This window comes from Ideonella sp. A 288, from assembly GCF_002198735.1.
GTDB lineage: Bacteria > Pseudomonadota > Gammaproteobacteria > Burkholderiales > Burkholderiaceae_C > Pseudaquabacterium.
On sequence record NZ_MWLO01000157.1, the window covers coordinates 1 to 52230 of the forward strand.

48 protein-coding genes and 1 tRNA gene are annotated in these 52230 nt (G+C 67.7%); 13 read left to right on the forward strand and 36 right to left on the reverse strand.

All coding sequences use genetic code 11. From position 1 onward, the window contains the following. Window positions 1–50 precede the first annotated feature (50 nt). Window positions 51–1283, reverse strand: a complete 1233-nt coding sequence (locus EOINJALH_RS28560; RefSeq protein ID WP_088286658.1) for a YihY family inner membrane protein — start codon at window positions 1281–1283, stop codon at window positions 51–53. Between the two features lie 9 nt (window positions 1284–1292). Between EOINJALH_RS28560 and EOINJALH_RS28565 the strand changes: the two genes are divergently transcribed. Further along, entirely contained in the window at window positions 1293–1676 is a 384-nt protein-coding gene (locus tag EOINJALH_RS28565) for a DUF2069 domain-containing protein (RefSeq protein ID WP_088286660.1), read from the forward strand. Then, window positions 1673–3094, forward strand: coding sequence for an FAD-binding oxidoreductase (locus EOINJALH_RS28570; RefSeq protein ID WP_088286662.1), 1422 nt, complete (start codon window positions 1673–1675; stop codon window positions 3092–3094). The genes EOINJALH_RS28565 and EOINJALH_RS28570 overlap by 4 nt, the downstream gene beginning before the upstream one ends. On the opposite strand, the gene EOINJALH_RS28575 is transcribed toward EOINJALH_RS28570, so the two are convergent. The 24 genes from EOINJALH_RS28575 to EOINJALH_RS28690 form a co-directional block, all read right to left on the reverse strand. Further along, window positions 3075–3515: a DUF1178 family protein gene (locus EOINJALH_RS28575; protein WP_088286664.1), complete on the reverse strand. Its 441-nt coding sequence runs from the start codon at window positions 3513–3515 to the stop codon at window positions 3075–3077. The two genes, EOINJALH_RS28570 and EOINJALH_RS28575, sit on opposite strands and share 20 nt — an antisense overlap. A 103-nt stretch (window positions 3516–3618) precedes the next feature. After that, window positions 3619–4194, reverse strand: coding sequence for an NUDIX domain-containing protein (locus EOINJALH_RS28580; protein ID WP_088286666.1), 576 nt, complete (start codon window positions 4192–4194; stop codon window positions 3619–3621). Continuing rightward, the gene (locus EOINJALH_RS28585) at window positions 4187–4501 is read right to left on the reverse strand and encodes a DUF2818 family protein (RefSeq protein ID WP_088286668.1); all 315 of its coding nucleotides are present in this window, start codon (window positions 4499–4501) and stop codon (window positions 4187–4189) included. The genes EOINJALH_RS28580 and EOINJALH_RS28585 overlap by 8 nt, the downstream gene beginning before the upstream one ends. A gap of 7 nt (window positions 4502–4508) precedes the next feature. Further along, window positions 4509–5990, reverse strand: coding sequence for an NADH-quinone oxidoreductase subunit NuoN (nuoN, locus tag EOINJALH_RS28590; protein ID WP_088286670.1), 1482 nt, complete (start codon window positions 5988–5990; stop codon window positions 4509–4511). Between the two features lie 19 nt (window positions 5991–6009). Next, window positions 6010–7485: an NADH-quinone oxidoreductase subunit M gene (locus EOINJALH_RS28595; protein ID WP_088286672.1), complete on the reverse strand. Its 1476-nt coding sequence runs from the start codon at window positions 7483–7485 to the stop codon at window positions 6010–6012. A gap of 24 nt (window positions 7486–7509) precedes the next feature. After that, window positions 7510–9534, reverse strand: coding sequence for an NADH-quinone oxidoreductase subunit L (gene nuoL, locus EOINJALH_RS28600; protein ID WP_088286675.1), 2025 nt, complete (start codon window positions 9532–9534; stop codon window positions 7510–7512). A 16-nt stretch (window positions 9535–9550) separates the two neighbouring features. Beyond that, entirely contained in the window at window positions 9551–9868 is a 318-nt protein-coding gene (gene nuoK, locus EOINJALH_RS28605; RefSeq protein ID WP_088286677.1) for an NADH-quinone oxidoreductase subunit NuoK, read from the reverse strand. Beyond that, window positions 9865–10527 carry an NADH-quinone oxidoreductase subunit J gene (locus EOINJALH_RS28610; protein ID WP_088286679.1) on the reverse strand — a complete coding sequence of 221 codons (663 nt, stop codon included), beginning with the start codon at window positions 10525–10527 and terminating at the stop codon, window positions 9865–9867. The genes nuoK and EOINJALH_RS28610 overlap by 4 nt, the downstream gene beginning before the upstream one ends. Window positions 10528–10607: 80 nt before the next feature. Beyond that, window positions 10608–11105 (reverse strand): NADH-quinone oxidoreductase subunit NuoI, encoded by a 498-nt coding sequence (gene nuoI / locus EOINJALH_RS28615; RefSeq protein ID WP_088286681.1) that lies wholly within the window; start codon window positions 11103–11105, stop codon window positions 10608–10610. 1 nt (window position 11106) lies between these two features. Beyond that, window positions 11107–12174, reverse strand: a complete 1068-nt coding sequence (gene nuoH, locus EOINJALH_RS28620) for an NADH-quinone oxidoreductase subunit NuoH (RefSeq protein ID WP_088286683.1) — start codon at window positions 12172–12174, stop codon at window positions 11107–11109. 2 nt (window positions 12175–12176) lie between these two features. Continuing rightward, on the reverse strand, window positions 12177–14498 hold the full coding sequence (nuoG, locus tag EOINJALH_RS28625) for an NADH-quinone oxidoreductase subunit NuoG (RefSeq protein ID WP_088286747.1): 2322 nt from the start codon (window positions 14496–14498) through the stop codon (window positions 12177–12179). A 123-nt stretch (window positions 14499–14621) separates the two neighbouring features. Then, window positions 14622–15959 carry an NADH-quinone oxidoreductase subunit NuoF gene (gene nuoF / locus EOINJALH_RS28630; protein WP_404872804.1) on the reverse strand — a complete coding sequence of 446 codons (1338 nt, stop codon included), beginning with the start codon at window positions 15957–15959 and terminating at the stop codon, window positions 14622–14624. Between the two features lie 17 nt (window positions 15960–15976). Then, window positions 15977–16462: an NADH-quinone oxidoreductase subunit NuoE gene (nuoE, locus tag EOINJALH_RS28635; protein WP_088286751.1), complete on the reverse strand. Its 486-nt coding sequence runs from the start codon at window positions 16460–16462 to the stop codon at window positions 15977–15979. Then, window positions 16462–17715 (reverse strand): NADH-quinone oxidoreductase subunit D, encoded by a 1254-nt coding sequence (locus tag EOINJALH_RS28640; RefSeq protein WP_088286685.1) that lies wholly within the window; start codon window positions 17713–17715, stop codon window positions 16462–16464. Before EOINJALH_RS28640 ends, nuoE begins: the two co-directional genes overlap by 1 nt. A 14-nt stretch (window positions 17716–17729) precedes the next feature. Continuing rightward, window positions 17730–18329, reverse strand: coding sequence for an NADH-quinone oxidoreductase subunit C (locus EOINJALH_RS28645; protein WP_088286687.1), 600 nt, complete (start codon window positions 18327–18329; stop codon window positions 17730–17732). Window position 18330: 1 nt separating this feature from the next. Beyond that, window positions 18331–18810 (reverse strand): NADH-quinone oxidoreductase subunit B family protein, encoded by a 480-nt coding sequence (locus EOINJALH_RS28650; RefSeq protein ID WP_009551904.1) that lies wholly within the window; start codon window positions 18808–18810, stop codon window positions 18331–18333. A 37-nt stretch (window positions 18811–18847) separates the two neighbouring features. Further along, entirely contained in the window at window positions 18848–19207 is a 360-nt protein-coding gene (locus EOINJALH_RS28655; protein WP_088286689.1) for an NADH-quinone oxidoreductase subunit A, read from the reverse strand. 156 nt (window positions 19208–19363) lie between these two features. Next, a tRNA-Leu gene (locus EOINJALH_RS28660) sits at window positions 19364–19448 on the reverse strand. Between the two features lie 157 nt (window positions 19449–19605). Beyond that, window positions 19606–20028 (reverse strand): preprotein translocase subunit SecG, encoded by a 423-nt coding sequence (secG, locus tag EOINJALH_RS28665; protein WP_088286691.1) that lies wholly within the window; start codon window positions 20026–20028, stop codon window positions 19606–19608. Window positions 20029–20054: 26 nt separating this feature from the next. Continuing rightward, complete coding sequence (tpiA, locus tag EOINJALH_RS28670; protein WP_088286693.1) at window positions 20055–20795, reverse strand: triose-phosphate isomerase; 741 nt, start codon at window positions 20793–20795, stop codon at window positions 20055–20057. A gap of 11 nt (window positions 20796–20806) precedes the next feature. Continuing rightward, window positions 20807–21799, reverse strand: a complete 993-nt coding sequence (locus EOINJALH_RS28675; RefSeq protein ID WP_088286696.1) for an NAD(P)H-quinone oxidoreductase — start codon at window positions 21797–21799, stop codon at window positions 20807–20809. Window positions 21800–21820: 21 nt separating this feature from the next. Further along, window positions 21821–24127 (reverse strand): polyribonucleotide nucleotidyltransferase, encoded by a 2307-nt coding sequence (gene pnp / locus EOINJALH_RS28680; protein ID WP_088286699.1) that lies wholly within the window; start codon window positions 24125–24127, stop codon window positions 21821–21823. A 212-nt stretch (window positions 24128–24339) separates the two neighbouring features. Further along, a complete protein-coding gene (gene rpsO, locus EOINJALH_RS28685; RefSeq protein ID WP_088286701.1) occupies window positions 24340–24609 on the reverse strand; it encodes a 30S ribosomal protein S15 in 270 nt (89 codons plus the stop codon). A gap of 151 nt (window positions 24610–24760) precedes the next feature. Then, window positions 24761–25912, reverse strand: coding sequence for a pyridoxal phosphate-dependent aminotransferase (locus EOINJALH_RS28690; protein WP_088286703.1), 1152 nt, complete (start codon window positions 25910–25912; stop codon window positions 24761–24763). Window positions 25913–26067: 155 nt separating this feature from the next. Here EOINJALH_RS28690 and EOINJALH_RS28695 point away from each other — a divergent pair, with 155 nt between their 5' ends. Continuing rightward, on the forward strand, window positions 26068–26514 hold the full coding sequence (locus EOINJALH_RS28695; RefSeq protein WP_088286705.1) for an Hsp20/alpha crystallin family protein: 447 nt from the start codon (window positions 26068–26070) through the stop codon (window positions 26512–26514). Here EOINJALH_RS28695 and tsaD read toward each other — a convergent pair whose 3' ends face one another. Then, a complete protein-coding gene (gene tsaD / locus EOINJALH_RS28700; RefSeq protein WP_088286707.1) occupies window positions 26515–27552 on the reverse strand; it encodes a tRNA (adenosine(37)-N6)-threonylcarbamoyltransferase complex transferase subunit TsaD in 1038 nt (345 codons plus the stop codon). 94 nt (window positions 27553–27646) lie between these two features. Here tsaD and EOINJALH_RS28705 point away from each other — a divergent pair, with 94 nt between their 5' ends. Then, on the forward strand, window positions 27647–28315 hold the full coding sequence (locus EOINJALH_RS28705) for a histidine phosphatase family protein (protein ID WP_088286709.1): 669 nt from the start codon (window positions 27647–27649) through the stop codon (window positions 28313–28315). 12 nt (window positions 28316–28327) lie between these two features. On the opposite strand, the gene fdx is transcribed toward EOINJALH_RS28705, so the two are convergent. From fdx to EOINJALH_RS28750, 9 genes are all read right to left on the reverse strand, one after another. Continuing rightward, window positions 28328–28666 (reverse strand): ISC system 2Fe-2S type ferredoxin, encoded by a 339-nt coding sequence (fdx, locus tag EOINJALH_RS28710; RefSeq protein ID WP_088286711.1) that lies wholly within the window; start codon window positions 28664–28666, stop codon window positions 28328–28330. A 5-nt stretch (window positions 28667–28671) separates the two neighbouring features. Then, a complete protein-coding gene (gene hscA, locus EOINJALH_RS28715; protein ID WP_088286713.1) occupies window positions 28672–30528 on the reverse strand; it encodes a Fe-S protein assembly chaperone HscA in 1857 nt (618 codons plus the stop codon). A 59-nt stretch (window positions 30529–30587) separates the two neighbouring features. Continuing rightward, a complete protein-coding gene (hscB, locus tag EOINJALH_RS28720) occupies window positions 30588–31106 on the reverse strand; it encodes a Fe-S protein assembly co-chaperone HscB (protein WP_088286715.1) in 519 nt (172 codons plus the stop codon). A 4-nt stretch (window positions 31107–31110) separates the two neighbouring features. After that, window positions 31111–31593 carry a GNAT family N-acetyltransferase gene (locus EOINJALH_RS28725; RefSeq protein ID WP_088286717.1) on the reverse strand — a complete coding sequence of 161 codons (483 nt, stop codon included), beginning with the start codon at window positions 31591–31593 and terminating at the stop codon, window positions 31111–31113. Window positions 31594–31669: 76 nt separating this feature from the next. Beyond that, window positions 31670–31993: an iron-sulfur cluster assembly protein IscA gene (gene iscA, locus EOINJALH_RS28730; protein ID WP_088286719.1), complete on the reverse strand. Its 324-nt coding sequence runs from the start codon at window positions 31991–31993 to the stop codon at window positions 31670–31672. Window positions 31994–31997: 4 nt separating this feature from the next. After that, entirely contained in the window at window positions 31998–32414 is a 417-nt protein-coding gene (gene iscU / locus EOINJALH_RS28735) for a Fe-S cluster assembly scaffold IscU (RefSeq protein ID WP_088286721.1), read from the reverse strand. Between the two features lie 27 nt (window positions 32415–32441). Further along, the gene (locus tag EOINJALH_RS28740) at window positions 32442–33656 is read right to left on the reverse strand and encodes an IscS subfamily cysteine desulfurase (protein WP_088286723.1); all 1215 of its coding nucleotides are present in this window, start codon (window positions 33654–33656) and stop codon (window positions 32442–32444) included. 22 nt (window positions 33657–33678) lie between these two features. Continuing rightward, window positions 33679–34212, reverse strand: a complete 534-nt coding sequence (gene iscR / locus EOINJALH_RS28745; protein WP_088286725.1) for a Fe-S cluster assembly transcriptional regulator IscR — start codon at window positions 34210–34212, stop codon at window positions 33679–33681. Between the two features lie 183 nt (window positions 34213–34395). Beyond that, window positions 34396–34920 (reverse strand): low molecular weight protein-tyrosine-phosphatase, encoded by a 525-nt coding sequence (locus EOINJALH_RS28750; RefSeq protein ID WP_088286727.1) that lies wholly within the window; start codon window positions 34918–34920, stop codon window positions 34396–34398. A 168-nt stretch (window positions 34921–35088) separates the two neighbouring features. Between EOINJALH_RS28750 and EOINJALH_RS28755 the strand changes: the two genes are divergently transcribed. Together EOINJALH_RS28755 and EOINJALH_RS28760 are read left to right on the forward strand one after the other, a co-directional pair. After that, on the forward strand, window positions 35089–36651 hold the full coding sequence (locus tag EOINJALH_RS28755; RefSeq protein ID WP_088286729.1) for a methyl-accepting chemotaxis protein: 1563 nt from the start codon (window positions 35089–35091) through the stop codon (window positions 36649–36651). Window positions 36652–36781: 130 nt separating this feature from the next. Then, window positions 36782–37630 (forward strand): 3-hydroxybutyryl-CoA dehydrogenase, encoded by an 849-nt coding sequence (locus EOINJALH_RS28760; protein ID WP_088286731.1) that lies wholly within the window; start codon window positions 36782–36784, stop codon window positions 37628–37630. An 82-nt stretch (window positions 37631–37712) separates the two neighbouring features. On the opposite strand, the gene EOINJALH_RS28765 is transcribed toward EOINJALH_RS28760, so the two are convergent. Then, entirely contained in the window at window positions 37713–43805 is a 6093-nt protein-coding gene (locus EOINJALH_RS28765) for a PAS domain S-box protein (RefSeq protein ID WP_158219936.1), read from the reverse strand. Between the two features lie 280 nt (window positions 43806–44085). Here EOINJALH_RS28765 and EOINJALH_RS28770 point away from each other — a divergent pair, with 280 nt between their 5' ends. The 7 genes from EOINJALH_RS28770 to prmB are packed head-to-tail and all read left to right on the forward strand — an operon-like array spanning window position 44086 to window position 52152. Then, window positions 44086–44937 (forward strand): ABC transporter substrate-binding protein, encoded by an 852-nt coding sequence (locus tag EOINJALH_RS28770; protein WP_088286735.1) that lies wholly within the window; start codon window positions 44086–44088, stop codon window positions 44935–44937. A gap of 10 nt (window positions 44938–44947) precedes the next feature. Continuing rightward, entirely contained in the window at window positions 44948–46789 is a 1842-nt protein-coding gene (locus tag EOINJALH_RS28775; RefSeq protein WP_088286737.1) for a gamma-glutamyltransferase family protein, read from the forward strand. A gap of 54 nt (window positions 46790–46843) precedes the next feature. Next, the gene (gene dapC, locus EOINJALH_RS28780) at window positions 46844–48061 is read left to right on the forward strand and encodes a succinyldiaminopimelate transaminase (RefSeq protein WP_088286739.1); all 1218 of its coding nucleotides are present in this window, start codon (window positions 46844–46846) and stop codon (window positions 48059–48061) included. A 4-nt stretch (window positions 48062–48065) separates the two neighbouring features. Continuing rightward, a complete protein-coding gene (gene dapD, locus EOINJALH_RS28785) occupies window positions 48066–48890 on the forward strand; it encodes a 2,3,4,5-tetrahydropyridine-2,6-dicarboxylate N-succinyltransferase (protein WP_088286740.1) in 825 nt (274 codons plus the stop codon). Window positions 48891–48930: 40 nt separating this feature from the next. After that, window positions 48931–50121: a PilT/PilU family type 4a pilus ATPase gene (locus EOINJALH_RS28790; RefSeq protein ID WP_088286742.1), complete on the forward strand. Its 1191-nt coding sequence runs from the start codon at window positions 48931–48933 to the stop codon at window positions 50119–50121. A 10-nt stretch (window positions 50122–50131) separates the two neighbouring features. Continuing rightward, window positions 50132–51280, forward strand: coding sequence for a succinyl-diaminopimelate desuccinylase (dapE, locus tag EOINJALH_RS28795; RefSeq protein WP_088286743.1), 1149 nt, complete (start codon window positions 50132–50134; stop codon window positions 51278–51280). After that, window positions 51277–52152, forward strand: a complete 876-nt coding sequence (gene prmB, locus EOINJALH_RS28800) for a 50S ribosomal protein L3 N(5)-glutamine methyltransferase (RefSeq protein WP_088286745.1) — start codon at window positions 51277–51279, stop codon at window positions 52150–52152. The genes dapE and prmB overlap by 4 nt, the downstream gene beginning before the upstream one ends. Window positions 52153–52230 lie beyond the last annotated feature (78 nt).

Below are 52230 nucleotides of genomic sequence, written 5' to 3' on the forward strand. Positions count from 1 at the left end.
CGCCACCCCGCGAACCAGGCCCGGCGGGCGGCGGTCAGCGCGGGTTGGCGTCAGCCGATCAGGTCGGCCACGGTCAGGCGGGCCAGGCCGGCGCGATCACGGAAGGCGTGCGTGGCCGCGCGGTCCTCGAGCAACAGACGGTCGACCAGCGGGGCCGCTGGCGTGGTGGTCGGCTCGATCAGCAGGATGTGGCGCGGGTCGCCGTCGTCGTCGAGCCGGCTGCACCAGTCGAGGCCGTGCAGGTCTTCCAGCACCGGCTGCACCTGCAGCGGGTCGATGCGCAAGGCGCCGGCAATGGCTTCCAGGCCCAGCCCGTGCGGCGGGCGCCCACGCGTGGCGGCCAGCGTCCGCAGAACAGCCACGGCCAGCGCGAATCGCTGGCCTGGGCGGTCGGGCATGCGCACCACGCGCAAGGCCAGGCTGGGCGCATAGGCGGCGATCACGGCGCCCAGCAGCACGATGACCCAGCCGAGGTAGATCCAGAGCAGGAAGATCGGCAGCGTGGCAAAGGCGCCGTAGACCACCGAGTAGGTCTGCACGCTGGCCACGTACCAGCCCAGCACGCGCTTGGCGATCTCGAAGCCCAGCGACACGAACACGCCGCCGGCCCAGGCATGCTTCCACCTGACATGGGTGTTGGGCACGTAGCGGAACAGCGCGGCCATGCCGCCGGCCAGCATCACGAACTCGAGCACGCCGAGCAGCAGCGTCAGGCCGCCCGGCAGCGCGTTGACGAAACCCTTGGACGCCGACAGCGCATACGAGGTGATCGTCAGGCTGATGCCGAGCAACAGCGGCCCCAGGGTCATCGCCGCCCAGTAGACAAGCACGCGGTGCGCCAGCGGGCGCGGCTTGGGCACGCGCCAGATGGCATTGAGGGTGCGGTCGATCGTGAACACCAGCGCCAACGCGGTGAACACCAGCACCACCACGCCGACGCCACCCACCCGGCTGGCCTTGCCGGCAAAGGTCGTCAGGGCCTGCAGCACCGGCCGCGCGATGTTGTCGGGCACCAGGCTCTGCACCAGGTACTGCTGCAGCGAGGCCTGGAACTTGGCGAACATCGGAAATGCGGTGAACAGCGCCAGCATCACCGTCATCAGCGGCACCAGGCTGATCAGCGTGGTGAAGGTCAGGCTGCTGGCGGTGAGGCCCAGGTGGTCTTCGCGGAAGCGCAAGCGCAGCGTGCGCAAGGTGTCGAACCAGGGCCAGGTGCGCAGCACGTGCGCGAGGCTGGCCACGTGCCGCTGCACGCCGGCGCGAACGAGTTGCGTCGAGGACATCCGACTATCATGCCAGCCGTGAACGAGACCACCCCGCCCGACCGGGCCCTGCAGGCCACCCGTGCGGTGGCGGTGGGCTCGCTGCTGGGCCTGATCGTGCTGGGCCTGGCGTGGGAACTGTGGCTGGCACCCACGGGCCGCGGCACGCTGGCCTGGAAGGTGCTGCCGCTGGTGCTGCCCCTGTCGGGCCTGCTCAAGCACCGCATGTACACCTACCGCTGGGTGAGCCTGTTCGTGTGGCTGTACTTCATCGAGGGCGTGGTGCGCGCCACCACCGAGCCTGGCATCGTGGTGCTGCTGGGCTCGATCGAGGTGCTGCTATGCGTGGTGCTGTTTGCCGCCTGCGCCTTCCACGTGCGCTGGCGCCTGTCCAGGCCCCGGGAGGCCACATGACCACGACGCTGCTGCAGGCCTTGCGCCAGGTGGTGGGCGAGGCGCAGGTGCTGCACCAGGGCGACCTGTCGGCCTGGGAGCGCGACTGGCGCAAGCGCTGGCACGGCAAGGCCCTGGCCGTGGTGCGCCCCGGCAACACGGGCGAGGTGGCCCAGGTGGTGAAGCTGTGCGCCGCGCACGGCACCACCATCGTGCCGCAGGGCGGCAACACCGGCCTGGTGGGCGGCGGCGTGCCCGACATGAGCGGCACCCAGGTGCTGCTGAGCCTGGCGCGGATGCGAACCGTGCGCGCCATCGACCGCGCCAACCTGGCCATGACGGTGGAGGCCGGCTGCGTGCTGCAGGCCGTGCAGGAGGCGGCCGCCGAGGCCGGCCTGCTGTTCCCGCTGAGCCTGGCCGCCGAGGGCAGCTGCACCATCGGTGGCAACCTGGCCACCAATGCGGGCGGCACGCAGGTGCTGCGCTACGGCAATGCGCGCGAGCTGTGCCTGGGGCTGGAGGTCGTCACGCCGCAGGGCGAGGTCTGGGACGGCCTGTCGGGCCTGCGCAAGGACAACACCGGCTACGACCTGCGCGACCTGTTCGTCGGCAGCGAGGGCACGTTGGGCATCATCACCGCCGCCACGCTGAAGCTGTACCCGCGGCCGGCCGCCGAACTCACCGCAATGGCCGCCTGCGGCACGCTGGCGCAATGCCTGTCGCTGCTGGGGCTGGCGCAGGCCCGCCTGGGCGCCGGGCTCACCGGCTTCGAGGCCATGAACACCTTTTCGCTGGGGCTGGTGCGGCAGCACTTCCCGCAATTGCCGCATCCCCTGCCCCCGGCGCCCTGGACGGTGCTGCTGGCCTTCGACGACACCGGCACTGAAGAAGCGGCCCGCACGCGCTTCGAATCGCTGCTGGAGGCCGCGCTGGAAGGCGGGTTGATCGACGATGCGGCCGTGGCCGGCAGCCTGGCGCAATCGGCCGCGATGTGGCACCTGCGCGAATCGATCCCGCTGGCGCAGAGCGAGGAAGGCCTCAACGTCAAGCACGACATCTCGCTGCCGGTGTCGGCCATCCCCAACTTCGTCGACCGCACCGACGCCGCGCTGCAGCGGGCCTTCCCGGGCGCGAGGCTGGTCAACTTCGGCCACCTCGGCGACGGCAACCTGCACTACAACGTGCAATGCCCGGCCGGCGGCGACGGGGCGCAGTTCCTGGCCCTGAACGAGCACGCCATCAACACCATCGTCTACGACGCGGTGCAGGCCTGTGGCGGTTCGTTCTCGGCCGAGCACGGCGTGGGATCGCTCAAGCTCGACGAGATGATGCAGCGAAAGTCACCGGTGGCGCTGGGCATGATGCGCGCCATCAAGCGCGCGCTCGACCCGCAGGGCACCCTGAACCCGGGCCGCGTGGTCAGTGTGCCGGGCCCTTGAGCGCTGCGGGCATCGGCAGCGGCACCGCCTCGATGCCCTCCTCGGCCAGCGCGCTGCGCTCCTCGGGCGTGGCCTGGCCACGGATGCCGCGGGCCTCGACCTCGCCGTAGTGGATGCGCCGCGCCTCTTCGGCGAAGCGGCGGCCCACGTCCTCGGTGTTGGCGATCACGTGCTGGACGGCCTGCAGCCACATCGTCTGCAAATCGGGTTCAGCAGGCTTGGCCGCCGGCGTGGGCGTCTGCTCGGGGCGCACGGCGCCCAGGTTGAGCCGTGGGGCACTGGGCATGCGGGTGATGACCTTGTCCGCACAGAGGGGGCAATCGATGAGGCCGCGCCCGTTCTGCGCCAGGAAATCATCTTCCGAGGCGAACCAGCCTTCGAACAGATGGCCGTGGGCACAGCGCAGGTCGAGTACCTTCATGCGGAGCCCATTATGGGGTGCCCGGGCCAGCAGCGCCTCGATGGGCCATCCCGGGGACGTATGGTGACCGCACCGGTTGCCGCGGCCCCGCGGGGCGTCGGGGTCAGACCGGCGAGGTCCAGGCCAGCGGCCACTGCCCGGCCTGCCAGCGCTGCAGCCATAGCAGGCCGACCAGGGTCTTGGCGTCGGTGACCTCGCCGCGGCCGGCGGCATCGTCCAGCGCGGCGGCGTCCATCGTCAGCACGTCGAGGAACTCGCCGGCATCCAGCGAACGCTCGCCGGCCGTCAAGCCGCGCGCGAACCAGATCTCGATCACCTCGCTGGCATAGGCCGGCGCGTTGTGCAGGACACCGGCGCGCGCCCATTCGGCGGCGCGGTAGCCGGTTTCCTCGGCCAGCTCGCGCTGGGCGCAGGTCTGCACGGTCTCGCCTGGGTCCAGCTTGCCGGCCGGGAACTCGAGCAGCACCGTGCCGACGGGATAGCGGAACTGTCGCTCCATCACCAGGCGGCCGTCGTCGAGGATCGGCACCACCATCACGGCGCCGGGGTGCACGATGTATTCGCGCGTGGCTCGGCCGTCGTCGGGCAGCGCCACCGTGTCGCGCCGCACATCCAGCAACCTCCCCAGGAAGACCTGCTCGCCACTGACGTGTCGCTCGACGAGCGCGTCGTCAGCCATGGCGCGGCACAGGCTGACGGCGCAGGTGGCGCCAGACGAAGCCGGGGAATGCGAACGTGATGAAAAGGCACCCGGCGGCCGCGTAGAACGGCCAAGCCTGCGGATGCCGCTGCCCGCCGCGCGCCTCGACCAGCATGCCCAGGCCGATGGTCAAGGCGGCGAGCAGGAGCAACTCGATCAGGCGCCAGCCGATGCCCTTGTCGGGCCGCCGCGGGCCGACCAGCAGCAGCCGCTCGGTGAAAAACGGCAGGTTGGCGGCGACGACGCCGACGGCCAGCAGCAGCCAGACGGACGCGGCACCACTCATGCCGTGGTCAGGTGGCCAGCGCCTTGACGATGGCGTCGCGGCAAAGTGCCATCAGGCCGCCCGGCAACAGGCCGAAGCCCAGCACGGCGGCGCCGTTGAGCGCCAGCAGCGCGCTCACACCGCCGGCCTGCACGGGGCGAGACGCATCGGTGGGCTCGTCGAAGTACATGACCTTGACGACGCGCAGGTAGTAGAAGGCGCCCACCAGCGAGAGCATCACCGCCACCACGGCCAGGACGATGTAGCCCGTCACGTTGGTGGTGACCAGGGCCTGCAGGATGGCGAGCTTGGCATAGAAGCCGACCATCGGCGGCACGCCCGCCAGCGAGAACATGAACACCGACATCACGCCCGCCAGCCACGGCGCGCGGCGCGCCAGACCCGCGAGGTCCTTGATCTCTTCGCTTTCGAAACCGGAGCGCGACAGGAACATGACCAATCCGAACGTGCCCAGCGTGGTGAGCACGTAGGACACCACGTAGAACATCGCCGAGCTGTAGGCGTTACCGGCCGACAGCGTGTTGCCGCCAACGACGCCGGCCGTCAGGCCCAGCAGCATGAAGCCCATCTGCGAGATGGTCGAGTACGCCAGCATGCGCTTGAGATTGGTTTGCGCGATGGCGGCCAGGTTGCCGATGACCAGTGAACTCACGGCCAGCACCATCAGCATCTGCTGCCAATCGACCGCCAGCCCAAGCATGCCCTCCACCAGCAGTCGGATGGTGATCGCGAAGGCCGCGAGCTTGGGGGCGCCGCCGATCAGCAGCGTGACGGCCGTCGGCGCGCCCTGGTACACGTCGGGCACCCACATGTGAAAGGGCACCACACCGAGCTTGAAGGCCAGACCGGCCACGACGAACACGATACCGAAGGTCAGCACGGTGGCATTGATGCGACCGGTGCCGATGGCGTTGAACACTTCGTTGAGGTCGAGCGAACGCGTGGCGCCGTACATCATCGACAGGCCGTAGAGCAGGAAGCCGCTGGCCAGTGCGCCGAGCACGAAGTACTTCATTGCCGCCTCGGTGGACACGCCATGGTCGCGGCGCATGGCCACCAGCGCATACAGCGACAGGCTCATCAGTTCGAGGCCGAGGTAGATGACCAGGAAGTTGTTCGCCGAGATCATCACCGAGATGCCCAGCAGCACGAACATCGACAGCGAGTAGAACTCACCCTTCTGCAGTTCGCGCGAACCGATGTAGGGCTGGGCATAGGCCAGCGAGATCATGGTGGCCACGGTGGCGAAGAACGCCAGCAGGTGGCCCATGGGATCGGTGACCACCATGCGCTGCATGCCGTACATCGTGAAGCCACCATCGAGGTAGACGAGGTGCAGCGCAGCCACGGCCGCGAAGCTGATCTGCGTCAGCCAGAAGGTGGGACGGCGCTGCTCGTCGGTGACGAACAAGTCGATCAGAGCGACGGCACAGGCCGCCACCAGCAACAGCGCCTCGGGGTAGACGACCAGCCAGTTCATTGCATCCATCTTGTGGTTCTCCGTGGCGTCACTTCAGCTTGGAGGCCGCGGTGTGCTTGAGCAGGGCTTCGACCGAGGTGTGCATCACGTCGGTGAACGGCTTCGGGTACACGCCCATCCACAGGGTGGCGATGGCCAGCACCGACATGATGGCGAACTCGCGGCCATTGATGTCGGTGAGCTTGCGCACGTGATCGTTGGCGATCTCGCCGAAATAGACGCGCTTGTACATCCACAGCGAATAGGCTGCGCCGAAGATCAGCGCCGTGGCGGCGATGGCCGCGATCCAGAAGTTGGTCTTGACGGCGCCCAGGATCACCATCCATTCGCCCACGAAGCCGCCGGTGCCCGGCAGGCCGCAGTTGGCCATGGTGAAGAACAGCGCGAAGGCCGCGAACTTGGGCATCGTGTTGACGACGCCGCCGTACGACGAGATCTCGCGAGAATGCACGCGGTCGTAGAGCACGCCGATGGCCAGGAACATCGCACCCGACACGAAGCCGTGCGAGATCATCTGCACCAGCCCGCCCGACACGCCGAGCTCGCTGAAGATGAAGAAGCCGAGCGTGACGAAACCCATGTGGGCAATCGACGAATAGGCCACCAGCTTCTTCATGTCCTGCTGCACCAGCGCCACAAGACCGATGTAGACCACGGCGATCAGGCTGAGCGCGATGATGAACCAGGCGTACTCGCGCGAGGCGTCCGGGGCGATCGGCATCGAAAAGCGCAGGAAGCCGTAGGCGCCAAGCTTCAGCATGATGGCCGCCAGCACCACCGAGCCGCCGGTGGGCGCCTCGACGTGGGCATCGGGCAACCACGTGTGCACCGGCCACATCGGCACCTTCACCGAGAAGGCAGCGAAGAAGGCGAAGAACAGCAGCGTCTGCGCGTTCATCGGCAACGGCAACCTGTGCCAGGTGGCGATGTCGAAGCTGCCGCCCGACTTGAAGTACAGGTACACCAGCGCCACCAGCATCAGCAGCGAACCGGCCAGCGTGTAGAGGAAGAACTTGAACGCCGCGTAGACGCGCCGCGGCCCCCCCCACACGCCGATGATGATGTACATCGGGATCAGCGTGGCTTCGAAGAACACATAGAACAGCAGGCCGTCGGCCGCCGAGAACACCCCGACCATCAGGCCCGACAGGATCAGGAACGCACCCATGTACTGGTGCACCCGCTCGGTGATCACTTCCCAGCCTGCCGCCACGACGATGATGGTGATGAAGGCCGTGAGCAGCACGAACCACACCGAGATGCCGTCGACACCCAGGTGGTAGCGCACCGCGAAGCGCTCGATCCAGGGCATGTTCTCCTCGAACTGCCAGGCGGCGGTGGCCACATCGAACCCGGTGACCAGCGGGATGGTGACCGCAAAGCTCAGGATCGCACCGACCAGCGCAACGACCCGAGCCATCTGCGGGTTGTCGTCGCGGCCCAGCGCGAGCAGCAGGATGCCGAATGCAATCGGCAGCCAAATGGAAACACTCAGAAGACCCATTGTTGTTCTCCGCGCCCTGTTCTGTCAGCGGCCCATCAGGCCGGCGAGATCGGGCCACAGCTGCCAGGTGAGCAGGCCGAACAGGCCCAGCAGCATGACGAGCGCATACCAGTAGATGTAGCCGGACTGGAGCAGTCGCGTGAGACCGGCGATGCCGCCCACTGCCCGCGCCGATCCGTTGATGAGGACGCCGTCGATCAGACCCTGGTCGCCGCCCTTCCACAGGCCGGTGCCGAGTCCACGAGCCGCCGCGGCCAGCACGTTCTCGTTGAACCAGTCGAGGTAGTACTTGTTCTCGAGCACCTTGATCACCGGGGACAGGGCCTTGGCAATGGCCGCCGGAATCGACGGTGCCACCATGTAGAACACATAGGCGACGACGACACCGGCCAGTGCGAGCACGAACGGCAAGGTCGTCAGGGCGTGCGTGGCCATGGCCATCGCGCCGTGGAATCCTTCGGACATCACCTTCATCGCCGGATGCGCCGCCGCGTTCACGACGATCGAATCCTTGAAGAAATCACCGTGCAGCATCGGACCGATGGTGAAGTAGCCGATGACGACCGACGGGATCGCCAGCAGGACCAGCGGCACGGTCACCACCCAGGGGCTCTCGTGCGGGGTGTGATCGTGGCCGTGGTGGTCGTCGTGGCCATGGTCGTCTTCCGGCGGGAAGGGCTTGTGGTGGAAATGCTCCTTGCCGTGGAACACCAGGAAATACATCCGGAACGAATAGAACGCCGTGACGAACACGCCGGCCACCACCGCGAAGTAGGCCCAGTGGGCTGCCGGCAATTGGCTGGCGTGCACGGCCTCGATGATGGAATCCTTGGAATAGAAGCCCGAGAAAAACGGCGTGCCGATCAGTGCCAGCGAACCCAGCAGAGAGGTGAGCCAGGTGATGGGCATGTACTTGCGCAGCCCACCCATGTTGCGGATGTCCTGGTCATGGTGCATGCCCATGATGACCGAGCCGGCACCGAGGAACAGCAGTGCCTTGAAGAACGCATGGGTCATCAGGTGGAACACGGCCACCGAATAGGCCGAGACGCCGAGCGCCACCGTCATGTAGCCCAGTTGGGACAACGTGGAATAGGCGACCACCCGCTTGATGTCGTTCTGGATGATGCCCAGGAAGCCCATGAACAACGCCGTGATTGCGCCGATGACGAGCACGAAGTTGAGTGCCGTGTCCGACAACTCGAACAGCGGCGACATGCGCGCGACCATGAAGATGCCGGCGGTGACCATCGTCGCGGCATGGATCAGCGCGGAGATGGGGGTCGGACCTTCCATTGAATCGGGCAGCCACACGTGCAGGGGGAACTGCGCGCTCTTGCCCATGGCACCGATGAACAGGCAGATGCAGGTCACCGTGATCAACATCCAATCGGTGCCCGGGAAGACAAGCTTGGCCAGCTCGGGGCCCTTGGCGAAGGCTTCGTTGTAGCTCAGCGTGCCGGCGTAGGTGACGATCAGGCCGATGCCGAGGATGAAGCCGAAGTCGCCGACCCGGTTGACCAGGAAGGCCTTCATGTTGGCGAAGATCGCCGTCGGCTTCTTGTACCAGAAGCCGATCAGCAAGTACGACACCAGGCCCACCGCTTCCCAGCCGAAGAACAGTTGCAGGAAGTTGTTGCTCATCACCAGCATGAGCATCGAGAAGGTGAACAGCGAGATGTACGAGAAGAAGCGCTGGTAGCCCGGGTCCTCGGCCATGTAGCCGATGGTGTAGACGTGCACCATCAGCGACACGAAGGTCACCACGCACATCATCATCGCGGTGAGCCCGTCGACCAGGAAGCCGACCTCCATCTTCAAGTCGCCGAGCACCATCCATTCGTAGATGGTGGCATTGAAGCGGGCGCCGCCCAGCACGTCGTTGAGCACCATCGCGGACAACACGAAGGAGATCAGCACGCCGAGGCAGGTGACGATGTGCGCGCCGCTGCGGCCGATGGCCTTGCCGAAGAATCCGGCCACCACCGCGCCAACCAGCGGCGCCAGCGGCACCGCGAGCAGAAGGTTCTGGGAGAGTTGTGCAGACATGTTCGACGCCGCTCCGTCAGCCTTTGAGTGCGTCGAGTTCTTCGACGTTGATGGTTGCGCGGTTGCGGAACAACACCACCAGGATGGCCAGCCCGATCGCCGATTCGGCGGCCGCCACCGTGAGGATGAAGAACACGAACACCTGCCCCGCCATGTCGCCCAGGAAATGCGAGAAGGCAACGAAGTTGAGGTTCACCGCGAGCAGCATCAGTTCGATCGCCATCAGCAGCACGATCAGATTGCGGCGGTTGAGGTAGATGCCGATCACCGAGAGGGCGAACAGCACGCCACCGAGCGACAGATAGTGGCCGAGCGTGATGGGGCCAATGCTCATTTCTTGTCTCCCGAAGTGCCCGGCACGACCGGAGCGGCTTGGGTCGGCACAGACGCCGGCACCTCGATCACCGGCTCCATCTTCACGATGCGCAGGCGGTCGGCCTTCTTGGCCAGCACCTGCTGCGATGGATCCTGCGTGCGGCTGTCCTTGCGCTTGCGCAGCGTCAGCGCAATGGCGGCGATGATGGCCACCAGCAGCAGCACGGCTGCGATCTGCAGCGGATAGAGGTACTTGGTATAGACCTCGATGCCCAGCAGCTTGGTGTTGCCCATCTTGACCAGGGCGGGGTCGGGCACCGGCGCCTCGACGAGGCGGAAGCCGCCCATCAGCACCAGCGCCATCTCGAGCGCGATCAATGCCCCGATGAAGCCTGCCAGCGGCAAATGCTGCCAGAAGCCCTCACGGAATTCGTCGCCTTTCAGATCGAGCATCATCACGACGAACAGGAAGAGCACCATCACGGCACCCACGTAGACGAGCACCAGTGCGATGGCCAGGAACTCTGCCTTGAGCATCATCCAGATGACTGCGGCATTGGCGAAGGCCAGCACCAAGTAGAGGGCTGCGTGCACGGTGCTCTTCGCCGTGATGACACGGAACGAAGCGACCAGCAGCACTGCCGCGAAGAAGTAGAAAAGTACGCCGGTGATGTTCATGGGTATTGCCGCGGGGCGAGCCGCGCTCCTCCTGGCCGATGTCCCGACACTGTGTGGCCGGGTACAGGCGTGTCGGGGCGTCAGCGGTACTTCGCGTCGGCCTCCTTGTTGGCGGCGATCTCGGTTTCGTAGCGGTCGCCGACGGCCAGCAACATGTCCTTGGTGAAGTACAGGTCGCCGCGTTTCTCGCCGTGGTACTCGAAGATGTGCGTCTCGACGATCGAATCGACCGGGCAGCTCTCCTCGCAGAAGCCGCAGAAGATGCACTTGGTGAGGTCGATGTCGTAGCGCGTGGTGCGGCGCGAGCCGTCGTCGCGCACATCGCTCTCGATGGTGATCGCCATGGCCGGGCACACCGCCTCGCAGAGCTTGCAGGCGATGCAGCGCTCCTCGCCGTTCTCGTAGCGGCGCAACGCGTGCAGGCCGCGGAAGCGCGGGCTGAGCGGTGTTCTCTCTTCGGGGAACTGGACCGTGATCTTCTTCTGAAAGAAGTGACGGCCCGTGAGCTTCATGCCCTTGAGCAACTCCAGCAGCATGAAGCTGGAGACGAAGTCCTTGAGTGATGCGGTGGCTGCCATGTCACTTCCAGATGTTCAGGGAGGTCTGCATCCAAAGGCCGACCACGACCAGCCAGATCAGCGTGATCGGGATGAAGATCTTCCAGCCCAGGCGCATGATCTGGTCGTAGCGGTAGCGGGGGAACGTGGCGCGCACCCACAGGAACATGGTGACGACCACGAAGGTCTTGATGGCCAGCCAGATCCATCCCGGCACCCAATTGAAGACGGCGCTGTCGATCGGGGGCAACCAGCCGCCCAGGAACATGATCACGCACAGCGTGGAGACCAGAATCATGTTCGCGTACTCGGCGAGGAAGAACATCGCGAACGACATGCCCGAGTACTCGATCATGTGTCCGGCAACGATCTCGGACTCGCCCTCGACCACGTCGAACGGATGGCGGTTGGTCTCAGCCAGGCTCGAGATGAAGTAGACGATGAAGATCGGGAACAGCGGCAGCCAGTTCCAGGAGAGGAAGTTCAGGCCCATGTCGGCCATCGTGCCGCGGCCCTGGGCGTTGACGATCTCGCCCATGTTCATCGAGCCCGACACCATCAGCACCACGACCAGGGCGAAGCCCATGGCGATCTCGTAGCTGACCATCTGGGCCGAGGCCCGCAGCGCACCCAGGAACGCGTACTTGGAGTTCGAGGCCCAGCCGGCAATGATCACGCCGTAGACCTCGAGCGAGGTGATCGCCATCAGGAACAGCAGGCCGGCGTTCACGTCGGCGACCACCAGATCAGGGCCGATCGGCACGACGGCCCAGGCGGCGAGCGCCGGCATGATGGTCATGATCGGGCCGAGGAAGAACAGGCCCTTGCTGGCCGCAGTCGGTCGGATGATCTCCTTGAAGATCAGCTTGACCGCATCGGCGATGGGCGTCAGCAGGCCGTACGGACCGACGCGGTTCGGGCCGGGACGCACCTGCGTGAAGCCGATGCCCTTGCGTTCCCAGAGGGTGAGGTAGGCAACGCACAACATCAGGGGCGCCACCAACGCGATGATCTTGATGAGACTCCAGACCACCGCCCAGAGGGTGCCGCCGAGCAGTTCGCCGCCGAATTGGTTGAATTGGTCGATCATGGTCAGGCTTTCTCGACCGCAATGGGGCCAAACATCGCCCCGAGGCCGACAGTTTCCGCGCAACCGGCAGCAACCCGCACCGCCTGCGCGGCCAACGTGGCGTCCTCGCGTGCAGGCAGCACTGCCGACGCGGCATCCTGTGTGAGCCTCACCGAGTCGCCCACCTTCAGTCCGAGTTGCTGCCACAGCGCAGTGGACAAGCCGACCTGCGGCGCTCGGGCATCCGAGGTCAATTGCAGCGAGGTGGCGCGACGGACCACCGAATCGGTGGCATAGATCGGCACGTCAGACACGCGCTCCAGGCCGCGCACTGCCTCACCCAGAGCGATCGGCACGCTGCTGCGGTTGTTCAGGCGCTCCGGCAACTGGGACAGATCGCCCAGGGCCTCTGCGCGAACCTCGTCGACGCTCTCCTGCTCGAATCCTGGCAGGCCCAGCAGGTTGCCCAGCACACGCAGCACCTTCCAGGCCGGCCGGGCATCGCCCAGCGGCCGCACCACACCGACGTAACTCTGCACGCGGCCTTCGGCGTTGACCAGCGTGCCAGCGCTTTCGGTGAACGGGGCGATGGGCAGCAGCACGTCGGCGTTGTCGACGGCGGCATCCTTGAAAGAGGTCAGCGCCACGATGAGGCCTGATCCAGCCAGCGCCGTCTTGGCCGCGGCGGCGTCGGCGGCGTCGCGCACCGGCTCGACATCGAGCAGCAGCAAGGCCTTCATCGGTTGGCCGAGCATCTGACCTGCATTCATCCCGCCGGCGCCAGGCAGCGCATGGACGAGTTGTGCGCCCACGCTGTTGGCGGCTTCGGTGAGGTATCCGACGCTCGCGCCGGTGTGGTCACCGATCCATTGCGCCAGCGCCAGCAGGCCGCTGGCCTGCGGATGCTGGGCCGCTGCATTGCCCAGCAGGATGGCCTTGCGCTCGCCCGACAGCAAGGCGTCGGCGACTGCCTTGGCGGCCTCGTTGACCAGCGCATTGGCCGGTGCAGCGACGCCCTTGGCACTGGCCACGTACCCAGCCACGTCGGCAAGAGCTTGTGCCCAGCCACTCGGCACAGACGTGATCCGGCCGGCCAGCGTCATCGCCCAGTCATCGTGCACCGCGTTCAAGCTGAACACTTGCGCACCCTTGCGGACCGCCTGGCGGATGCGCAGCGCAAAGAGCGGATGGTCCTTGCGCAGGAACGAACCGACCACCAAGGCCGAGTTCAGCGACGTGAGCGACGCAATGGACCGGCCCAGCCAACGGGCCTGCCCCGCCGGTGCGGCGTTGGCGAAGTCGGCGTGCCGTGCACGGACATCGACGCTCTCGCTGCCGAGTCCGCGGACCAGCTTGGCCAGCAGGTGCAGTTCTTCGACGCTGCGATGGCCGGCTGCCACGGCGCCGATGCCGGCCACGCCATGCTCACCCTTGATGCGCTTCAGGCCGTCGGCCACGTAACCGAGAGCGGTGTTCCAGTCCACGGTCTGCCACTGGCCGCCCTGTTTGATCATCGGCTGCGTCAGACGGGCATCGCTGTTGAGCGCCTCGTAGCTGAAACGGTCGCGGTCAGAGATCCAGCACTCGTTGACGTCGTCGTTCTCGAGCGGAACCACTCGAAGGACCTTGTTGCCCTTGACCTGAACGATCAGGTTGGCGCCCGTGGAGTCGTGCGGGCTGACGCTCTTGCGGCGAGACAGTTCCCAGGTGCGGGCCGAATAGCGGAACGGCTTGCTGGTGAGCGCTCCGACCGGGCACACATCGATCATGTTGCCGGACAGTTCGGAATCGATGCTGCGTCCGATGAAGGTGGTGATCTCGCTGTGCTCACCCCGGTGTTGCATGCCGAGTTCCATGATCCCGGCAATCTCTTGACCGAAACGCACGCAGCGGGTGCAGTGGATGCACCGGCTCATCTCTTGCATCGAGATCAGCGGGCCGACGTTCTTGTGGAAGACCACGCGCTTCTCTTCCGCATAGCGCGAGGTCGAGCCACCGTAGCCGACGGCCAGGTCCTGCAACTGGCATTCGCCGCCCTGGTCGCAGATGGGGCAGTCCAGCGGATGGTTGATGAGGAGGAACTCCATCACCGACTTCTGCGCCTTGACCGCCTTGTCGCTCTTCGTCCGCACGATCATGCCCTGCGTCACCGGTGTGGCGCAGGCCGGCATCGGCTTCGGGGACTTTTCGATGTCGACCAGGCACATGCGGCAGTTGGCCGCGATGCTGAGCTTGCGGTGATAGCAGAAGTGCGGGATGGTGACGCCAGCAGCATCGGCTGCATGCATGACCATGCTGCCCTCAGCCACCGAGACCTTCTTGCCGTCGAGTTCGATTTCGATCATGTTGCTCACCAGCACGCCCGGCAAAGTGCCGGGCCGCCAAGACGCAGGCGAAGGCAGCGCTTCGCTTGCCGTGAATGGCCAGCCGCCCGAAGGGGCAGCGAGGTATGCCGAGCTTGGGGGCGCTTAGACATACGCGGGAACCATGCAGGTTTTGTGGTCGACGTGGTAAACGAACTCGTCGCGGAAGTGCTTGAGCATGCCCCGCACCGGCATGGCCGCGGCGTCGCCCAGTGCGCAGATGGTTCGGCCCATGATGTTCTCGGCCACGTTGTCGAGCAGGGCCAAATCGTCGGGGCGGCCTTCGCCGTGCTCGAGGCGGTTGACCAGCCGCCAGAGCCACCCTGTGCCTTCTCGGCACGGCGTGCACTGGCCGCAGGATTCGTGGCTGTAGAAGTACGACAGGCGCAACAGGCTCTTGACCATGCAGCGCGTCTCGTCCATCACGATGACCGCGCCAGAGCCCAGCATCGATCCGGCCTTGCTGATGGAGTCATAGTCCATCGTGCAGTCCATCATGATCGACGCCGGCAACACAGGCGAAGACGATCCACCTGGGATCACCGCCTTGAGCTTGCGGCCGCCATTGACGCCACCGGCAAGCTCGAGCAATTTGGCGAACGAGGTGCCCATCGGGATCTCGTAGTTGCCCGGACGTGCCACATCACCGACCATCGAGAAGATCTTGGTGCCGCCGTTGTTGGGCTTGCCGCATTCGAGGTAGGCCTGACCGCCATTGCGGATGATCCAGGGCACCGCCGCGAAGGTTTCGGTGTTGTTGATCGTTGTGGGCTTGCCGTACAGGCCGAAGCTGGCAGGGAACGGCGGCTTGAAGCGCGGCTGTCCCTTCTTGCCTTCGAGGGATTCGAGCAACGCCGTTTCTTCGCCGCAGATGTACGCGCCGAATCCGTGAAAGGCATGCAGCTGGAAACTGTGGTTGCTGCCCAGGATCTGATTGCCCAGGTAGCCCGCGGCACGCGCCTCCTCGAGGGCTTCCTCGAAGCGTTCGTAGACCTCGAAGATCTCGCCGTGGATGTAGTTGTAGCCCACGGAGATGCCCATCGCGTAGGCCGCGATGATCATGCCTTCGATGACGATGTGCGGGTTGTAGGCAAGGATGTCGCGATCCTTGCAGGTGCCAGGTTCGCCTTCGTCCGAGTTGCACACCAGGTACTTCTGCACCGGCAGCGCACGCGGCATGAAGCTCCACTTCAGGCCGGTCGGGAAGCCGGCACCGCCACGGCCGCGGAGCCCGGAGCCCTTGACCTCGGCCACGACTTGGTCTGGCGTCATGCCCCCCTCGGCTGCGAGGATCTTTCGCAGCGCCTGATAGCCACCACGCGCCTCGTAGTCTTTCAAGCGCCAGTTGCTGCCATTGAGGCCAGCGTAGATCTGGGCGCCGATGTGTCGGTCGTGGAAGCAGGTCTCCACGCCCCTGGACTGGAACTTCGAAAGGTCGGGCATGTGCATGATCGTGGCGCTCACTTGGCCTGTGCCTTCAGCACGTCGACCAGTTCGTCGAGGCGCTCGTTGCTCATGTAGCTGACCATCTGCCGGTCGTTGACCAGCATCACCGGCGCATCGGCGCAGGCGCCGAGGCATTCGCACTTGGCCACGGTGAACATGCCGTCGGGCGTGGTGCCGCCGTCCTCGATGCCCAGCTTGTGGCAAAGGTGCTCGAGCGCCTGTTGCCCGTTGCGCAGCTGGCACGGCAGGTTCGTGCAGACGTTGAGCTTGAACTTGCCCACCGGCTGCTGGTTGTACATGTTGTAGAACGTGGTCACCTCGCGAACCGCGATCGGCGCCATGCCGAGGTAGCTGGCAATCGCCTCCTCGGATTCGGCCGAGACATGACCCTGCTCCTGCTGCACGATGGACAGGCAGGCCATCACCGCAGACTGCGCCTGGTCAGCCGGGTACTTGGCCACTTCGCGTGCGAATCGGGCCTTGGTTTCTTCAGAGAGCATCATCTGTCGATCTCGCCAAACACGATGTCCATGGTGCCGATGATTGCCACCGCGTCGGCGATCATGTGGCCACGCGACATCTCGTCAAGCGCAGCAAGGTGGGCAAAGCCAGGGGCGCGGATCTTCATGCGATAGGGCTTGTTGGCGCCGTCGCTGACCATGTAGATCCCGAACTCGCCCTTCGGGTGTTCGACCGCGGCATAAGCTTCGCCTTCGGGTACGTGGAAGCCTTCGGTGAAGAGCTTGAAATGGTGGATCAACTCCTCCATGTTGCTCTTCATGTCGACCCGCGGCGGAGGTGCCACCTTGTGGTTGTCGACGATCACCGGACCAGGGTTGTTGCGCAACCAGGCAGAGCATTGCTGGATGATGCGATTGGACTGGCGCATTTCCTCGACACGCACCAGGTAGCGGTCGTAGGTGTCGCCGTTGACGCCCAGCGCCATGTCGAAATCGATCTTGTCGTAGACGTCGTAGGGCTGGTGCTTGCGCAGGTCCCAGGTGACGCCCGAGCCGCGCAGCATGGGCCCGGTGAACCCGAGGTTCAACGCGCGCTCCGGCGAGACCACGCCAATGCCCACGGTGCGCTGCTTCCAGATGCGGTTGTCGGTGAGCAGCGTTTCGTACTCATCGACGAGACCGGGAAAGCGCCGGGTGAAATCGTCGACATAGTCCAGCAGCGTGCCCTGCCGATTCTCGTTCAATGCCTTGATGGCCCGCTCGTTCTTGATCTTGCTGACGCTGTACTGCGGCATCGTGTCCGGCAGGTCGCGGTACACGCCGCCCGGCCGGAAATAGGCCGCGTGCATGCGCGCCCCCGACACCGCTTCGTACATGTCCAACAGATCCTCCCGCTCGCGGAAGGTGTAGACGAACATGTTCATCGCACCGCAGTCCAAACCGTGCGCACCCAGCCACATCAGGTGGTTCAGCAGTCGCGTGATCTCGCTGAACATCACGCGGATGTACTGCGCGCGCTCGGGCACCTCGATGCCCAGCAGGCGCTCGATGGCCAGGCAGAACGCATGCTCGTTGCACATCATGGACACGTAATCGAGACGGTCCATGTAAGGCAGCGACTGGATGTAGGTCTTGCTCTCGGCCAGCTTCTCGGTGGCCCGGTGCAGCAGTCCGATGTGGGGGTCGGCACGCTGGATGACTTCGCCATCGAGCTCGAGCACCAGACGCAGCACGCCGTGCGCCGCCGGGTGCTGGGGCCCGAAGTTGAGTGTGTAGTTCTTGATTTCAGCCATGAATCACTTTCGGCTCAATGCAGTCCGCCGTAGTTGTCTTCGCGGATGATGCGCGGGGTGATTTCTCGCGGCTCGATGGTCACCGGCTGATAGATCACGCGCTTCAACTCGGGGTCGTAGCGCATCTCGACGTGCCCCGTCACCGGGAAGTCCTTGCGCATCGGATGGCCGATGAAGCCGTAGTCGGTGAGGATGCGACGGAGGTCGATATGACCTTCGAAGATCACGCCGATCATGTCGAACGCCTCTCGCTCGAACCAGTTGGCCGACGACCACAGGTCGGTGAGCGAGGCCACCACGGGCATGTCGTCATCTGGCGCGAAGACCTTCAGGCGAACACGCCAGTTGAGGCTGACCGACAGCAGGTGCGTGACGACGCAGTAACGCGGGCCGTCCCAGGAGCGATCCTTCCAACTGCTGTAGTCGATGCCGCAAACGTCGATCAGTTGCTCGAACTTGAGGCTCGTGTCGTTGCGAAGCACCGAGGCAGCGGCCAGGTAGTGGGCGGCATCGACGGTGATCGTGATCTCGCCTCGCTCTCGCTTGAGGTGCTTGATCTTGTCGCCGAGCGCGGCCTCGAGGGCGGCTTGCAGTTTGTCGAGTCGAACGGTCATGTCAGGCTCGGGCGATCGTGTTTTCGCGGCGGATCTTGGCCTGCAGCTGCAGGATGCCATACAGCAATGCTTCGGCCGTCGGCGGGCAACCCGGGACGTACACGTCGACCGGTACGATTCGATCGCAACCGCGGACCACCGAATAGCTGTAGTGGTAGTAGCCTCCACCGTTGGCGCACGAGCCCATGCTCAACACCCAGCGAGGCTCGGCCATCTGATCGTAGACCTTGCGCAGCGCAGGGCCCATCTTGTTGCACAGCGTGCCCGCAACCACCATCAGATCGCTCTGCCGAGGACTGGGGCGGAAGAGCATCCCGAACCGGTCGATGTCGTAGCGCGCCGCACCGGCGTGCATCATCTCGACTGCACAGCAGGCCAGACCGAACGTCATCGGCCACAGCGAACCGGTCTTCGACCAGTTGATCAGCTTGTCCACCGACGTGGTGACGAAGCCTTCCTTCAGTACGCCTTCGATGCCCATGGGCTTGATCCTCGTGTGCTGTGGTGCGTTGCGACCGTCATTCCCAGTCCAGCGCGCCCTTCTTCCATTCGTAGATGAACCCCACCACGAGGATGGTGAGGAAGATCATCATCGCCCAGAAGCCTGACGCCCCGATGTCACGCAGCGCAACCGCCCAAGGGAACAGAAACGCAATTTCCAGATCGAACAGGATGAAGAGGATGGCGACGAGGTAATAGCGCACGTCGAATTTCATGCGCGCGTCGTCGAAAGCTTCGAAGCCGCATTCGTAGGGGCTGTTCTTGGCGGCGTCGGGCCGCTGCGGACCGAGCAGGTAGCCGAGCACTTGGGGGGCAACGCCGACGCCGACGCCGACCATGATGAACAGGATGACAGGCAGGTACTGTTGCAGGTCCATGATCGAGTGTCAGCTTCGCGTCAAGAAACATCCGGCCAGAAAAATGGCGCGCCGTCCGCCATCTGATGATGGCCGCAGAGCGCGCCCGATCTTGCTCCCTGCTGCCAGGGCGCACAGCCCAGGCGCCCGGAGGCGGCCTGCACTGCATCGAAACGTTGGTGCCGTCGGCGAGACTCGAACTCGCACAGCTTTCGCCACTACCCCCTCAAGATAGCGTGTCTACCAATTTCACCACGACGGCCACTTTACCGGGCCGAAAAAGCCCCGGCGGCGCTCAGCTTGCGAGAGGATTGGCTCGCTGAACAGCCTCGAATTCTAAACTCAAAAATTGGTCGATCCGCGGGTTTCTGCGGGTCTGCGATGCAGACCTTGCGCTCCCACAAGCCCCGATCCGATGGTCACTTGGTCGGAATGGTGCCAGGGGCCGCAGACGCCGCGGCCGAGGCTGCCGGTGCCGTTGTCGGACCAGGAAGCGGCACGGTCACTGTGCCAGGAATCGCGTTGGTGGCAGGGGCTGCCGCACTGGCCGCTGGCGCCGCACGATCGAGCACGCTGCCGCCGCTGCTGGGTGCGGTCATCGTGGCGCTGTTCGTGAGAAAGGCCAGCGCCAGCGTGCAGACAAAGAACACGCTCGCGCACACTGCCGTCGAGCGCGACAGGAAGTTCGCGCTGCCAGTGGCGCCGAACAGGCTGCCCGAGGCGCCACTGCCAAAGGACGCGCCCATGTCCGCGCCCTTTCCGTGTTGGACCAGCACCAGGCCGATCATCACGATGGCCGACAGCAACTGCACCACCAGCACCAGATTCATCCAGATTTGCATTTGACTTCTTCTCCGTTGTCTTGGGCTCAACCCGCCGCACGGCAGATGGCCACGAAATCGCTCGCCTTGAGGCTGGCACCGCCGATGAGGCCGCCATCGATGTCGGCCTGGCCGAACAGCGTGGACGCGTTGTCGGGCTTGACGCTGCCGCCGTACAGGATCTTCATCGCATCGGCCTGCGGCGTGGCGGCGCGCAGCTGGGCACGCAGCAGCGCGTGCACCGCCTGGGCCTGCTCGGGCGTGGCCGTGCGGCCGGTGCCGATGGCCCACACCGGTTCGTAGGCCACGACCATCTCGCCGGCGCAATGCCCCAGCGTGTGGATCACGGCCGACAACTGGCGCTTGACCACCGACTCGGTCTCGCCGGCCTCACGCTGGGCGAGCGTCTCGCCGACACAGACGATCGGCGTCACGCCGCGCGACAGCGCGGCCTTGGCCTTGTCGGCCACCAACTGATCGCCCTCGGCGTGGAACTGCCGGCGCTCGGAATGGCCGACGATCACGTAGCGGCAACCGAACTCGACGAGCATGCCCACCGAGACCTCGCCGGTGTAGGCGCCCTGCTCGTGCTTGGAGCAATCCTGCGCACCCCAGCGGATCTGGCTGCGCGCCAGCGTGACGGCCGTTTCGGACAGGTAGGGAAACGGCACGCACACCGCCACGTCGCACCCATAGGGGCCCGAGCCGATGATGCCCGAGAGCAGTTCGGCATTGGTGGTGTGGCTGCCGTGCATCTTCCAGTTGCCGGCCACGAGCTTGCGTCGCATGGTTGAGTCCTTCAAAGGGTCCAGTCCAGCACGATCTTGCCGACGTGCTGGCTCGATTCCATCAAGGCGTGGGCCTGGGCGGCCTGCGCTGCCGGGAACACCGTGTGGATCACCGGCCGCACCTGGCCGGAGGCCAGCACGGGCCACACCCGTTGCCGCAGGGCCGCCGCGATCGCGCCCTTGAACGCGACGGGCCTTGGCCTGAGTGTGGAACCGGTGATCGTCAGACGGCGCCTCAGCACCTCGCCCGCGTTGATCTCGCTCTTCACGCCGCCCTGCACCGCGATGATGACCAGGCGGCCGTCATCGGCCAGGCACTGCAGTTCTCGGCCGACATAGTCGCCGGCCACCATGTCGAGCACGACGTCGGCGCCACGGCCGCCGGTGGCGGCCTTGACCTCGGCGACGAAGTCCTGCCGGCGGTAGTTGATGCCGACGTCGGCGCCCAGCGCCACGCAGGCCGCCACCTTGTCGTCGCTGCCGGCCGTGACCAGCACCTTGGCGCCGAAGGCCTTGCCGAGCTGGATCGCGGTGACGCCGATGCCACTGGAGCCGCCCTGCACCAGCAGCGTCTCGCCCGGCTGGAGCCGCCCGCGGTCGAACACGTTGGACCACACGGTGAAGAAGGTTTCGGGCAGGCTGGCCGCCTCGACGTCGGACAGTCCGTCCGGCACCGGCAGGCATTGCGCGATCGGCGCCACGCACAACTCGGCATAGCCGCCGCCCGCCACCAGCGCGCACACACGCTGGCCAAGGGACAGGCCAGCGGCCGCCAACTCTGCCGCGTCGCCGGCGGCGATGGTGCCGGCGATCTCGAGCCCTGGCAGGTCCGACGCGCCGGGCGGCGGGGCGTAGGCACCCTTTCGCTGCAGCACGTCGGGCCGGTTGATGCCGGAGGCAGTCACCCGCACCAGCACTTCACCGGCGGCCGGCTGCGGGTCGGGACGCGTGGTCTCGACCAGCACCTCCGGCCCACCGAATTGGGTGATGGCAATGGCGCGCATGGGTGGCTGCCTTGGCCGCGCTCAGGACTGCGGGTTCTGCGGGTCGTTGCCTTGCGGCTCGACCGGCGCGGAGGACTCGCCGGCACCGCCTTCGGCCGGCTCACGCGGGCGGTCGGGCCGATCGCCACGGTCGCTGCGCTCGCGGCGCGGCGGACGGTCGCCACGCGGGCCACGGTCGGGGCGATCGCCGTACTCGCGGCGCGGACGCTCGCTGCGCTCTTCTTCCATGCCCTCGGGCCGCTCGAGCAGCGCCTTCATCGACAGCTTGATGCGCCCCTTCTCGTCGGTCTCGAGCACCTTGACCTTGACGATCTGGCCTTCAGACAGGAAGTCGGTGACGTTCTCGACGCGCTGGTGGGCGATCTGGCTGATGTGCAGCAGGCCGTCCTTGCCTGGCAGGATGTTGACCAGCGCACCGAAGTCGAGGATCTTGGTGATCGGGCCTTCGTAGACCTTGCCGATCTCGGCCTCGGCCGTGATCTCGGTGATGCGCTTCTTGGCGAACTCGGCCTTGTCGGCATCGGTGCTGGCAATGGTGATCGTGCCGTCTTCGCCGATGTCAATGGTGCAGCCGGTTTCCTCGGTCAGCGCACGAATGGTGGCGCCGCCCTTGCCGATCACGTCGCGGATCTTCTCCGGATTAATCTTCATCGTGTACAGGCGCGGCGCGAACACCGACACCTCGGCCTTGGCCGTGCCGACCGCGTCCTGCATGCAGCCCAGGATGTGCATGCGGGCTTCCTTGGCCTGAGCCAGCGCCACCTGCATGATCTCCTTGGTGATGCCCTGGATCTTGATGTCCATCTGCAGCGCGGTGATGCCGCCGGTGGTGCCGGCGACCTTGAAGTCCATGTCGCCGAGGTGATCTTCGTCGCCCAGGATGTCGGTCAGCACCGCGAAGCGGTTGCCTTCCTTGATCAAGCCCATGGCGATGCCGGCCACGTGGGCCTTCATCGGCACGCCGGCGTCCATCAGCGACAGGCAGCCGCCGCAGACCGAGGCCATGGACGAGGAACCGTTCGATTCGGTGATCTCGCTGACGACGCGGATCGAGTACGGGAAGTCTTCCTTGCTCGGCAGCGCGGCGATCAGCGCGCGCTTGGCCAGGCGGCCGTGGCCGATCTCGCGGCGCTTCGGGCTGCCCACGCGGCCGGTTTCGCCGGTGGCGAACGGAGGCATGTTGTAGTGCAGCATGAAGCGGTCTTCGAACTCGCCGGCCAGCGCATCGATGCGCTGCGCGTCGCGGTCGGTGCCCAGCGTGGCGATGACCAGCGCCTGCGTCTCGCCGCGCGTGAACAGTGCCGAGCCGTGGGTGCGCGGCAGCACGCCGGTGCGGATCTCGATGGGGCGCACGGTGCGGGTGTCGCGGCCGTCGATGCGCGGCTCGCCGGCGAGGATCTGGCCACGCACGATGCGCGACTCGATCTCGAAGAGCAGGCCTTCGACCTCGACCTTGTCGAACTCGACGCCGTCGGCCTTCAGCGCGGCCAGCACGTCGGAAGTGACAGTGCGGCAGGCCTGGGTGCGGGCCTGCTTGCTGCGGATCTGGTAGGCGGCACGCAGCTTGTCTTCGGCCAGGGCGGTGACCTTGGCGATGAAAGGCTCGTTCTTGACCGGTGCCGTCCAGGCCCATTCGGCCTTGCCGGCGTCGCGCACCAGGTCGTGGATGGCATTGATGGCGACCTTGCCCTGGTCATGGCCGAAGACCACGCCACCGAGCATGACCTCTTCGCTCAGCTGGTCGGCTTCGGATTCGACCATCAGCACGGCGCCTTCGGTGCCGGCCACGATCAGTTCCATCTTGCTGTCGGCCAGTTGCGCCTTGCCGGGGTTCAGCACGTACTCGCCGTTGATGTAGCCCACGCGTGCGGCGCCGATGGGGCCATTGAACGGGATGCCCGACAGCGACAGCGCGGCGCTGGTGCCGATCATCGCGGCGATGTCGGCCTGCACCTCGGGGTTCAGGCTCAGGACGTGGACGACGACCTGCACTTCATTGAAGAAGCCTTCGGGGAACAGCGGGCGGATCGGGCGGTCGATCAGGCGGCTGGTGAGCGTCTCGAGTTCGCTGGGACGGCCTTCGCGCTTGAAGAAGCTGCCGGGGATCTTGCCGGCGGCGTAGGTCTTCTCGATGTAGTCGACGGTCAGCGGGAAGAAGTCCTGGCCGGCCTTGGCTTCGGTCTTGGCGACCACCGTGGCGAGCACCACGGTGCCTTCGATGTCGACGACGACGGCGCCCGACGACTGGCGGGCGATCTCGCCGGTTTCCATCACGACCTGGTGCTGGCCCCAGGTGAAGGTCTTGGTGACTTTGTTGAAAAGGCTCATGAAGCGTCTCCGGTGGAGGATGCAGCGCGCTTGCGGTGGCGCGGCGACGAGACCGGGAGCAGATCGGCCGGCATCAGCGGCATGCCATTCCAAAGAAGCCAGAAGGGCTGGCGCCGGTGGAATGACACAGCTGCGACTGAGGGGCTGGGCTCCAAAGACGAAAGAGCCTGTGCTGGTCGATCCAGACAGGCTCTTTCACGCATGCTTGCCGATTACTTGCGCAGGCCCAGCTTCTGGATCAGCGCGGTGTAGCGGTCGGCGTCCTTGCCCTTGAGGTAGTCGAGCAGCTTGCGCCGACGGCTGACCATCCGGAGCAGGCCGCGGCGGCCATGGTGGTCCTTCAAGTGGGACTTGAAGTGCGGGGTGAGTTCGTTGATGCGGGCGGTGAGGAGCGCCACCTGGACTTCAGGGGAGCCGGTATCGGCAGCGCTGCGTGCATTGCCTTTGACGATCTCGGCGCGATTGATGTCAGCCACGGACATGATGGATTTCCTGGAGGATGGAAACCGCGTCCGCGCCCATGGGAGGGTCGCTCACGGTTTCCGGTTGCCACTTGCGGCAGCGGGTGAAACCGACCCGCGCCGTGCTCGATCGACCCGCGGGAGACAGGCACCCGTGGGACAAACCTGCGGATTATAGGGGCAGAGCCAGGCGCAGCCGTTCCACCCCCTGCAGCAGGCGTGCAGGATCGCGCGAGGCGAAGCACCAGCGCAGCCACCCTTCCCCCTCCGGGCCGAAGGCGGCGCCGGGCGCCAGGCCCAGGCCATGCTCGGTGACCAGGCGCTTGGCCACGGCCAGCGAGTCCTCCGCGCCAGGCACCTGCAGGAAGGCGTACATGCCGCCCACCGGCGTGGCCTGCCGCACGCCCGGCAAGGTGGCCAGGGCACCACAGAGCGTGTCGCGGCAGTGCCGAAGGCGCGACACCAGCGCCGGCACGCTGTCGTCGGCCGTGGCCAGCGCTGCCAGCGCGCCCCGCTGCACGAACACCGGCGCGCAGGAACTGTTGAACTCGAGCAAGGTGCCCATCGCATCGAGGTGGCCCCGCGGCAGCACCAGCCAGCCCAGGCGCCAACCGGTCATCAGGAAGCTCTTGGAGAAGCTGTGCACGACGATCAACCGGTCATCGGGGCTGGTGACGTCGAGGAAGCTCGGCGCGGCCTTGCCCGGGCCGTACCAGAGCCGCTCGTAGACTTCGTCGGCAACGATCCAGGTGCCGGTGCGGCGGCAGTGCTCGACGATGGCCTGCTGCTCGTCTCGCGTCAGGGTCCAGCCGGTCGGGTTGTTCGGGGCGTTCAGCAGCAGCAGCCGCGTGGCGGGCGTCACCGCTGCACGCAGCGCGTCGAGGTCGAGGTTCCAGGCCCCGTCGGCGCCAGGCGACAAGCTGACCCGCCGCACCCGCGCACCGAGGATCTCCGCTTGCGCGGGCAGGTTCGGCCAGATCGGCGCCACGGCCACGACCTCGTCGCCCGCGTCCACGAGCAACTGCGCGGCCAGCATCAGCGCATTCACGCCCGCCGAGGTGACGGCGATGCGGTCGTCGCCCGGGTCCCCATGCAGGGCAGCGGTGTAGCGGCGCAGCGCATCGCGCAGTTCGGCCAAGCCGAGGTTGTGCGAATAGAAGGTTTCACCGCGAGCCAGCGAGGCCGAGGCAGCCTCGCGCACCTCCAGAGGCGTCACCTCGTCGCTTTCGCCGAACCAGAACGCCAGCACATCGTCACGACCGAGCCCGGCGTTGGCCACCTCGCGGATCTTGGAACCGGGCAGCCGGGCAATGGAGTCGCGCATGGCAGGGATGGGCGTGGGGGGGAGAGGAATTGCGGCAACGCAAAAGCCACCGGTTGAAAACCGCGCGGGCGCTGCCATGTGTTGGGCATGGGCGGTGCGTCGCAACGATCTACAGGATCCTGCACCGTCCCACCACCGATTGTAAGGAGCACACCATGTTTCTCGTTCCGCTGACCCGCCAGGCCAATGAACTGGGCCGCCCATTCGATCGCCTGTTCGACGATCACCTGTTCGACCGCTTCTTCGCCCCCGTGGGCCGCCCCGACGCCAACGTGGCGCGCAGTCCCGCGCTGGACGTGGCCGAGTCCGAGCGCGCGTACACCGTCAAGCTCGAGATGCCCGGCGTGACCAAGGACGACGTGAAGATCGCCGTCGATGGCCGCCGCGTGACCGTGGAAGCCGCCTCGACCCAGGACGCCGAAAAGAAGGAAGGCGACCGGGTGGTCTATCGCGAACGTTCGGTGGCCAGTTACGCGCGCAGCTTCACGCTGCCCGCCGAGGTGGACCAGGCCGAATCAACCGCCAGGATGGAGCACGGCGTGCTCACGTTGACCCTGGCGAAGCGCGGCACCGGCAAGGCAACGCGGATCACGGTCAGCTGATCAGTCCGCCGACCGGTCCAGCGGCCAGCGGGGCCGCACGTCGAAGGCATAGTCCTTCGACGCGGCGGCCACGCCGGCCTGCAGCCGCATCGCACCGGCCAACGCGATCATCGCGCCGTTGTCCGTGCACAGGCTCAGTTCAGGGTAGTGGATGCGCAGCCCGTGTCGTCTGGCCGCAGCGTCCAATTGGCGGCGCAGTTCGGCGTTGGCGCCGACGCCGCCCGACACCACCAGCCGATCGAGCCCGCTCTCGCGCAGCGCCGACATCGACTTCTTCATCAGCACTTCCACGATGGCGGCCTGCGTCGAGGCGGCCAGGTCGGCACGTTGGCCTGACGTGGGTACGTCGCCCAGGCGGCGGAACTGCGTCATCACCGCGGTCTTGAGACCGGCGAACGAGAAGTCGAGGTTCCCGCTGTGCAGCAGTGGCCGAGGCAGTGCGAAGGCCGACGGATTGCCCTGAGCCGCCAATCGCGACAGCGCCGGTCCGCCCGGGTAGCCGAGCCCCAGCAGCTTGGCGGATTTGTCGAAGGCCTCGCCCGCCGCGTCGTCGATGGTCTCGCCGAGCAGGCGGTAGCTGCCCACGGCCTCCACCTGCATCAGCTGCGTGTGCCCGCCGGACACCAGCAGGGCGATGAACGGAAACTGCGGCGGGTCGGCCGACAGGAACGGCGACAGCAGGTGTCCTTCGAGGTGGTGCACACCCAGCACCGGCCGATCAAGCGCCGCACCCAGCGCACAGGCCACGCCGGCGCCGACGAGCAGCGCGCCCGCCAGGCCCGGCCCGCGTGTGTAGGCCACCACGTCGACATCGGCCAGGGTGCATCCGGCATCGGCCAGCACCTCGCGGGCCAGCGGCAGCACGCGGCGGATGTGGTCGCGCGAGGCCAGTTCGGGCACCACGCCGCCGTAGGCCTCGTGCATTTGCACCTGGCTGTGCAGCGCATGCGACAACAGCCGCGGCACCGCGGCCCCGTCGGTGGCAACCAGGGCCACGCCGGTCTCGTCGCAGGAGGATTCGATGCCCAGGACATTCATGCGACGGGCAGTGTAGTGGGCCGGTTCCCGGTGGCGGCGTCACCGGTCACTGCGGCGACACGGGCCGACCGGCGGTGACGCCAGAATCCGGGCCATGGGAACCCTCTTCCTCGTGCGCCATGGCCAGGCCTCGTTCGGCACCGACAACTACGACCGGCTCAGTGACCTCGGCCGCCGGCAATGCCTGCGCCTGGGCGAATACCTGAAGGGCCGCGGGCTGCCCTTCGACGCGGTGCTCACCGGCACGCTGCAGCGCCAGATCCAGTCGTGGGACGCGATCGCCGAGGGGGCCGCGTTGGACGCCACCCCGCTGCAGTGGCCTGGACTGAACGAGTACGACAGCGCGGCGGTGATCGCCACGGTGCACCCCGAACCTCTGACGCGCCCGACCTCGGCCGAGGAATACCGCCACCACTTCCGCCTGCTGCGCAACGGCCTGCAGCGCTGGATGGCCGGCACCGCGCAGCCGGTGGGCATGCCCAGTTACCGAGACTTCGTGGGCGGCGTGACCGGCGCGCTCGACCACGTGCGCAGCCAGTGTGAGGGCAACGTGCTGCTGGTCAGCAGCGGCGGGCCCATCTCCACCGCGGTGGGACAGATCCTGGGCACCGCGCCCGAGGTGACGATCGAGTTGAACCTGCGCATCCGCAACAGTTCGATCACCGAGTTCGCCTTCACCCCGAAGCGCCACATGCTGGTGACCTACAACACCCTGCCCCACCTCGAAGGCGAGGCATACCGGGACTGGATCACCTACACCTGACGCTGCCGGCGGTCAGTGGTTCTCGCGGGCGTGGTTGATCGTGTACTTCGGGATCTCGATGGTCAGGTCCTGGCCCGCCACGATGGCCTGGCAGCTCAGGCGCGACTGCGGTTCCAGGCCCCAGGCCCGGTCGAGCAGATCTTCCTCGGCCTCGTCGGGCTCGCCCAGGCTGGCATAGCCCTGGCGCACGATGACGTGGCAGGTGGTGCAGGCACAGCTCATCTCGCAGGCATGCTCGATGGCGATGCCATGGTCGAGCAAGGCCTCGCAGACGGAGGTACCGCGCGGCACCTCGAGGCTGCGGCCTTCGGGACAGAGTTCGGCGTGCGGCAGGATCTTGATGACGGGCATGGTGGTCAGACGTCCTCGACCTTGCGGCCAGTGAGCGCGGCGCGGATGCCGCGGTTCATGCGGGCAGCGGCAAAGCCCTCGGTGCCCTTGGCCAGGGCCTCGACGGCCGTGTCGATGGCGGCATGGTCCTCTTCGGCGGCCACGCGCGCCAGGCCGGACAGCAGGGCCTCGATCGACTCGCGCTCGCCGTCGTCGAGCAATGCCCCGTCGGCGGCCAGGGCGGCGCGGGTGGCCAGCGTCATGCGCTCGGCCTCGACCCTCGACTCGCGCAGCGAGCGCACGGCCATGTCGACTTCGGCACTGTCGAAGCCCTCGCGCAGCATGCGGGCGATGTCGTCGTCGGCCAGGCCATAGCTGGGCTTGACGACCACCGAGGATTCAACGCCAGAGCCCTGCTCTCGCGCAGACACGCTGAGCAGGCCATCGGCATCGACCTGGAAGGTGACCCGGATGCGCGCGGCGCCGGCCACCATCGGCGGGATGCCCCGCAGCTCGAAGCGGGCCAGCGAGCGGCAGTCGGACACCAGTTCGCGCTCGCCCTGCACCACGTGGATGGCCATCGCCGTCTGGCCGTCCTTGAAGGTGGTGAATTCCTGCGCCTTGGCCACCGGGATGGTGGTGTTGCGCTCGATGACGCGCTCGACCAGGCCGCCCATGGTCTCGAGGCCCAACGACAGCGGGATGACGTCGAGCAGCAGCAGTTCGCCGTCCTGGCTGTTGCCTGCCAGGGCATTGGCCTGGATGGCGGCACCGACGGCCACCACCTCGTCGGGGTTGAGGTTGATCAGCGGCGGCCTGCCGAACAGCTCGCCCACCGCGGTGCGCACCGCCGGCATGCGGGTGGAGCCGCCGACCATCACCACGCCCTGCACCTCCGCCTTGCCGATGCGGGCATCGCGCAGCACCTTGCGCACCGCCGCGAGCGTGCGTTCCACCAGCGGACGTGTCATCGCATCGAACTGCTCGCGCGTCACCCGCACGTCGAGCGGTGTGTCGCCCAGCAGGCACGACAGCGTTGCGTCATCGGCCGTCGTCAGCGCCTCCTTGGTCGCCCGGGCGGCCACCAGCACCGCTCGCTTGGCCTGCGCCGTGTCGGCATGGCGGCCTGCCTGATGCAATGCCCAGTCAGCCAGCGCCTGGTCGAAGTCGTCGCCGCCGAGCGCCGAGTCGCCGCCGGTGGCCACCACCTCGAAGACGCCACGCGACAGGCGCAGCAGCGAGATGTCGAAGGTGCCACCGCCGAGGTCGTACACCGCGTAGAGGCCCTCGCTGCCGTTGTCCAGGCCATAGGCCACCGCCGCGGCGGTGGGCTCGTTGATCAGGCGCAGCACGTTGAGGCCGGCCAGTTGCGCAGCATCCTTCGTGGCCTGGCGCTGGGCATCGTCGAAGTAGGCCGGCACGGTGATCACCGCGCCGAACAGGTCGTCGGCGAAGGTGTCCTCGGCCCGATGCCGGAGCGTGGCCAGGATCTCGGCCGACACCTCGACCGGCGACTTGCGCCCGGCCCGGGTGTCCAGCGCCACCATGCCGGGCTGGTCGACGAAGCGATAGGGCAGACGCTCGTGGCCATGGATGTCGGCCAGCCGACGGCCCATGAAACGCTTCACCGACACGATGGTGTTCTCGGGGTCTTCGGCCTGCACCGCGAGCGCCTCGTGGCCGATCTGACGGCGCTGGGCGTCGACGTAGCGCACGACCGAAGGCAGCAGGACGCGACCTTCTCCGTCCGGCAGGCATTCGGCCACGCCATGGCGCACGGCGGCCACGAGCGAATGGGTGGTGCCCAGGTCGATGCCTACCGCAACGCGTCGCGCATGCGGGTCGGGTGCCTGGCCGGGTTCGGAGATCTGCAGCAGAGCCATGGGGGGTATTGTCGGTTCAGAGGCCTAGAGCGTCTTGGGCGGGCCCGATCGGAAGCAGTTCAGGCGTCGAGCGCTTCGAGGCGACGGCGGATGTCATCGCGAAAGCGGGCGACGAACATCAGGGCCCTGACCTGTTGCGCGGCCGCAGGCGCATCGCTGCGTTCGTCCAGTGCCACGCGCAAGGCGTCCTGCAGCACGCGTTCCTGGGCGGCGACGGCCTCGTCGAGGGCCTCGACCTGGGCCACGCCCACGGCATCGTCGAGCGCCTCGCGCCAGGCCATCTGCTGCATCAGGAAGGCCGCCGGCATCGCGGTGTTGTTCTCGGCCTGGATCGGTGCACCGCGCAGCTCGCAGAGGTAGGCGCCGCGCTGCAGCGGGTCCTTCAGACGCTGGTAGGCCTCGTTGACCCGAACAGCCCACTGCATCGCCACCCGCTGGGCCGAGCCGCCCTCGCCCGCGAATCGGTCCGGGTGCACCTGCGACTGCAGGGCCCGCCACTGCGCGTCGAGCGCCGCGCGGTCGAGCGCGAACATCGGCGTCAGGCCGAACAGCGTGAAGTCGTCGTCGTCGAGTTTCATGGGGTCAAAGGCGCTTTTCGTAGAACACCGACAGTCCATTGTCGGGATAGCCACCGAAGGGCCCGCGGGGCCCATAGCCACAGCGCTCGTAGAGTCGAACGGCCTCGGTCTGGTCACGTCCGGTCTCGAGCAAGGCCCGGTCCAGCCCCTCTGAAAGCAACTGCTGTTCCAGCGAGTCCAACACCTGCTCCGCGAGGCGCTGACCACGCCAGGCCGGGGCGACATACATGCGCTTGACTTCACCGTAGGCCACGCCGCCGGTCTCGGCCTCGGCGGCCATCAGGCGCACCGCCCCGCAACCCACGGCCCGCCCCTGGACTCGAGCGACGACGAATCGGACATCGGACGCCACCAGCGCCTGCACGTCCAGGATGTGATTGGCTTCGGGCGGGTACAGGCTGGCCAGGTAAGCGTCCAGCGCATTGAGCAATGCACGCACCTCGGGCTGGTCCGGGCGCTCGGGACGGATCACGGTGTCGGTGCTCATCACGGCTCACACAAAAACAAGGGCGCGGAGCAGAACACGCCGCGCCCGGACGACCCAGCCCGACCCCAAGGGCCGGTCAGACGCGGAACGATTCGCCGCAGCCGCAGCGGTCTTTCTCGCGCGGGTTGTGGAACTTGAAGCCTTCGTTCAGGCCTTCGCGGACGAAGTCCAGTTCGGTGCCGTCGAGGTAGGGCAGGCTCTTGGGATCGATGAGCACCTTGACGCCGTGGTCCTCGAAGACATGGTCTTCGGGTGCCACGTCGTCGGCGTACTCGAGCTTGTAGGCCAGGCCGGAGCAGCCGGTCGTCTTGACACCCAGGCGCACACCGACGCCCTTGCCGCGCTTGGCGATGTAGCGCGACACGTGGCGTGCCGCGGCTTCGGACAATGTGACAGCCATGGGCTCAGTGGGTCGAGTGTTCTGCGGCGGGCTGGGCCACGCCATGCTTGGCCTTGTAGTCGTCCACGGCCGCCTTGATCGCATCCTCGGCCAGGATGGAACAGTGGATCTTGACCGGCGGCAATGCCAGTTCTTCGGCGATGTTGGTGTTCTTGATCTCCAGCGCCTGGTCGAGGGTCTTGCCCTTGACCCATTCGGTGACCAAGGAACTGCTGGCGATGGCCGACCCGCAGCCGTAGGTCTTGAAGCGCGCGTCCTCGATCAAGCCCGTGGCCGGGTTCACCTTGATCTGCAGTTTCATCACGTCGCCGCAGGCCGGCGCACCGACCATGCCGGTGCCGACGGAATCGTCACCCTTCTCGAACGAACCGACGTTGCGGGGATTTTCGTAGTGGTCGATGACCTTGTCGCTGTATGCCATGGCTATGCTCCGGTGTACTGGGCGTGCTCAGTGAGCGGCCCACTGGATCGAATTGATGTCGACGCCCTCGCGGTACATGTCCCACAAGGGCGACAGTTCGCGCAGCTTGGCCACCCGGTCCTTGAGGGTGGCGACGGCGTAGTCGATCTCGGCTTCCGTGGTGAAGCGCCCGATCGTCATGCGCAGGCTGGAATGCGCCAGTTCGTCGCTGCGGCCCAACGCGCGCAGCACATAGCTGGGCTCCAGGCTGGCGGAGGTGCAGGCCGAGCCCGAGGACACCGCGATGCCCTTGACGCCCATGATGAGCGACTCGCCCTCGACGAAATTGAAGGAGATGTTCAGGTTGTGCGGCACGCGGCGCTCGAGGTCGCCGTTGACGAAGGTCTGCTCGATGTCCTGCAGGCCGCTCAGCAACTTGTGGTGCAGCATGCGGATGCGCTCCTGCTCGGCACCCATCTCTTCTCGGGCGATGCGGAAGGCCTCGCCCATGCCGACGATCTGGTGCGTGGGCAGCGTGCCCGAGCGCATGCCGCGCTCGTGGCCGCCCCCGTGCATCTGGGCCTCGATGCGCACGCGGGGCTTGCGCCGCACGTACAGTGCCCCGATGCCCTTGGGGCCATAGGTCTTGTGCGAGGCCAGGCTCATCAGGTCGACCGGCAGCGTGGCCAGATCGATCGCCACCTTGCCGGTGGCCTGGGCCGCGTCGACGTGGAACACGATGCCGCGCTCGCGGCACATCGCGCCGATGGCCGGGATGTCCTGGATCACGCCGATCTCGTTGTTCACGAGCATCACCGAGACGAGGATGGTGTCGGGCCGCAGCGCGTCCTTCAGGCGGTCGAGGTCGAGCAGGCCGTTGGGCTGCACGTCGAGGTAGGTGACTTCGAAGCCCTGGCGCTCGAGTTCGCGCGTGGTATCGAGCACGGCCTTGTGCTCGGTCTTCACCGTGACCAGGTGCTTGCCGCGGGTCTTGTAGAACTGCGCAGCGCCCTTGATGGCCAGGTTGTTGGATTCGGTGGCACCGGACGTCCAGACGATCTCGCGGGGGTCGGCACCGATGAGTTCGGCCACCTGCACGCGGGACTTCTCGACGATCTCCTCGGCCTCCCAGCCCCAGGCGTGACTGCGGGACGCCGGGTTGCCGAAGTGCTCGCGCAACCACGGGATCATGGCATCGACGACACGGGGGTCCACCGGCGTGGTCGCGCCGTAATCGAGGTAGATGGGGAAGTGCGGGGTCATGTCAGGTGATGGAAATTGCGGTTCACTTGGTCAATACGCCACCGAGCGCGAACACCGAGTTCGGCGCGGTGATCTTGATGGGCTTGACGACGGGCACGGTCGAGATGGCGCGCTTGATCGGCGTCTCCTCGATCGACACGCCCTTGGCCAACTGGTCGTCCACCAGCTTCTTCAACGAGATCGAGTCGAGGTATTCGATCATCTTCTGGTTCAGGCTGGCCCACAGGTCGTGCGTCATGCAGCGGCCCGCGTCGTCACCCATGCAGTTTTCCTTGCCGCCGCAGCCGGTGGCGTCGATCGGTTCGTCGACGGCCACGATGATGTCGGCGACGGTGATCTCGTCGGACTTGCGGCCGAGCGAATAGCCGCCACCCGGCCCGCGGGTGCTCTCCACCAGCTCGTGCCGGCGGAGCTTGCCGAACAACTGTTCGAGGTAGGACAACGAGATCTGCTGCCGCTGGCTGATGGCGGCCAGGGCCACCGGCCCATTGTTCGATCGCAAGGCCAGATCGATCATCGCAGTGACCGCGAAGCGGCCTTTGGTGGTCAGACGCATGACGTTCTCCTGATGGCCTTTCGGCGACTGGCGGACCCGCCCCTGAAGGATGCCCCAGGGACCGACCGTCCGCATCCGGTGGATCCACCGGACCAGCGCTGCCGGTTGTCCGACTGCGTTTGTCAAGTATAGCCTAAGCCGACTGATTTGGTCGAGATTGAGGCCTGGACGGCCTTGGGGGCGTCAGCGGGGCGAGTCGAGCCGCTGACGCAGCCGTTCGATCAGCCGATCGCACGCGGGTTCAATGAGATCGAGCACAAGGTCGAAACCCTGCGCCGTGCCGTAGTACGGGTCGGGGATCTCTCGCACCAGATCGCTTCGGGGGGACAGGTCCAGCAACAGCGTGATCCGGTGGGCCATGTCCTGCGGGCAGCGCTCGAGCAGGTTCGACCGGTTGTCTTCGTCCATGACCACGACGTGCTCGAAGCGCTCGAAGTCGGCGTCGGTCACCTTGCGCGACCGCAGGCGGGTCAGATCGTAGCCACGGCGTGCGGCAGCAGCCACCGCGCGCGGATCGGCAGGCGCACCGCGATCGCCATGTGTGCCGGCGGAGTCGACCTCGACGCGGTGATCGAGGCCCAGGCGCGCCAACTTGTGGCGCAGCACGCCCTCGGCCATCGGCGAACGACAGATGTTGCCCATGCAGACCATCAGCACCCCCGTTTCATAGGCTTTGGGGGCGGGTCGGATGCGTCTCCAGATCGACATCGCACGAGCATACCTTCACTCGGCAGATGGCCCGACGGGCGCCATCGAGGACTCCCCACAACGCGACACGCTTTGCAGCGGCTTTCCGGTCGATATCGGTGCATTGGCGCTGGCAGATGGCGCCACCATCGGCCAACGCCAACCGTTCAAGACAAGAGAGTCGACACAATGCGCCAGAACCTGCCAGTCAGCCAGCGCGAGTACCAGGTGCCGCCCGGCACGACGCTCGTGTCCTCCACCGACCTGAAGAGTCACATCACCTACTGCAACCCGGCCTTCATCGAGGTCAGCGGGTACACGCGGGACGAGCTCGTCGGCCAGCCTCACAACATGATCCGCCACCCGGACATGCCGGCGGAGGCCTTTCGGGACATGTGGCACACGCTGCAGTCAGGGCAGCCCTGGACCGCGCTGGTGAAGAACCGGCGCAAGTCCGGCGATCACTACTGGGTCAGGGCGAACGTCACGCCGGTGCTCGACAACGGGCGCGTCACGGGCTACATGTCGGTGCGCACCAGCGTCACCCGCGACGAGGTGGCCGCTGCAGAAGCGCTTTATGCCCGAATGCGGGAGGAAGCCGCTGCAGGCCGCAGCGACGCCCGCCTGGTGGCTGGCGAGCTGCGGCACAGCGGCTGGCGCCATCGCCTGGCCGAAGCGTTCAGCCTGGGCTTCGGTGGGCGGTTGGCCGCCTTCGTCACGGCCAGTGCGATGTTGATCTCGGCGATCGTCGTGGTCGTCTCGGGTTTTGGGCTGGCGGCGCAGATCGTCGCAGCCACGATGGGCGGCCTGGCCTGCGGGTGGGTCGTGCGTCGCATGGCGGTCTCGCCCCTGCTGCAGGCCATCGAGGCGGTGAACCGCATGAGCGCGGGCGACCTGACGCAATCGATGCCAGCTGGCCGGCAGGACGAGATCGGGCGCCTCTCGCGCGGCCTCAACCAGCTGAACGTGAACCTGCAGGCGATCGTGGGCGACGTGCGCCGCGAGGTGGAAGGCATGACGCTGGCGTCGCGCGAGATCGCCAACGGCAACCACGACCTGGGCAACCGCACCGAATCGCAGGCCAGCAACCTGCAGCAGACGGCCGCCTCGCTCGAGCAGATCACCGGGACGATCCGCCAGACCGCGGACAACGCCCGCGTGGCCGCCGACCTGTCGCGGGAGGCCTCGGCGGTGGCCGAGCGCAGCGGCCAGGCCGCGCGCGACGTGGCCGGGCGCATGCACCAGATCCGCGATGCCTCGAACCGCATCGCCGAGATCATCGGCACCATCGATGGCATCTCCTTCCAGACCAACATCCTCGCCCTGAATGCGGCGGTGGAGGCCGCGCGGGCCGGCGAAGCCGGCCGTGGCTTCGCGGTCGTGGCGTCGGAGGTGCGCTCGCTGGCCCAGCGCACCACGCAGGCGGCGCAGGAGATCAAGACGCTCATCGCCGATTCGTCGGCCAAGGTGCAGGCTGGCAGTGAACTGGCCGACGCGACTGGCGTCACCACGGTCCAGACGCAGGAGGCCGTGCAACGCGTGCATGCGCTGATCGCCGAGATCAGCGCCGCCACGGGCGAGCAGTCGAAGGGCGTCGGGCAGATCAACGTGGCGGTGGCCGAACTGGACACCCTGACGCAGCAGAACGCGGCAATGGTGGAGGAACTCGCCGCCGCGGCTGGCTCGCTGACCGGCCAGGCCGAGGTGGTGTCCCAGGCGGTGCGCATCTTCCGGGCCAGCGCCGGGCGCTGACACAGCGAGCGCGAGGCGCCTCTGGCGCAGCGGTGGCCCGCGCTGCACCGCCGCGCTGCTCCGCACGGGTGGGGTGCCGGCTGGGTTCTACACTGCCGCACTGCAACAACACCCCTGACGGAGCACCCTCATGAGCATCACCACCGTTGGCGTCGTCGGCGCCGGCACCATGGGCAACGGCATTGCGCAGGCCTGTGCGGTCTGTGGCATCCCTGTCGTGATGGTCGACATCAACGACGCCGCCGTGCAGCGCGGCCTGGCCACGGTCTCGGGCAGCCTGGATCGCCTGGTCAAGAAGGACAAACTGTCCGCCGCCGACAAGGACGCCGCACTGGCCCGCATTCGGGGCAGCACCCACTACGCCGACCTGTCGGCGGCGCAACTGGTCATCGAGGCCGCCACCGAAAGCGAACCGCTGAAGATCAAGATCCTCGGGCAGCTCGACGAGATGCTGCCGGACGAGACGATCGTGGCCACCAACACCAGCTCGATCTCGATCACCAAGCTGGCCGCCGCCACGAAGCGGCCCGACCGCTTCATCGGCATGCATTTCTTCAACCCGGTGCCGATGATGGCGCTGGTGGAGATCATCCGCGGCCTGCAGACCAGCGACGCGACGCACGACGCCGTCAGGGCGCTGGCGCTGGCGCTGGGCAAGACGCCCGTCACCGTGAAGAACGCACCGGGGTTCGTCGTCAACCGCATCCTGGTGCCGATGATCAACGAGGCGTTCTTCGTGCTGGCCGAGGGGCTGGCCACGCCTGAGGACATCGATGCCGGCATGAAGCTCGGCTGCAACCACCCGATTGGCCCGCTGGCCCTGGCCGACATGATCGGGCTGGACGTGTGTCTGGCCGTGATGAACGTGTACGTCGACGAATACAACGACTCGAAGTACCGCCCCTGCCCGCTGCTGAAGGAGATGGTCGCCGCGGGTTGGCTGGGTCGCAAGACGGGTCGCGGGGTCTACCGCTACTGACCGGTCGTCGCGGGCAGCTTGCCCGCGCGCGGCGGGCCAAGCGCCGCAGCAGGCCACCCGTCGCCGGTCGATTGGCTGGGCATCAGGTGGTCGTCCGCGCTTGCAGCCGCTCCAGTGCCTGCAGTGCCGCGCCGTGGTCGTGTGCGCGCACGGCACGTTCGAGGGTGCGCGCCGCCGCAGCGCCGAACGCATGGCGGATCAACGGGTCGACCTCGTTGTAGCGTTCTGCGGCCCGGTAGTCTCCGATCTCGAGCATCTGCCGCAAGGCCGCCAAGGCTTCGTTCAGGCGGACCAGGGCATCGGCGCCCACCTGGGGCTGCGGTGGCACGGACAGACGGGCCTCGATGGCCTGCACCAGGGTCATCAGGGCCTCCTGCAGGGCGGCGCCCTCGCCGGCGAGTTCGGCCGTGGCGGTGTCGTCGTCGTCCAGCCCGCGCAACGCCTTGTCGAGCGACCAGGCCAGGGCTTGCAGTTCGTTGGCGCCCACCGCGCCGCAGGCCCCGCGCAGGGCATGCACCAGCCGCTGCGCAGCCGCAGCCTCGCCGCGGGACAGGTGCAGCATCAGCGCCGGCAATCCGTCGCGATAGGTCTGGCAGAACTGCCGAAGCACCCGTTCGAGGATGTCGTCGCGACCGGGCACGTACAGCAAGGTCCCGCGCACCTGCAGACCCGCAATGCCGTCGAACCGGCTGTCGTCCGTGCCGCCGACCGGCAGGCGCGGCACGCCTGCGCCCGCCGGCGCCGCGGCCACCGACGGCTTGACCGGCACCCAACGGCCCAGGGTTTCGAAGAGCACCCGAATATCCACTGGCTTGGCGATGTGGTCGTTCATGCCCGCGGCGAGACAGGCCGCGCGGTCATCACCGAACGCATTGGCCGTCATCGCCACGATCGGCGTGTTGGCGTGCCTGGGCATGCGGCGCACCGCCGCTGCAGCCTGCAGGCCATCCACTTCCGGCATCTGAACGTCCATCAGAATCAAGTCGTACTCGCTGGCCCGGGCCCGCTCGATGGCCTCTCGCCCATCGACGGCCAGGTCGACGTTCAGGCCGGCGGCAGTGAGCACTTCGAGGGCCACCTCCTGGTTGATCAGGTTGTCCTCGGCCAGCAGCACGTGGACACCGCGGAAGCTGCGCCGCCGCGACCCTTCGGCCCGCCGCTCGACCGGCGGCGACGGGGCGACTGCCGCCCCGTCGGCCCGCAGCAGCGGTGCCAGTGCACGGCTCAGTTCGTCTGCCAGCAAGGGTTTGGGCAGCAGTGCGTCGATGCCGGCCTCGTGGGCGAGTTCTCGCAGCTGCGCGTCGTCCCCGATGGTCAGCAGTGCGAGCCGGGGGGTTGGTCCGCCCATCGCCAGGCGAAGCTGCCGCACGGCATCCAGGCGTTCGAGCGCGGGCATCGGCCAGTCGACCATCAGCAATGCATAGGGTCGTCGGGCCGCGCGGGCCTCGGCCAGGAACTCGGCCGCCTCGGCCGCCGAGGAAGCCGCATCGATGTGCACACCCAGGTGCCGCACCATGGCAACGATCGCCTCGCGGGCGTCGGCCAGGTCGTCGATGAGCAGCACCCGGGCCTCGGACGGCGATGCCGGTGGGCCCGCGGCATGCTGCTCCTCGGGCTCGAGCTCGAACCAGCCGGTGAGCCAGAATTCGCTGCCTTCGCCCACCCGACTGCTGACCCCGACCTCGCCCCCCATCAACTGCGCCAGTCGCCGGGTGATGGCCAGGCCCAGGCCGGTGCCGCCGAAACGGCGGGTCATGGTGCTGTCGGCTTGTTCGAAGACGCTGAACAGGCTGTCGAGCTTGTCCTTGGGGATGCCGATGCCGGTGTCACGCACCTCGAACCTCAGGCCGATGCGGCTGGCATCGCTGTGGAACTGCCTCACGCGCAGCACCACCGTGCCGCGTTCGGTGAACTTCACCGCGTTGGAGGCCAGGTTCAACAGGGCCTGCGACACCCGGGTCGGGTCGCCGCGCACGTGCCGCGGCAGTTCGGGGTCGGCGTCGACGACGAGTTCGAGCCCCTTCGCCCGCGCCCGCTCGCCCACCAGCACGCTGGTGCGGGACAGCACCGTGGCCAGACTGAACGCGGTGTGTTCGAGGCGCAGCTTGCCGGATTCGATCTTGGACAGGTCGAGCACGTCGTTGATGACATCGAGCAGGTGCTGGGCCGCCTGGGACACCTTGCCCAGTCGATCGGTCTGCACGGCATCGCGGCTGTCGCGCTGCATCAGGTGGGTCAGGCCGATGATGGCGTTCATCGGCGTGCGAATCTCGTGGCTGATGTTGGCCAGGAAGGCGCTCTTGGCGCGGTTGGCCGCCTCGGCACGGTCGCGCGCCTGCACCAGTTGCTCGTTGAGCGCCTGCAGGTCGTGCTCTGCCGACTTCATCACGGTGATGTCCGTGCCCAGCACGAAGTAGCCCCGCACCTCACCGGCCGACTGGTCCGGCACGAACTGCACCCACAGATGCACCTTGCGGCCGTGCAGCATGCGCACGCGCTCGTACTGCTGTGGTTCACCCGCGAGCACCCGGATCACCCTGGCCTCGTTCTCCTCGTGCAGTTCGGCGCTGAGCAGTTCGCGCTGCGTGATCCGCCGCATCTCGTCCATGCTCATGCCGTAGAGGTCGAGATAGCCTGCGTTGGCATAGTGGCAGCGACCGTCCCGACCCCAGTACGACACGAAATTGGGCAGGTTGTCCGTGATGGATCTCAGGAACCGCTCGCTGTCCTCGCGGGCCCGCATGGCGTGCCTCAGTTCGCGTGTGCGATCGACCACCGCCTCTTCGAGCCCACGGCGGTACTGCTCGAGTTCCGCCTCGTCTCGCTTGCGGTCGGTGATGTCCTCCTCGATCGCGACGAAATGCGTCACCTGCCCGTCCGCCTGGCGAAGGGGCGTGATGCTCACGCGCTGGTCATAGGGCCTGCCATCCCGCCGCAACGACGCGAGTTCGCCCGACCACGACCGTGGGTCGGCGCGCAGGGATCGGAGCACCGCCTGCAATCCGCTGACTGCCGCATCGTCCCCGGGCGCGGCGGACTGCCCGCTGCCAGGCACGACGATCAATGGATCGATGCGACCGATGACGTCCTGTCGACTCCATCCGCTGATGCGCTCGAAGGCATCGTTGGCGTACTCGATGCGCCCGTCCAGGTCCATGATGACGATCGCCGCAGGGCTCTGCTCCACGGCGAGCGAGAGCTTGCGCAGCAGTTGCTCGGCGGCGTGGCGCTGCGTGATGTCGGTGCACGACACCACGGCTCCGGTGACCTGGCCGCCAATGCTGTCGATCACCGGCTCGGCGTTGACCAAGAGCCAGGTCATCGGCAAGCCCGGCGTGGCATTGCCGAGCACCACGTCGTGACAGGGCTCGCCGGTGGCCAGCGTGCGGGCCAGAGGCGTCTGCGACAGCCGCAGCGCCCGACCATCCTCGCCGACGATCGGCCACTCGTCCAACGAACTGCCGATGCCCCTGGCGATGGGGGCCATGTCGAGCCGCAGGATGCGTTCGGCCGCCCGATTGGCGCCGCGCATCAGCCCCGATCGATCGAACAGCAACACGCCCTCGCTGAGCGAATCGACCATCGACCTGTAACGCGCCTCGCTGGCGCGCAGGGCTTCGTCGGCATGATGACGGTCGGTCACGTCGGCATGGGCCACCACAGCGCCACCCGAGGTGCCGTGCAGCGGTGTCACGGTCATGCGGAACCAGCGCCGCGCGGCATCGCCCTGCCACGCAAACTCGACCGAATAGAGTTCCAGCCGACCGGCCACCACCTCGCCAATGCCATGCGCAATGGCCGAACGGTCTGGCGTCGTCACATGTTCGGCCACCGCCCACACCTGGGCGTAGCCGGTGCCGACACCACAGCGCAGTGGATCGCGGTCGTTCGTCTGCCCGGCGAACCCCACGAAGCGCAGCCACGCCTCGTTGACCCGCACCACCGTCCCGGCGGCATCCAGCACGGCCAACTGGTCGAGCACCGAGTTGCTGACGGCCACGACCAGCGCATTCAGCGACCGAAGGGCCTGTTCGGACTGCTTGCGCGCAGTCACGTCCCGGCAGATGCCGAAGATGAGGCGGCGGCCATCGAGCAGCACCCGGTTGATGTTGAGTTCGGCATCGATCACCGAGCCGTCCGGCCGCCGCCAATGCGATTCGAAGGTCTGCTGCTCGGGCTCGGTGCGTGTCGTGAACTCGAGCGCGCGCTCGCGGGGGTGGTCGATGTCCCAGTCCCAGAGGTGCAGGTCGCGGAGTTCGTCCAACTTCCGCCCGATGAGACGTGCAAAGCTTGCATTGGCTTCGACCAGTCGACCGTCGGCGTCGATGACGACGACACCGAAGTTCGACATGTCGAAGAAGAACCGCCGCCGCACACGCTCCTGCTCCTGCTCCTGTTCGAGTCGACGGCGGGGGGTGAGGTCTTGCAGCGCGCCGATCACGCGCAGCGGCCGACCCTGCCCGTCGCGCACCAGCGCGGCCCGATCGGCCACCCACACTGCGGTGCCGTCGTGGCGCACGACGCGGTACTCCTGCGCAAACGGTTCACCCTCTTTCGCCGTGCGCTCGAGGGCCTGGACCACGCGCGCCCGGTCCTCCGGGTGAATGTGCTGCTCGGCTTCGGATTCGGGCAGTTCGATGGCCAGGCCGCTGGGGTCGCCACCGCCGACCAATTGCACCACTTCGGGCGACCAGCACACGATGGCGCGTTGCAGGTCCCAATCCCAGATGGCCAGCCCAGCGCTGGCCACGACCAGTTCGAGCCGCTGCCGGCTTTCCTGCGCCGCGCGATCGGCCGCACGGTGCGCAGTGACATCGCGCAGGATTGCGTAACTGCCGATCAACCGGCCTTGCGCATCGCGCAGCGGGCCGCGGACAGATTCGAGCACCTCGTTCCGTCCCCCGACCGTGACATGCTCTTCGAAGGTGGTGGCCTGCAGGGTTTGCAGCACCTGACGGTCGTGCGCCGCGATCATCGCCGCCTGCTCGGGCGGGTAGACGATCTCCGGGCCCTTGCCAACCATCTCTTCGGGTCGATAGCCCGACTTGGCTGCCGAGACCCGGTTGTTGATCAGGAAGCGCCCGTCGAGGTCCTTGGCCACGATGGCATCGGGGCTGCTGTCGACGACCGCCGCCAGCAGGGCCAACGATTGGATGCGCTCGCGTTGCTGTGACTGCTCCCGAAGGGCCGCGCCCAGAGCCAGGCTGGACTGCCGCTGCCGGTGTGCCGCGGCCAGCGCGAGCAGGGCGAGCAGGCCCATGCCACCCGTCACGACGATGTCGCGGGCCAGGTGCTGCAGCACGACGGCTCGGTCCATCTGCGCCGTCATGACCCAACCGGTGTCAGCCACGGTGACCGAGGCGGCCAACACGGGGCGCCCGCGATGGTCGATGGCGAAGCTCGCCTGGCCACGGCCCGCTGCCGGGTCTCGCAGCAGTGCCGGCCCTTGAACGGTGCTGTCGGCCAGCGGCACCCGAACCTGCTGCAACACCCGCGTGCTCTCATCCGGAGGTCCGATGCCGATGGCCGCATCCGCATCGGGCACCCAGAGCGTGAGGTCGACGTGGGCGCCGGCCATCTGTTCGTCGTCGGCCCAGCGCGACACGGTGGTCGAGACATCCACCGCCATCACCGCTGCCATGCGGGGCATCTGGCCAGGCACCGCCAACGGCACGATCAGCCACGGCTGCCAGGTGGAGGTGGCCACGCCGACGGCCATGCCGGCCAGCCCCGGCGCATCGGCCGCCAGGCGTTCGGCCAGCCGCACCGGCCACCGCGGCGCCGGACTGTAGAGAACGCCGGTGCCCAAGGTCCGGCCCTGGGCATCGACGAGCGCGCAGCCCGTGAAACGACGGCTGCGGCAGTAGTCCTGCAGATCGGCCGCCAGGGCGGCGAGCGCCGCCGGATCGCCGCTGCCCAGCCATCGCTCGACCCGCCGGGCCAGGGTCTCCTGACCCCTCAGGTAGGCCGCATCGTCCAGCCAGTCGGATCGTTGGCGCAGCATCTCCTCGGCGCGGTGGTGCGCCATGCGATGGAGGTGCACCGAATGCTGCTCCAGTTGGCGCGCGCCGGCGATCCACACCGCCACCACCACGCAGACCGCCATGGCCACGGCCAGCCAGCGGGGCGCACGGAAGTCCGGCGTCGGTGTTGGGGGAACGCGGTCGACGCTCATGGCCACGGGCGGGGCCCCACAGGCGACGGGCATCGGGCCGACCTCGACCGCACGCCGCCGATGACCACCGTGAACACCCCCGGCTGCCATGGCGATCCGCAGAGGCCCCGCACGGGCGGCAGGAGGGACTCGACAGATGAAACGACAGGCTGGCGCGCAAACATCGGTGGCATGCAGGTGAGCGGCGTCCGCCGACGCGGACCGATGCCCGGCCTTGTATCACGGCAGACACAGGCCGACCTCGGGGCAAGGCCGTTCGGGCGGGTGTCACACTTCAGGCATGAGTGGCCTGCCCCATCGCATCGTCTGCCTGACCGAAGAGCCCACCGAGGTGCTTTACGCGCTGGGCGAATCCGACCGCATCGTGGGCATCTCCGGGTTCACCGTGAGGCCGGCCCGGGCCCGGCACGAGAAGCCGCGCGTCAGTGCGTTCACCAGCGCAAAGATCGACCGCATCCTCGATCTGCGGCCCGACCTGGCGATCGGCTTCTCCGACATGCAGGCCGACGTGGCCGCGGCACTGATCCGCGCTGGCGTCGAGGTGTGGATCAGCAACCACCGATCGGTCGACGGCATCCTGGGCTACGTGCGGCGGCTGGGCGCGCTGGTGGGTTGCGCTGCCCGGGCCGACGCGTACGCGGCCGAACTGGCCGAGTCGATGGAGGCCGTGCGCCGGGCGGCTGCGGCCTGGCCTCGGCGGCCGCGCGTCTATTTCGAGGAATGGGACGAACCCGCCATCAGCGCCATCCAGTGGGTGAGCGAACTGATCGGCATCGCCGGCGGCGACGACATCTTCCCGCAGCGAGCCGCGGCGCCGCTGGGCCGCGACCGCATCGTGGCCGACCCGATGGAGGTGGTGCGCGCGGCGCCCGACCTGATCATCGGCTCGTGGTGTGGCAAGAAGTTCCGGCCCGAGCGCGTGGCGGCCCGGCCGGGCTGGGACACGATCCCGGCCGTGCGCGACGGCCGCCTTCACGAGATCAAGTCGCCGCTGATCCTTCAGCCCGGCCCGGCCGCCTTGACCGAGGGCCTGCAGTCGCTGCACCGCCTGATCGGCGACTGGGTGCACGACGCACCGAACCTGGTCGACGGCAAGGTGCGTGGCCGCACGCTCGTCGACACCAGCCGCTGAAGGATTGGCCATGGCTGCCGGACAAAGCCGACCGCAACCCAGGCCGGCCCGGGCCCGGGCCGCGCTGGGGCCTCTGGCATGGCTGATCGGGGCCCTGCTGTCGGGCTGCGCCGGGCCGGCGGTGAAGCCCCCGACCGCGGCCTCCCCGGTGCCCGAGGCGGCATCCGGGCTCACTGCCAAGCCCGGCTGGGCCACACGCCGATTCGCGGTCGCCGCGGCCAATCCGCTGGCCACCGAGGCCGGCGACCGCATCCTTCGCGCGGGCGGGTCGGCGCTCGATGCGGCGGTGGCGGTGCAGATGGTGCTGGCCCTGGTCGAACCGCAGTCCAGCGGCCTGGGTGGCGGCGCGTTCCTGCTGCATTGGGACGGTCAACAGGTGCAGGCCTGGGACGGGCGCGAAACGGCCCCGGCGGGCGCCGACGAGCGGCTCTTGCTGGGCCCCGATGGACGGCCGCTGCCGCTTCCCCAGGCGGTGGCCAGCGGACGCGCCGTGGGCGTGCCGGGTGCGGTGCGCATGCTCGAGGCGGCCCACCGCCAGCACGGCCGGCTGCCGTGGGCCACCTTGTTCGAGCCGGCGATCGCGCTGGCCGAGCAGGGGTTCCCGGTCAGTGCCCGCCTGCACACGATGCTGCAGGCGGCCGATCACCTGCGACGGGATGCCCGCGCCGCACGCTTTTTCTTCCTGCCCGACGGCCAACCGCTGCCGATCGACCATCGGCTGCGCAACCCGGCGCTGGCCCAGGTGCTGCGGTCGATCGCCCGCCAGGGCAGCAGCGCCTTGCACGACGGGCCGGTGGCTGCCGACATCGTGGCCCGGGTGCAGGGCCATGCCACCCTGCCCGGCCGCATGACGGCCGCAGACCTCGCGGCTTACCAACCCGTCCGGCGGGAACCGCTGTGCACGGACTGGCAAACGAGCTACCGCATCTGCGGCATGCCGCCGCCGTCGTCGGGCCACCTGACGGTGATGCAGATCCTCGGCCTCGTGGACCACGCGTCGGTGGCAGCGCCGGCGCTGCAGGACGGCATCCCCTCGGCCGCCTGGCTGCACACCTACACCGAGGCCGCGCGCCTGGCCTACGCCGACCGCAACCAGTACATCGCCGACCCCGATTTCACCGCGCCCCCCGGCGGCGACTGGCGCAGCCTGCTCGGTGCCGACTACCTGCGGCAGCGCGCCGGCCTCATCGGCCCGACCTCGATGACGTCGGCGCGGCCCGGCACGCCAGCGGTTGTGCGCGTCGCGTACGGCACCTCCGCGGAATCGCCCGAGCACGGCACCAGCCACCTCAGCATCGTCGACGCCGACGGCCGCGCCGTCGCGATGACCACCACCATCGAGGCCGCCTGGGGCTCCGGTCTGTTGTCCGACGGTGGCAGCGGCCTGCCCGGCGGCTTCCTGCTCAACAACCAGCTCACCGACTTCTCGCCCGAGCCTGCCGACGCGCAAGGGCGGCCCATCGCCAACCGCGTGCAGGCCGGCAAGCGGCCCCGCTCGAGCATGAGCCCCACGCTGGTGTTCGACCGCCGCGATGGCCGGCTGCTGATGAGCCTGGGCTCGCCCGGCGGCGCCACCATCATCCACTTCGTCGCGAAGACGCTGATCGGCAGCTTCGACTGGGGGCTCGATGCGCAACGCGCGATCGACCTGCCGAACTTCGGCAGCCTGAACGGCCCGACGCTGCTCGAGCGGGGGCGGTTCCCGGCGTCGACGGTCGATGCGCTGAGGGCGCGCGGCCACACGGTGCTGGAGGTCGACCTCCCAAGCGGCCTGCAGGCGATCCAGCGCACGCCGACAGGCTGGTTCGGCGGCGCCGACCCACGCCGCGAAGGCGTGGTGATGGGCGACTGACGCGCCCGTCGGTGGCGCTGCGGGCGCCAGGCCCTCGGCCGCGATAATCGCGCGATGAATCCGCTGCTCGACCGGCTCCAGCCCTACCCCTTCGAACGCCTGCGCCAGCTCACCCGGGACATCGTCCCGAACCCGGCGCTGCGGCCGATCAGCCTGGGCATCGGCGAGCCGCGCCACCCTGCGCCCGAGCTGGTGCGCCAGGCACTGGTCGGCGGCATGGCCGGCCTGTCGGTCTACCCGCCCACGCTGGGCACGCCGGCCCTGCGCGAGGCCATGGCCGGCTGGGTGCAGCGTCGCTACGGGCTGGCACTGGACCCCGCCACCCAGGTGCTGCCGGTGTGCGGCTCGCGCGAGGCGCTGTTCGCCCTGGCGCAGACGGTGGTCGACGCCACGAAGGCGGGTGCCACCGTCGTCTGCCCGAACCCGTTCTACCAGATCTACGAAGGCGCCGCGCTGCTGGCCGGGGCCGACACCGCCTTCGCCAACAGCGACCCGGCACGCAACTTCGCCGCCGACTGGTCGCAGATCGACGAGGCCACCTGGTCGCGCACCCAGTTGTTGTACACCTGCTCGCCAGGCAACCCGTCGGGTGCGGTGATGCCGCTGGATGAGTGGGCGCGCCTGTTCGAACTGAGCGACCGCCACGGTTTCGTGATCGCCAGCGACGAGTGCTATTCCGAGATCTACTTCCGCGACGAGCCGCCGCTGGGGGCCCTGGAAGCGGCCGTCCAACTGGGCCGCAGCGACTTTCGCAACCTGGTGGTCTTCACCTCGCTGTCCAAGCGCAGCAACGTGCCAGGCCTGCGATCGGGCTTCGTCGCCGGTGACGCCACGGTGCTGAAGGCGTTCCTGCTGTACCGCACCTACCATGGCTCGGCGATGAGCCCGCTGGTGCAGCAGGCCAGCATCGCCGCCTGGAACGACGAGGCCCACGTGGTCGACAACCGCGCGCTGTACCGGGCCAAGTTCGCGCAGGTGACGCCGCTGCTGGCCAGCGTGCTGGACGTTCGGCTGCCCGACGCCGGCTTCTACCTCTGGGCCGCCGTGCCGGGCCAGGGCGGTCCGGGCGATGACATTGCTTACGCCCGCCAGTTGCTCGCTCAATACAATGTGGCGGTGCTGCCGGGCAGCCTGCTGGCCCGCGACGCGCATGGCACCAACCCTGGCCGCGGCCGCATCCGCATGGCGCTGGTGGCCACCACCGAGGAATGCCTCGAGGCCGCGCACCGCATCGTCGAATTCACCCGTTCCACCCAAGCCCCATCGAGCTGACCCAATGACCCAGCAACTGCAGACCCTCATCGACCTGGCCTGGGAAGGCCGCGCCAGCCTCGGCCCGGCGTCCGCCGACCCGGCCATCCGCGACGCGGTGGACCACGTCATCTCCGACCTCAACGCCGGGCGCCTGCGCGTGGCCGAGCGCCAGGGCGTGGGCCAGTGGACCGTCAACCAGTGGGTCAAGAAGGCCGTGCTGCTGAGCTTCCGCCTGAAGGACAACCACGTCGTCCGCGCCGGCGACCTGAGCTACTTCGACAAGGTCGAGACCAAGTTCGCCCACGTCAGCGAAGAAGCGATGCGCGAGACCGGCATCCGCGTGGTGCCGCCGGCCGTGGCCCGGCGCGGCAGCTACATCGCGAAGAACGTGGTGCTGATGCCCAGCTACGTCAACATCGGTGCCTACGTCGACGAGGGCACGATGGTCGACACCTGGGCCACCGTGGGGTCCTGCGCCCAGATCGGCAAGAACGTGCACCTGTCGGGCGGCGTCGGCATCGGCGGCGTGCTCGAGCCGCTGCAGGCCAACCCCACCATCATCGAGGACAACTGCTTCATCGGTGCCCGTTCCGAGGTGGTGGAAGGCGTGATCGTCGAGGAGAACTCGGTGCTGGGCATGGGCGTGTACCTCGGCCAGAGCACGCCCATCTACAACCGCGACACCGACGAGGTGAGCTATGGCCGCGTGCCCAGCGGTTCGGTCGTGGTGAGTGGCAGCCTGCCCAAGGCCGGCGGCAAGTACAACCTGTACTGCGCGGTGATCGTCAAGCGGGTGGACGCCCAGACCCGCGCCAAGACCAGCATCAACGACCTGCTGCGGCCCTGAGCCCCGGCCCCACGCAGTACTCACCACGGGAGGGGATCGCATGAGCGGCAACATGGAGAAGGTGCTCCGGCTGATGGCCGAGAAGCACGCGTCCGACGTGTACCTGTCGGCGAACATGCCGATCCTCATCAAGATCCACGGCCAGGTGCTGCAGTTGTCCGACCAGGTTCTTTCGCCGCAGCAGCCGCGCCAGTTGCTGGCCGAGTTGCTGCCGCCCCGCCAGATGGAAGAGCTCGACGAGACCTGCGAGCTGAACCTGGCCGTCGGCATCGACAAGGTCGGCAGCTTCCGGCTGTCGGCCTTCAAGCAGCGCGGCACGATCGCCGCGGTGTTCCGCCACATCCCGCATGTGATCCCGACGCTCGATTCGCTCAACGTGCCCGATATCCTGGGCACGCTGGTGCTCGAGAAACGCGGCCTGATCCTGATGGTCGGCGCCACCGGCACCGGCAAGAGCACGACGCTGGCGTCCATGCTCGACCTGCGCAACCGCAACCTGGCGGGCCACATCCTCACCATCGAGGAGCCGATCGAGTACCTGTTCACCAGCAAGAAGTCGGTGGTCAACCAGCGCGAGGTCGGCCGCGACACCAACTCGCTGCAGGTGGCGCTGAAGAACGCACTGCGCCAGGCGCCCGACTGCATCATGATCGGCGAAATCCGCGACCGCGAGACCATGACCGCGGCGCTGAGCTATGCCCTGTCGGGCCACCTGGTGCTGGCCACCCTGCACGCCAACAACAGCTACCACGCGCTCGGCCGGATCCTGTCGTTCTACACGCCCGAGGCGCGCCCGGTGCTGCTGGGCGACCTGGCTGCCGGCCTGCGCGCCATCTCCTCGCAGCGCCTGCTGCGCGCCAACACCGGCGGCCGCCTGCCGGCGATGGAGGTCATGCTCAACACCAAGCTGGTGGCCGAGATGATCGAGAAGGGCGACTTCGGCGGCGTCAAGGAAGCGATGGAGAAGTCGCTGGCCGAAGGCTCGATGACCTTCGAGCAGGACATCGCGCGTCTCATCAACGAGGGCCTGGTCAGCCGAGACGAAGGCCTGGCCTACGCCGATTCGCCGACCAACCTGATGTGGCGCCTGCAGAACGATCTCACGCCGGCCAACCGCGCCGCGCCCCGCAAGGAAGAGTCCGACCAGGCCGTGTTCACCGAGTACAGCGTGGACATCTACCCCGAGGGCACCGCGCCGCGCAAGGCCAACATCTTCGGGCGTGCCGAATGAGGCGTCAGGAATGAGCGGCGACACCCTGCGACTGCTCGAGGCGCTGATCGCCCGCCCTTCGGTCACGCCCGACGACGCCGGCTGCCAGGCGCTGGTGGCCGCGCGTGTCGAGCCGCTGGGCTTCCATTGCGAGACGATGGCCTGCGGCCCCGAGGGCGCGCGCGTCACCAACCTGTGGGCCACGCACCGCGGCCAGCGGCCTGGCCCCACCGTCGTGCTGGCCGGCCACACCGACGTGGTGCCGTCGGGCCCGGTGGCGCAGTGGACCAGCGACCCCTTCGTGCCGCACCACCGCGACGGTCGGCTCTACGGCCGCGGCGCCGCCGACATGAAGACCTCGATCGCCGCGATGACCGTGGCCGCCGAGGAGTTCGTCCGGGCCCGGCCCGATCACGCCGGCACGCTGGCGCTGCTGTTCACCAGCGACGAGGAAGGCCCCTCGGTCGACGGCACCGTGCGCGTCGTCGAGGCGCTGCAGGCCCGCGGCCAGCGGCTCGACTGCTGCATCGTCGGTGAGCCCACCTCGGTCGAGCGGCTCGGCGACATGGTCAAGAACGGCCGCCGCGGCTCGCTGTCGGCGCGCCTCGTGGTGCAGGGCATCCAGGGCCACGTGGCCTACCCGCAATTGGCCCGCAACCCGGTGCACCAGCTGGCGCCGGCGTTGGCCGAACTGGCCGCCACCGGCTGGGACGCCGGCAACGAGCACTTTCCGCCCACCACCTGGCAGGTGTCGAACCTGCAGGCCGGTACGGGGGCGCTGAACGTCATCCCGGGCGAGGCGGTGGTGGACTTCAACTTCCGCTTTTCCACCGAATCGACCCCCGAATCGCTGAAGGCCCGGGTCGAGGCGGTGCTGCAGCGCCACGGCCTGTCGTACACCCTGGCCTGGACCCTGGGCGGCTCGCCCTTCCTCACCCGGCCGGGACACCTGAGCGAGGCGCTGGCCGCCGCCATCACCGCCGAAACCGGCGTGCAGCCCGTGCTGTCCACCACCGGCGGCACCAGCGATGGCCGCTACATCGCGCGCCTGTGCGAGCAGGTCGTCGAGTTCGGCCCCATCAACGCCACCATCCACAAGATCGACGAATGCGTGAACGTGGCCGACATCGAACCCTTGAAGAACATCTACCGGCGCACGCTGGAGGCGCTGCTGCCATGACCCTGCGCGACACCATCGAGCAGATGAGCGCCCGCCTCGAATCGGCGGGCGTTTCGTTTGGGCATGGCACCACCAATGCGTACGACGAGGCCGCGTGGCTGGTGCTGTGGCGGTTGGGCGTGCCGCTGCATGCGCTGGACGATCACGCCGACGACCTGCTGTCGCCCCAGCAGATGGCGGCAGTGGCCGAACTGGTCGACCGCCGCATCGCCACGCGACGACCCGCCGCCTACCTGACTGGCGAAGCCTGGCTGCAGGGCGTGCCCTTCACCGTGGACGAGCGCGCCATCGTGCCGCGATCGCTGATCGCCGAGGTGCTGGCCGACGGCACGCTCGATGCCTGGCTGAGCGACCAGACCCACCGGGTGCTCGACCTGTGCACCGGCAACGGCAGCCTGGCGGTGCTGGCCGCCATGGCCTGGCCCGAGGTGGCCGTGGACGCCGCCGACCTGAGCGCCGACGCGCTGGCCGTGGCCCGGCTCAACGTCGCGCGCCATGGCCTGGCCGACCGCATCCGCCTGGTGCAGGGCGACGGCCTGGCCGCGGTCGCCGGGCTCCGATACGACCTGGTGCTGTGCAATCCGCCCTACGTCAACAGCGACTCGATGGCCCGCCTGCCGGCCGAGTACCGCGCCGAGCCTGCACTCGCCCTGGCTGGCGGCGCTGACGGCATGGACTTCATCCGCCGGCTGCTGCGCGATGCGCCGAGCCACCTGAACGACGGCGCCGTGCTGGTGCTCGAGATCGGCCACGAACGCGAACACTTCGAACGTGCCTTCCCGGCACTCGAGCCGGTGTGGCTGCCCACCAGCGCTGGCGACGACCAGGTGCTGCTGCTCACCCCGGACACCTTCGCCGCCCGCCGACCATGACGCCGCGCGCGGCCCTGCCAGCCGCACCTGGACTGCCCGTCCCCCACGCCGGCACCCGCCGACCCCGCCTTCCCCGAA

Bases quoted from the DNA above. Each gene is read 5' to 3' on its own strand.
- EOINJALH_RS28560 (WP_088286658.1), bottom strand. From the start codon at position 1,283: ATGTCCTCGACGCAACTCGTTCGCGCCGGCGTGCAGCGGCACGTGGCC.
- EOINJALH_RS28565 (WP_088286660.1), top strand. From the start codon at position 1,293: ATGCCAGCCGTGAACGAGACCACCCCGCCCGACCGGGCCCTGCAGGCC.
- EOINJALH_RS28570 (WP_088286662.1), top strand. From the start codon at position 1,673: ATGACCACGACGCTGCTGCAGGCCTTGCGCCAGGTGGTGGGCGAGGCG.
- EOINJALH_RS28575 (WP_088286664.1), bottom strand. From the start codon at position 3,515: ATGAAGGTACTCGACCTGCGCTGTGCCCACGGCCATCTGTTCGAAGGC.
- EOINJALH_RS28580 (WP_088286666.1), bottom strand. From the start codon at position 4,194: ATGGCTGACGACGCGCTCGTCGAGCGACACGTCAGTGGCGAGCAGGTC.
- EOINJALH_RS28585 (WP_088286668.1), bottom strand. From the start codon at position 4,501: ATGAGTGGTGCCGCGTCCGTCTGGCTGCTGCTGGCCGTCGGCGTCGTC.
- nuoN (WP_088286670.1), bottom strand. From the start codon at position 5,990: ATGGATGCAATGAACTGGCTGGTCGTCTACCCCGAGGCGCTGTTGCTG.
- EOINJALH_RS28595 (WP_088286672.1), bottom strand. From the start codon at position 7,485: ATGGGTCTTCTGAGTGTTTCCATTTGGCTGCCGATTGCATTCGGCATC.
- nuoL (WP_088286675.1), bottom strand. From the start codon at position 9,534: ATGTCTGCACAACTCTCCCAGAACCTTCTGCTCGCGGTGCCGCTGGCG.
- nuoK (WP_088286677.1), bottom strand. From the start codon at position 9,868: ATGAGCATTGGCCCCATCACGCTCGGCCACTATCTGTCGCTCGGTGGC.
- EOINJALH_RS28610 (WP_088286679.1), bottom strand. From the start codon at position 10,527: ATGAACATCACCGGCGTACTTTTCTACTTCTTCGCGGCAGTGCTGCTG.
- nuoI (WP_088286681.1), bottom strand. From the start codon at position 11,105: ATGGCAGCCACCGCATCACTCAAGGACTTCGTCTCCAGCTTCATGCTG.
- nuoH (WP_088286683.1), bottom strand. From the start codon at position 12,174: ATGATCGACCAATTCAACCAATTCGGCGGCGAACTGCTCGGCGGCACC.
- nuoG (WP_088286747.1), bottom strand. From the start codon at position 14,498: ATGATCGAAATCGAACTCGACGGCAAGAAGGTCTCGGTGGCTGAGGGC.
- nuoF (WP_404872804.1), bottom strand. From the start codon at position 15,959: ATGCCCGACCTTTCGAAGTTCCAGTCCAGGGGCGTGGAGACCTGCTTC.
- nuoE (WP_088286751.1), bottom strand. From the start codon at position 16,462: ATGCTCTCTGAAGAAACCAAGGCCCGATTCGCACGCGAAGTGGCCAAG.
- EOINJALH_RS28640 (WP_088286685.1), bottom strand. From the start codon at position 17,715: ATGGCTGAAATCAAGAACTACACACTCAACTTCGGGCCCCAGCACCCG.
- EOINJALH_RS28645 (WP_088286687.1), bottom strand. From the start codon at position 18,329: ATGACCGTTCGACTCGACAAACTGCAAGCCGCCCTCGAGGCCGCGCTC.
- EOINJALH_RS28650 (WP_009551904.1), bottom strand. From the start codon at position 18,810: ATGGGCATCGAAGGCGTACTGAAGGAAGGCTTCGTCACCACGTCGGTG.
- EOINJALH_RS28655 (WP_088286689.1), bottom strand. From the start codon at position 19,207: ATGGACCTGCAACAGTACCTGCCTGTCATCCTGTTCATCATGGTCGGC.
- secG (WP_088286691.1), bottom strand. From the start codon at position 20,028: ATGCAAATCTGGATGAATCTGGTGCTGGTGGTGCAGTTGCTGTCGGCC.
- tpiA (WP_088286693.1), bottom strand. From the start codon at position 20,795: ATGCGACGCAAGCTCGTGGCCGGCAACTGGAAGATGCACGGCAGCCAC.
- EOINJALH_RS28675 (WP_088286696.1), bottom strand. From the start codon at position 21,799: ATGCGCGCCATTGCCATCACCCAATTCGGTGGGCCGGAGGTGCTGGTC.
- pnp (WP_088286699.1), bottom strand. From the start codon at position 24,127: ATGAGCCTTTTCAACAAAGTCACCAAGACCTTCACCTGGGGCCAGCAC.
- rpsO (WP_088286701.1), bottom strand. From the start codon at position 24,609: ATGTCCGTGGCTGACATCAATCGCGCCGAGATCGTCAAAGGCAATGCA.
- EOINJALH_RS28690 (WP_088286703.1), bottom strand. From the start codon at position 25,912: ATGCGCGACTCCATTGCCCGGCTGCCCGGTTCCAAGATCCGCGAGGTG.
- EOINJALH_RS28695 (WP_088286705.1), top strand. From the start codon at position 26,068: ATGTTTCTCGTTCCGCTGACCCGCCAGGCCAATGAACTGGGCCGCCCA.
- tsaD (WP_088286707.1), bottom strand. From the start codon at position 27,552: ATGAATGTCCTGGGCATCGAATCCTCCTGCGACGAGACCGGCGTGGCC.
- EOINJALH_RS28705 (WP_088286709.1), top strand. From the start codon at position 27,647: ATGGGAACCCTCTTCCTCGTGCGCCATGGCCAGGCCTCGTTCGGCACC.
- fdx (WP_088286711.1), bottom strand. From the start codon at position 28,666: ATGCCCGTCATCAAGATCCTGCCGCACGCCGAACTCTGTCCCGAAGGC.
- hscA (WP_088286713.1), bottom strand. From the start codon at position 30,528: ATGGCTCTGCTGCAGATCTCCGAACCCGGCCAGGCACCCGACCCGCAT.
- hscB (WP_088286715.1), bottom strand. From the start codon at position 31,106: ATGAAACTCGACGACGACGACTTCACGCTGTTCGGCCTGACGCCGATG.
- EOINJALH_RS28725 (WP_088286717.1), bottom strand. From the start codon at position 31,593: ATGAGCACCGACACCGTGATCCGTCCCGAGCGCCCGGACCAGCCCGAG.
- iscA (WP_088286719.1), bottom strand. From the start codon at position 31,993: ATGGCTGTCACATTGTCCGAAGCCGCGGCACGCCACGTGTCGCGCTAC.
- iscU (WP_088286721.1), bottom strand. From the start codon at position 32,414: ATGGCATACAGCGACAAGGTCATCGACCACTACGAAAATCCCCGCAAC.
- EOINJALH_RS28740 (WP_088286723.1), bottom strand. From the start codon at position 33,656: ATGACCCCGCACTTCCCCATCTACCTCGATTACGGCGCGACCACGCCG.
- iscR (WP_088286725.1), bottom strand. From the start codon at position 34,212: ATGCGTCTGACCACCAAAGGCCGCTTCGCGGTCACTGCGATGATCGAT.
- EOINJALH_RS28750 (WP_088286727.1), bottom strand. From the start codon at position 34,920: ATGTCGATCTGGAGACGCATCCGACCCGCCCCCAAAGCCTATGAAACG.
- EOINJALH_RS28755 (WP_088286729.1), top strand. From the start codon at position 35,089: ATGCGCCAGAACCTGCCAGTCAGCCAGCGCGAGTACCAGGTGCCGCCC.
- EOINJALH_RS28760 (WP_088286731.1), top strand. From the start codon at position 36,782: ATGAGCATCACCACCGTTGGCGTCGTCGGCGCCGGCACCATGGGCAAC.
- EOINJALH_RS28765 (WP_158219936.1), bottom strand. From the start codon at position 43,805: ATGAGCGTCGACCGCGTTCCCCCAACACCGACGCCGGACTTCCGTGCG.
- EOINJALH_RS28770 (WP_088286735.1), top strand. From the start codon at position 44,086: ATGAGTGGCCTGCCCCATCGCATCGTCTGCCTGACCGAAGAGCCCACC.
- EOINJALH_RS28775 (WP_088286737.1), top strand. From the start codon at position 44,948: ATGGCTGCCGGACAAAGCCGACCGCAACCCAGGCCGGCCCGGGCCCGG.
- dapC (WP_088286739.1), top strand. From the start codon at position 46,844: ATGAATCCGCTGCTCGACCGGCTCCAGCCCTACCCCTTCGAACGCCTG.
- dapD (WP_088286740.1), top strand. From the start codon at position 48,066: ATGACCCAGCAACTGCAGACCCTCATCGACCTGGCCTGGGAAGGCCGC.
- EOINJALH_RS28790 (WP_088286742.1), top strand. From the start codon at position 48,931: ATGAGCGGCAACATGGAGAAGGTGCTCCGGCTGATGGCCGAGAAGCAC.
- dapE (WP_088286743.1), top strand. From the start codon at position 50,132: ATGAGCGGCGACACCCTGCGACTGCTCGAGGCGCTGATCGCCCGCCCT.
- prmB (WP_088286745.1), top strand. From the start codon at position 51,277: ATGACCCTGCGCGACACCATCGAGCAGATGAGCGCCCGCCTCGAATCG.